Source organism: Mesorhizobium sp. AD1-1, from assembly GCF_020164655.1.
GTDB classification, from domain to species: Bacteria; Pseudomonadota; Alphaproteobacteria; order Rhizobiales; family Rhizobiaceae; genus Mesorhizobium; species Mesorhizobium ciceri.
This window is the reverse complement of sequence record NZ_JAIUGP010000017.1, coordinates 115,344-156,194: the sequence shown is the minus strand read 5'-3', so window position 1 is coordinate 156,194 and position 40,851 is coordinate 115,344. Positions and strand designations below refer to the sequence as shown.

Annotated in this window: 31 protein-coding genes (1 of these 31 cut by a window edge); 8 read left to right on the top strand and 23 right to left on the bottom strand. The window is 63.7% G+C overall.

Features of this window, described 5'->3' with window-relative positions:
• Positions 1-2,771, bottom strand: a 2,771-nt coding sequence (locus tag LB519_RS26655) for a VCBS domain-containing protein (protein ID WP_224621572.1), incomplete at its 3' end; no start/stop codon positions are given.
• Positions 2,772-3,094: 323 nt separating this feature from the next.
• Here LB519_RS26655 and LB519_RS26650 point away from each other — a divergent pair.
• Positions 3,095-4,024 (top strand): transglutaminase-like cysteine peptidase, encoded by a 930-nt coding sequence (locus LB519_RS26650; protein ID WP_224621571.1) that lies wholly within the window; start codon positions 3,095-3,097, stop codon positions 4,022-4,024.
• 48 nt (positions 4,025-4,072) lie between these two features.
• On the opposite strand, the gene LB519_RS26645 is transcribed toward LB519_RS26650, so the two are convergent.
• From LB519_RS26645 to LB519_RS26590, 12 genes are all read right to left on the bottom strand, one after another.
• The gene (locus LB519_RS26645) at positions 4,073-4,714 is read right to left on the bottom strand and encodes a ribbon-helix-helix domain-containing protein (RefSeq protein WP_024502654.1); all 642 of its coding nucleotides are present in this window, start codon (positions 4,712-4,714) and stop codon (positions 4,073-4,075) included.
• Positions 4,704-5,993, bottom strand: coding sequence for an HlyD family type I secretion periplasmic adaptor subunit (locus LB519_RS26640; protein ID WP_063168901.1), 1,290 nt, complete (start codon positions 5,991-5,993; stop codon positions 4,704-4,706). Before LB519_RS26640 ends, LB519_RS26645 begins: the two co-directional genes overlap by 11 nt.
• Before the next feature lie 42 nt (positions 5,994-6,035).
• Positions 6,036-8,168 carry a type I secretion system permease/ATPase gene (locus LB519_RS26635; protein ID WP_013529845.1) on the bottom strand — a complete coding sequence of 711 codons (2,133 nt, stop codon included), beginning with the start codon at positions 8,166-8,168 and terminating at the stop codon, positions 6,036-6,038.
• A 39-nt stretch (positions 8,169-8,207) separates the two neighbouring features.
• Positions 8,208-9,656: a TolC family protein gene (locus LB519_RS26630; RefSeq protein WP_013529844.1), complete on the bottom strand. Its 1,449-nt coding sequence runs from the start codon at positions 9,654-9,656 to the stop codon at positions 8,208-8,210.
• A 421-nt stretch (positions 9,657-10,077) separates the two neighbouring features.
• On the bottom strand, positions 10,078-10,626 hold the full coding sequence (locus LB519_RS26625) for an invasion associated locus B family protein (protein WP_127369579.1): 549 nt from the start codon (positions 10,624-10,626) through the stop codon (positions 10,078-10,080).
• The gene (locus LB519_RS26620; protein WP_013529842.1) at positions 10,611-11,072 is read right to left on the bottom strand and encodes a DUF4189 domain-containing protein; all 462 of its coding nucleotides are present in this window, start codon (positions 11,070-11,072) and stop codon (positions 10,611-10,613) included. The genes LB519_RS26625 and LB519_RS26620 overlap by 16 nt, the downstream gene beginning before the upstream one ends.
• A 38-nt stretch (positions 11,073-11,110) precedes the next feature.
• On the bottom strand, positions 11,111-11,779 hold the full coding sequence (locus tag LB519_RS26615; protein WP_224621570.1) for a hypothetical protein: 669 nt from the start codon (positions 11,777-11,779) through the stop codon (positions 11,111-11,113).
• 13 nt (positions 11,780-11,792) lie between these two features.
• Positions 11,793-12,350: an invasion associated locus B family protein gene (locus LB519_RS26610; RefSeq protein WP_013529840.1), complete on the bottom strand. Its 558-nt coding sequence runs from the start codon at positions 12,348-12,350 to the stop codon at positions 11,793-11,795.
• A gap of 7 nt (positions 12,351-12,357) precedes the next feature.
• Positions 12,358-17,364, bottom strand: coding sequence for a beta strand repeat-containing protein (locus LB519_RS26605; protein ID WP_224621569.1), 5,007 nt, complete (start codon positions 17,362-17,364; stop codon positions 12,358-12,360).
• Between the two features lie 199 nt (positions 17,365-17,563).
• Entirely contained in the window at positions 17,564-18,076 is a 513-nt protein-coding gene (locus tag LB519_RS26600) for a helix-turn-helix transcriptional regulator (protein WP_224621568.1), read from the bottom strand.
• Positions 18,077-18,088: 12 nt separating this feature from the next.
• Complete coding sequence (locus tag LB519_RS26595; RefSeq protein ID WP_224621567.1) at positions 18,089-18,676, bottom strand: hypothetical protein; 588 nt, start codon at positions 18,674-18,676, stop codon at positions 18,089-18,091.
• Positions 18,677-19,064: 388 nt separating this feature from the next.
• Positions 19,065-19,265 (bottom strand): hypothetical protein, encoded by a 201-nt coding sequence (locus LB519_RS26590; protein WP_013529836.1) that lies wholly within the window; start codon positions 19,263-19,265, stop codon positions 19,065-19,067.
• Positions 19,266-19,573: 308 nt separating this feature from the next.
• Here LB519_RS26590 and LB519_RS26585 point away from each other — a divergent pair, with 308 nt between their 5' ends.
• From LB519_RS26585 to LB519_RS26570, 4 genes are all read left to right on the top strand, one after another.
• Complete coding sequence (locus LB519_RS26585; protein ID WP_063173789.1) at positions 19,574-21,037, top strand: phospholipase D-like domain-containing protein; 1,464 nt, start codon at positions 19,574-19,576, stop codon at positions 21,035-21,037.
• 108 nt (positions 21,038-21,145) lie between these two features.
• Entirely contained in the window at positions 21,146-21,994 is an 849-nt protein-coding gene (locus LB519_RS26580; protein WP_013529834.1) for an endonuclease/exonuclease/phosphatase family protein, read from the top strand.
• 62 nt (positions 21,995-22,056) lie between these two features.
• Complete coding sequence (locus LB519_RS26575) at positions 22,057-22,389, top strand: hypothetical protein (protein WP_024502663.1); 333 nt, start codon at positions 22,057-22,059, stop codon at positions 22,387-22,389.
• Positions 22,390-22,775: 386 nt separating this feature from the next.
• The gene (locus LB519_RS26570) at positions 22,776-23,636 is read left to right on the top strand and encodes a hypothetical protein (RefSeq protein WP_164919874.1); all 861 of its coding nucleotides are present in this window, start codon (positions 22,776-22,778) and stop codon (positions 23,634-23,636) included.
• Between the two features lie 58 nt (positions 23,637-23,694).
• Here LB519_RS26570 and LB519_RS26565 read toward each other — a convergent pair whose 3' ends face one another.
• From LB519_RS26565 to LB519_RS26530, 8 genes are all read right to left on the bottom strand, one after another.
• A complete protein-coding gene (locus LB519_RS26565) occupies positions 23,695-25,209 on the bottom strand; it encodes an aldehyde dehydrogenase family protein (protein ID WP_027161453.1) in 1,515 nt (504 codons plus the stop codon).
• A 185-nt stretch (positions 25,210-25,394) separates the two neighbouring features.
• A complete protein-coding gene (locus LB519_RS26560; protein ID WP_224621566.1) occupies positions 25,395-26,669 on the bottom strand; it encodes an RNA polymerase sigma factor in 1,275 nt (424 codons plus the stop codon).
• The gene (locus LB519_RS26555; protein ID WP_013529829.1) at positions 26,666-27,040 is read right to left on the bottom strand and encodes a YciI family protein; all 375 of its coding nucleotides are present in this window, start codon (positions 27,038-27,040) and stop codon (positions 26,666-26,668) included. Before LB519_RS26555 ends, LB519_RS26560 begins: the two co-directional genes overlap by 4 nt.
• 107 nt (positions 27,041-27,147) lie before the next feature.
• A complete protein-coding gene (locus LB519_RS26550) occupies positions 27,148-28,254 on the bottom strand; it encodes a DNA topoisomerase IB (RefSeq protein WP_063168907.1) in 1,107 nt (368 codons plus the stop codon).
• 84 nt (positions 28,255-28,338) lie between these two features.
• Positions 28,339-29,223 (bottom strand): transglutaminase N-terminal domain-containing protein, encoded by an 885-nt coding sequence (locus LB519_RS26545; RefSeq protein ID WP_224621565.1) that lies wholly within the window; start codon positions 29,221-29,223, stop codon positions 28,339-28,341.
• A 3-nt stretch (positions 29,224-29,226) separates the two neighbouring features.
• Positions 29,227-31,638 (bottom strand): circularly permuted type 2 ATP-grasp protein, encoded by a 2,412-nt coding sequence (locus LB519_RS26540; protein ID WP_063173000.1) that lies wholly within the window; start codon positions 31,636-31,638, stop codon positions 29,227-29,229.
• A 6-nt stretch (positions 31,639-31,644) separates the two neighbouring features.
• Positions 31,645-35,004, bottom strand: a complete 3,360-nt coding sequence (locus LB519_RS26535; RefSeq protein WP_224621564.1) for a DUF2126 domain-containing protein — start codon at positions 35,002-35,004, stop codon at positions 31,645-31,647.
• Positions 35,005-35,116: 112 nt separating this feature from the next.
• Positions 35,117-36,313 (bottom strand): acyl-CoA dehydrogenase, encoded by a 1,197-nt coding sequence (locus LB519_RS26530; protein WP_024502670.1) that lies wholly within the window; start codon positions 36,311-36,313, stop codon positions 35,117-35,119.
• A 137-nt stretch (positions 36,314-36,450) separates the two neighbouring features.
• Between LB519_RS26530 and LB519_RS26525 the strand changes: the two genes are divergently transcribed.
• The 3 genes from LB519_RS26525 to LB519_RS26515 are packed head-to-tail and all read left to right on the top strand — an operon-like array spanning position 36,451 to position 37,982.
• On the top strand, positions 36,451-37,347 hold the full coding sequence (locus LB519_RS26525) for a LysR family transcriptional regulator (RefSeq protein WP_224621563.1): 897 nt from the start codon (positions 36,451-36,453) through the stop codon (positions 37,345-37,347).
• A 53-nt stretch (positions 37,348-37,400) separates the two neighbouring features.
• The gene (locus LB519_RS26520) at positions 37,401-37,655 is read left to right on the top strand and encodes a type II toxin-antitoxin system ParD family antitoxin (RefSeq protein ID WP_224621562.1); all 255 of its coding nucleotides are present in this window, start codon (positions 37,401-37,403) and stop codon (positions 37,653-37,655) included.
• A 3-nt stretch (positions 37,656-37,658) separates the two neighbouring features.
• Positions 37,659-37,982, top strand: coding sequence for a type II toxin-antitoxin system RelE/ParE family toxin (locus LB519_RS26515; RefSeq protein ID WP_013529821.1), 324 nt, complete (start codon positions 37,659-37,661; stop codon positions 37,980-37,982).
• A 17-nt stretch (positions 37,983-37,999) separates the two neighbouring features.
• On the opposite strand, the gene LB519_RS26510 is transcribed toward LB519_RS26515, so the two are convergent.
• Positions 38,000-40,327, bottom strand: coding sequence for a Tex family protein (locus tag LB519_RS26510; RefSeq protein WP_224621561.1), 2,328 nt, complete (start codon positions 40,325-40,327; stop codon positions 38,000-38,002).
• A 126-nt stretch (positions 40,328-40,453) separates the two neighbouring features.
• Positions 40,454-40,851, bottom strand: partial view of a serine hydrolase domain-containing protein gene (locus LB519_RS26505; RefSeq protein ID WP_224621560.1) — the final stretch only. 784 nt of this gene lie beyond the right edge of the window; the window shows 398 of its 1,182 coding nt (coding positions 785-1,182); its start codon lies beyond the right edge, outside the window; the stop codon is at positions 40,454-40,456.

Below are 40,851 nucleotides of genomic sequence, written 5' to 3'. Positions count from 1 at the left end.
CTTACCGGGTTCGACACGTTCGAACCGGTTGCCACGCCCGTCACCGCGCCGCCAGGTGCCGCGCCGTCGGCGCCCAGGACGTCCGCCGTCCCGTCCGTCAGCACGTTGCCCCCCACCGACGCGCCTTCCGACACGCTGTTGGTGTCGGCGTGCGCCGTCGGCACGTCGTCGACGATGTCGATGACGATGGCTGCCGGGGCCGACGACGAGGTGCCGTCAGAGACGGTGAGCGAGAAGCTGTCGGTCTCGGTGACTGCCGGAACGTCCGTGGTCGGGCTGGTCAGCGTGTACTGATAGGCAGCAACGCCGGTTGCCGGGTTGTAGCCGGTGATCAGCAGCGTGCCGTGGTCGCCCTGGAAGGCCGAACCGTTGAGGCTGCCAATGGCAACCGTGACGCCGCCGATGGTGACGCTCTGCACGTCGTCGAGCCCGTCGGCGTCCGACACCGTGAAGGTGCCTGTTGCAACCGTGCTGCCGTCGCCGGCCGCAGAACCCGCCGCCAGACCTGCTTCATAGACCTGGTCATGCGCGCCGGCCGGGTTGCCCTGGTCGACGACGATCTGCGGCACGTCGTTGGTGCCGTTGATGGTGATGGTCAGCGTTGCCGCATCGGTGTCGCCGTCGGCATCCTTCATCGTGTAGTTGAAGGTCTCGGTCAGCGTCTGGCCGGCGTCCAGCGCCTGCACCGCCGGATCGGCGTTGTTGAGCGTATAGGTGTAGGTGCCGTCGGGATTGGCCACGAAGGTGCCGTGCGCGCCCGTCGTCGAGCCATCCCAGCTGACGAAGCTCGTCGGCGTGTCGGCGCCCGGCTGGTTGTTGGCATGCAGGTCGTTGGTCAGCACATTGCCGTTGACCGGCGAAAGCGCGTCCTCGCTGATGCTGTTGGTGTCGTTGACCGCATTGGGCACGTCGTCGACGATGTCGATGACGATGGCTGCCGGGGCCGACGACGAGGTGCCGTCCGAAACGGTGAGCGAGAAGCTGTCGGTCTCGGTGACTGCCGGAACGTCCGTCGTCGGGCTGGTCAGTGTGTACTGATAGGCCGCAACGCCGGTTGCCGGGTTGTAGCCGGTGATCAGCAGCGTGCCGTGGTCGCCCTGGAAGGCCGAACCGTTGAGGCTGCCAATGGCAACCGTGACGCCGCCGATGGTGACGCTCTGCACGTCGTCGAGCCCGTCGGTGTCCGACACCGTGAAGGTGCCTGTCGCAACCGTGCTGCCGTCGCCGGCCGCCGAACCCGCCGCCAGACCTGCTTCATAGACCTGGTCATGCGCGCCGGCCGGGTTGCCCTGGTCAACGACGACCTGTGGGACGTCGTTGGTGCCGTTGATGGTGATCTCGACCGTTGTCGTCGAGGTGTCGCCGTCGCCATCGGTCAGCGTGTAGGTGAACGTGTCCGTCAGATGCTGGCCGGTGGTCAGCGCCTGGACCGCCGCAGCGCCGTTGTTCAGCGTGTAGCTGTAGTGGCCGTCCGCATCGATCGTGATCGAACCGTAACTGCCCGCCACGGCCGACCCGACATGGCCCGAGGCCGATGTGACCGTGCCTGCCTCGACGCCCGTTACCGTCGCCCCGTCCGCGCCCTTAACGTCGGCGACGCCGTCCGTCACATTCGCGTCCGCGCCGCCGCTGGCCGTGATCACGTTGCCGTCCGCGACCGTCGCGCCGTCTTCCGTCACGCTGTCCGTATCGGCAACCGCGGTCGGCACGTCGTCGACGATGGCGACGGCAAAGGTGGTGCTGGCCGAATCGCCGTCGACGTCCGTGACAGTGATGCTGAAATTGTCCGGAACCGTGTCGTTGGGATCGAATCCGTTCGTGTGCTCGGGATGAGTGACCGATTCGGTCACCGTGTAGTTATATTCGATGGCGCCGGTGCTCGGATTGTAGGAGACAATCGTCAGAAAGCCGAAATCGCCAGGAATCTGCTGGCCGACGCCGGTGACGGCGACACCGTTGATAACGATCGACCCGATTCCATCCGGTGCGTCGATGCTGATCGTTCCGATGCCTGAGGTTTCGGAATTGCTTGGCGCGTCGCTGCCGGGCGATTGTGTCTGGTTGCCATCGAGGCCGGTTTCACTGGCCGCTTCGGTCGGGGCAAGCAGTGACGTGGCCACCACTGAAACCGGCCTGTCGACGATGGACGGGAACAGTTCGCGGCGATCCAGAAGCCCAAACTGCAAGGCGGTCGGCGGCAGCAATGCCGACAGGTCGAACCCGTCGCCGATGCCGCCGGGGGGAACCGAGAAATCACCGCCTGCGCTTGAATTCGAACCGCCGGGGCCGGCCGAGATGGAACCGTCGGCGCCGAAGGCGACATCGACATGGCTGGCTTCCAGCGCCGCCAGCAGCGCAACGCGCGGCACCTCGACGTCGCCGATGATGAAGGTCGGCACGTTCAGGGCGCCATCCTTGATCACGATCACCGAGCCGTCGGCCTGCTCGAGCACAAGGTTTTGGCCGTCGACCTTAATGTTGTCGATGGAGGCGTTGGCCGGAAGCCTTACCACGTGGCTGGCGTCGGCTACATATTCGTGCTGCGCAGCTGCCGGCAGCGTCTTCGCTTCCGCGGGGGCTTCCGGCTTGACGGGCGCTCCGCCGCCGACATCGACCGGCACCGGTTCGGACGCTGCCGGTGCGGCCTGCTGCGTCGAATTTGCCTGTGCGACCCGGATCTCCGCCGGCGATGCCTGATCGCCGTGTTCACTGGACGCGGAATGCTCGTTCAAGGAACCCGAAAAGCTGTCCAACTCGATATTGTTCGTCATGGCTGAAACCCCTCCGATATTTACCGGATAGAGACAGCGGCCATTTCTACTTTGCAACTGCCCCCTAATCTATTTCATATACTATGATATGCATTGCTCGGCATTTTTTACACGTGGTAAACCGCGACAATATAACCTGATATATGCTGGCTTCCGGAGGCTTCCCTGACGGAGGACTGGCCGGGATTTTTTGGTAAATCAAAGTATAAAATTGAATAAAATTTTAAATAAAATAGATGAAGACAGTTGCTGGATATTTATCCACCTTCCTTTCCAATAATTTGAGACAAGATTGGTAGCGTCCACAGTCAAAGGTGGGCGTTATGAAAAAGCAAAAATCGGTTCCGGGGAAAACCGGGCTCCAGATGCTCCTGCTGGCAATCGGGCTTGTCGGCCTGGCGGGGCCGTCATTCGCGAGCGATATCGCCGCACCCGGCAGGCCCCAGGAGAAGGTCCAGACGCCGCCCTGTCTCGGCGGTGTTTCACTGACGAGGCCCCAGCCCTGGCAGCCTGCGGACGCTTACCGGATCGGTATGGTCACCGGCAGCTATAGCCCGGATGTCGACCGCGGGGACGGCTCGTCAACGGCGCGAGATGACGCCGGGATAGATCCGGTGCAGACCGCGTCGATTATTCCAGGGGTCTTCGGATCGGTTGCCTTGTCCATGCGCAATTTTCCCGTCGCGGCGCGCTGGGCGCCTGTCTACCGGGCAATCACCGCTTGTTCGGCAGGCAGCCCCTGCGAGCACAAGAGCACGGCTTTTGCCGGCATGATCGCTGCCGCTCAAGGCAAGGGATTCAGCGAGAAGCTGTCCTTCGTCAACAGCAGCGTCAATCGCCTGATCGCCTACAGGAAAGACAGCCTCGTCTACGGCAAGCTCGACTATTGGGCGAAGCCTTCGGAGATTCTCGAGCGGCGAGCCGGCGATTGCGAGGATTTTGCCATCCTCAAGATGACGGCCCTGCTGAGGGCCGGCATTCCGACGCAAAGCATGGCGCTTGTCGTCCTCCAGGATCGCAAGAGAGGCTTCTTTCACGCAGTGCTGTCGGTGAGCACAGGCAGCGGCACCTTCATTCTCGACAGCCTCAGCAACACCGTTATGCGTGACAGCGATCTCCCGGATTACGTCCCGCTCTATTCGTTCAGCACCGACCGGGCCTGGATCCACGGTTCAAGACCGGGCGGCGCCCAGATGGCCGACATCAAGGGCGGTTTCGCAACCGTCGCACCCGGCGAAGGTTTTCAGCCATAGGGTTTCGGCCAGTCCAAGCCATAGGTTCTCGCCAAGACTGGCGGGCATTCAGCCGCCGAAGACGAACGCCATCAGCAGTTCCGGCTCGAGCACCGGGGCCCGCACCGCATTCAACTGCCCCCGGTATCGACGGTCGCCCGCGCCGATGACAAAACCGGTGGCCACCGGCGATTCGCCATTGGCGTCGAGCCGCGTGAAGATATCGGCCACATTGAGGTCCAGCGCCAGCTTGAGGTCGTGCCGTGCGTCATCGCTTGGGGCGATCGGCAATTGGCGCTTGACCAGTTGCTGGAACGGCGCGTTGAACGACAGGATCTTCTTCGAAGAAGCCAGGGCAAAGGCCGGAGACGGGCACGCGACCAGTATGGCGTTGATGGTGTTGATCGATGCAAGCCTTCGCAAGGTCAGGTTTTCGTCGCCCAACCCACGCATGCAGGCCACCCTGATCGCGGATGTCAGATTGCCTGTCTGGGCCTGGCTTTCGGCGATCTCGTCGATGAGCATGCCGATCGTGCACTTCCTGCTTTCGGCCATCTGCTTCAGCGACATCCAGAATGCCCGCTCCAGACGAATGCCGCGCCGTATGCCACCGCGCGCCACGACCCGAAACTCCAGCCCGAAATCCTCGGCGGCGACTGGCGCAAGCAGCCGCTCGCGATCGGAATGATGAGGGCTGGCGCTACCGCTCACTCATCGCCTCCTCGCGCGCTTTGTTGATCGGCTTCAGGAGGTAGTGCAGGATCGTCTTGCGCCCGGTCTTGATGTCGACCGAGCAGATCATTCCGGGGATGATCGAATAGGCCTTGCCGTCTCTTTGAAGGGTCGATTTGTCCGTCGCCACGCGCACCTGATAATAGGGCTCCCCCGTTTTCTGATCGACCAGGCTGTCGGCTGTGATGTTGGAGACCTTGCCCTCGATGCCGCCGAAGATCGAGAAATCATAGGCGGTGACCTTGATAAGGGCTTCCTGGTCGGGCCGGATGAAGGCGACATCCCGCGGCGAGACCCGTGCCTCCACCAGCAACGTTTCGGAGGTTGGCACGATGCCGGCCACGACGGCGCCAGGCTGGACGAAGGCGCCGACCGTGTTCAGCTCCAGCGTGTTGACGATGCCGTCCACGGGAGACCGGATATCGGTGCGCGCGACCTTGTCGGTGGCTCCCCTTATGGTCTCATCCACCACCGAAAGGTCCGCCAGCGCCTGGGTAAGGTCGTCCAACGCCTCCTGCTGCAATTGCAGGCCGAGTTCCTCGACCTGAAGCTGGGCTTCCGTGATCGACGATTTGATCTTCTTTATCGTTTCGCCGGCAAGGTTCAGCTGGCCGTTGAGTTCGGTCTGCTCGCGCTCTACCCGGAGCTGCTCGGTCCTTGCCATCAGGCCTTTCTTGACCATCGCATCGACCAGTTTTGCCTCCTGGTCGCTGACCGCCAGGTTCTTGGTAAGACGATCGGAATTGGCCTCCGCCTCGGCAAGTTCCTTCTCGCGCTGATCGAGGCGTGACTTGAGCACGGACAGCTTGTTGTCGAAGTTCCCGCGCCGGGCGATGAGCAGCTTCTGTTCATTGTCGCAGATTTGCGGAGCGACCGACTGGATGTCCTGCGGGCACGGAAATGGGCCCGAGAGATTGCCGGCCTGTTCGTATTTCAGCCTTGCTATGCGCACTTCGAGCGCGCGCGCCTTGGCCTGCTGCTCGCCAAGGCTGGACGTGTTGAGCGTGTTGTCCAGGCGGATGATGAGATCGTTCTTCTTGACGACCTGGCCGATCGTCACGGCGATTTCCTGAACGACACCGGCCTCGCTCGCCTGGATGATCTGGGTCTTGGAAGCAGGTATGACCTTGCCGTCGCCCCGTGCGATCTCATCGACTTCGGCAAAGGACGCCCAGGCGACAAAAACGACGAAGAGCGCTCCGATGATGAATATGGACGCCGACGCAAACAGCGGCGGTCGATCTTCCCTGGCAAGCATTTCCCACGCCCCAACGCATTGGATGCAGCAATAATTGTTTTGTCAGGCGCTTGTTTTCTGCAACGCCTGTATGACTTGGTCCTTCGGTCCGTCGGCAACGATTTTGCCCTGTTCGATAACGATCAGGCGGTCGGCCAGCTCAAGCATGCTGAACCGATGTGTGGAGACGATCAGCGTGGTGTCGCGGTCAAAGGCGACTTTGAGCTGCTTGATCAACTGGCGTTCGGAAGCAAGATCCATCGAGCCCGACGGCTCGTCCAGAAAGACGATTTTCGGTTTGGTCAGCAGCAGGCGCGCGATTGCCACCGTCTGCCTCTGGCCGCCGGAAAGATTGGTGCCGCGCTCGCCGACATTCATGTCGTAGCCGCGCGGGTGGCGTGAAACGAAATCGTCGACGCCGGCCGCCTTTGCCGCTTCGATGATCTGTTCGTCTGTAGCCTCGGGGCATGCCATCAGGAGGTTTTCCTTGATGGTGCCCGAGAACAGGTCGCCGGCCTGCGCAACGATGCCGACCGCGGCGCGAACCTCGGACGGGTGATACTGGCGAATGTCGATCCCATCCAGCAGCAACTCACCGGAAGTCGGCAGGAAGAGCCGGCCGACCAGCCGACCCATCGTCGTCTTTCCCGATCCTATGCGGCCGATGATGCCGATCCGCTCACCCGGCTTGACCGAGAAATTCAGGCCGGTCAAAACTTCGTTTTCCGAGCCTGGATAGACAAACCCGACATTCCTGAACACCATCGCCCCCTTGCGGATGGGGCGGTTGACGAAGCCCACCGTGTCGGGCCGGTCTTCCGGTTGAGCCATGATCGAATTCACCATCCTCAGCGAGAGCATGGCCTGGCGGAACCGGGACAACGTTATGGCGATCTGGCCGAGCGGCGCCACGGCCCTGCTCGCCAGCATCACCGTTCCTATGATTGCTCCTGTCGAAACATGCCCTTCCGAGAAGGCATAGGCGCCGGCCACGACCAGGGCGACGGTCACCAGCTGCTGTATGGACTGGGTGATGTTGCCCGCCGCCGCCGAAAGCTGCTTGATCTTCTCGGACGTGTTGGCGGCGTTCTTGGAGTGCTCTCCCCATTTCCGCAGCAGATACGCCTCGGCGCGCAGCGACTTGATGGTCTCCAGCGTCGAGATCGATTCGACCAGCAGGGCCTGGCGCTGCGATGCTTCGTTCATCGAGGCGGCGACGCGCTTGCCGATGCGGCGCTGGGTGACCAGGCCGACGATGACGGACATCACGAAGGCCAGCGCCGGTATGATCACCAGCCAGCCGCCTATTGCATAGATCACAAGGAGAAAGACGAAGACGAATGCCGTGTCGATGAACACGCTTATGGTGTTGGAGGTGAAGAACTCCCTGACGAACTCATATTGCGTGACCCTGTTTGCGTATTCGCCGGTCGAGCCGGGGCGCGCCGAAAGCGACGAGTTCAGCACTTTTTCGAACAGCAGATAGGATATCCGCAGATCCGCCTTGCGCCCGGCATAGTCGATGAGGGAAGCCCTTGCCGTCTTCAAAAGCAGGTCGAACAGGATGACCGCACCGATGCCGAGAGCCAGGACCCACAGTGTCGATATCGCCTTGTTCGGCAGGATCCTGTCGTAGACGTTCATGGTGAAGATCGGCGAGGCTATGGCCAGCAGATTGATGAACACCGCCGCCAGGACGACTTTCGAGTAGGTGCGCCAGAAAGCGCCCATCGTCCCCGTAAGCCAATGTCTTCGCTCGATCCTGGCCGCCGAGCCGACCGACATGGTCTCGGCGGCATTGGCATAGGTGATCGAAAAGGAAGCGCCGCCGCTGATGTAGCTGGCGGCCAGTTCCGACCGGCCGATCGTGGTGCGGCCGTCTTCCTGGGGCGCGGTGATATACGCATCGCCTTCGCCTAGAGCCAGCAGGGCGACGGGCAATTGGCTGACGCGAAAGACGATGGCCGGCAGGTCGATACGCCCCCTGAGAAAATCGCGATGATTGAACTCGGTGACTTCCAGGCCGATGCGTTCGGCAAGGTGCCTGATGTCGTCGGCCGCAATTCGCGTGTCCGAGAGCGGCACGCCGGCAAACAGCACGGTCTCCGCGCTCGGCCTGCCGAGATATCCGGCAACGGCCGAGAAGCAGGCCTTGAACGCCTCCTTCGGGGAGAGGATGTTGGGTTGCTGGTTCACGATCTGCCCGTCAGGACGCTCGCTGGACCTTGTGCTGTCCTATTTCTTCCTCACCGGAGCGAGAATATCGAATGGCAGGTCGTTCTTCTGCTCCGATGGCGTCCGCGCATAGGTTTCTGTGTCCGCGGTTTCCGGTGCTGCGAACTCGGTGCGTGCATAGGCCGTCGCTTGCTTTGCCGGCTCGAGATTCATCGTTTTCAGCAACTGTCCGGTCGCGGCCAGGAGCCGGTACTGGGCAAACAGCGATGCGTAGGACGCGGTATCCGCCAGCGTTGCCGTGTTGAACCGTGTATTCTGCGCATCGAGCACGTCGAGCAGCGAGCGCTGTCCGACCTTGAACTGCTCGCGATAGGAAGCAACCAGCTTCTCATTGGCAGCGGCTTGTTGCCTCAGAGTCTTTGCCAGATCGGCTTGCCGGAAACGGCGATCCCATGAGGTGCGAACGGCTTCCTCGATTTCGCGCTGGACCTGATGCAGCGCGAGACGCTGTTCACTGGTGCGGCGGATCTGTTCCTGCTCGTTGGCCTTGTCGATGCCACCGCGGTAGAGGTTCCAGCGCAGGACCACGCGCGCCTGCAGGTCGGTGGTGTCGCCATCGTCGCCGTCAATGTCGGTTCCTGCCCGGGCCCGACCTTCAGCGATGATGGAGGGGCCAAATTTTGCCCGCGCAGCGTCCACGAGGGAGGCCGCCGCGTCGATGTCGCTGTTGGCCATGTGTACGCGCGGATTGCTTTCCCGCGCCAACCCTATCGCGTCGTCGAGCGAGCGCGGGAGTGCGGCCGAAACATCGCCGGGCCTCGAAGGGCTGGTCAGTGGCTTTCCGACGGTTTTGAAGAAGCGGATCTTGGCCGCTTCCAGTTCCTCGGTCGCCTCCTGCATGCGCGCCTTGGCGGCGAACAGCCGTTCCTCGGCCTGTTGCCGGTCGGCCTCGTTCAGCGCGCCGCCCGAGATGCCTTGCCGGATGTCGCCGAGAATTGCCTGGTGGAAGCCGAGATTCTTCTTCGCTTCGGCAACGATCGAGGCCTGCAGCATGTATTCCAGATAGTCCTGGACAACGGACAACCCGATGAATTCGGACCGTTCCAGAACGCGGAACGAAGCGCCGTCGACGCGCGATGCCTGACGGTTCAATTCGGCCCGCCTTCCGCCGCTGTCATAAAGCGTCTGCGAAACGGTAAGATCCGTTTCAGCCGGATAGAGCGCATCGCCTTCGATGGAAAGAGAGCGCCGGGACGGATTGTCGAGCCGGCGAACGCCAGCCGATGCCTCGACATCGACACTGGGAAGATAAAGGCCCTTGGCCTGCCGCAACTCGAACTCGATGGCTTCGCGATTTTCGATCGCCTGTCCAATCTCGGGATTGGACTCCACAGCGACAGCCATCGCCTCCTTGAGCGTGAGCGCGTGAGCACTGCCGCAGGTCAGCATGGTGGCCGCCATCAAAAGACCAAGGCGCCTGCCTATGGTCGACATGTTTGTCGTATTCATTAATCCCACCCTAACGTTTCCCCAGCGTCCTTTTCAGAGCGCTAACCAAGCCAAGGCCTGCCCGTCGGTGGATTATTCACAGATTCACGAAATATGTGAGCGATTATTGATTTAGAGATCGCTAAATAGCCTTTTTGGGCAACAAGGCTGCGAGATGTAGCAAAAATAGCACATAACGTCGGCTCGCTGCGGTTGTATCCGGACGCCGCATTCAGTGGGAAAGCACAAAAAACGGCAGGCCAGTGGGCCGGTATGGCCAGAATCATGGCCGGTTCGGATAGCGGCTGTCGATGATCCAACCTGAAGTTGAGCCCTTTTTCGGGCGCGTCCCTTTGGATGCCGCGCCCAAAAATACTCCATCGCGGCGGCCGGCGTACGCTTCATGTGGCTCACTGCGGCCAAAAGCTGGTCAGCGCGCACCCTAATTTGCGCTCAACGCCACCATGCGGTCGAGCGCCGCGGTCAGGCCGCGAAGCGACACAGGGAAGCTCAGCGGGGTCTCGGCGTCCGTCGTGACATTGAGCTTCAGCACCGAGCCTCCCCTCAGCTTTCCAAGCGTCGGCCGATCGATCGTAAAGACGGAGACGCAACCCGTCGGCAGGCAGGTCCTGAAGCGCTGCGGGGACAGCGGCGGTTGATCGTCGATCTGCAGCGTCACGCCCGGATCAAGGAGGATGCCGAAGGGCAGAAGCAGGGTAGCCGTCGTCGAACCGTCCGGGCGTGCCGCGATCTCCATGGCAAGAAGCCTCTGCCCGTTCTGCTGAACCTGGTCTTGCGCAAGCGAGCACACTCTCGCCTTTTCCCGTACCGAACAGGTCACGCTCCAGTCCTGATAGACCTCACGCAGCGATGAGGGTCCATCCGGGACAGCCGCCACCTGTTGCTGGGCAGACGCCGGCGACATCAATGAGAATAGAATTGCTCCACATGCGGAGACGGCCTTCGGGCCAAGCTTCATGTGCAGACCCATTCGCGGATCTTGCATTTCTCTCCCGTCGCCTCGCAGGCCTGCAAAGCGAGATCCTCCGCTTCCCGACGGGTCTCGGCCGAGTTCACGCCCCAGGGCGTGAAACGGTTCTCCACTTTGTCTGCCACGGCAAGCGCACCGCAGTGCTTGTAGGGAAAGCCGGTCTCGTCGTCATCATTCCAATGGCGATGGTTGCGGAAGACGGTGACGACGTTGCAGGCCTTTCCGCCTGCGTTCTCGCAATATTTCTGTGCGATGTCCTTCGCTTCCTGCCGCTTGTCGGCGCCCCAGAAGAAGCCGTATTTGCTATCGGCCTGCGAATAGGCAATGGCCGCCCATATGCCCTTTTCTTCCTGTTGCGGTTCCGATGGGGCCACAAGGTCGGCTGAGACGACTTGTCCGCTCCACAACAAGGTCAAGCCCAAAACTGCCAAAGCCTGCAATCTCATGGTCGGCATCCTTTCTTTGACCTCACTCGCTTCGCGTCCTACTTCGCCGCCGAAGCAAGGGAGATCACCACACAGCTTTTGCCCGTCGGCAGGAGAAGCGCTTCACCGGCATTGCCGCCGAGCTCGTAGACCTCGACCTGCCCGAGATGGTCGGTGATCTTGCTGCCCTGCGGCAGGATGGATGCGATGTCGGCGCACGGGCTGGCGAATGGCGCCACCCGCACCATCGCCCCTTCGCAACCCGTGGCGGTGGGCGATGCGAAGACGATGCCGGCGGCCGGTCCGCTATAGCGTTCCGACGCATAGTCCATGCCGACAAAGGCCTGGATGGCGTGCTTGTCGGCGGCCTGGTCGTTCCACAGGGATTTGACGCTGTATTTCGTGCCGGTCGTCAGGATCTGTCCGAGCACTGGATAGACGGTCGAGCAGGCCTGCACACCGGCCTGCTTGACATGCTCGAGGAAGGGCGTGTCCGGAAGCACGGGGGCCGCCGCTGTTGCTGCAGGTGCGGCCGTCGCGCCGCCGACCAGATTGGCGACCGCGGCGTAATTCCCGGCGGCGAAGCCAAGCCCCGCCACGACCAATCCCAGCAATGAATATCCGGCCAGGCGTGGCCAGCGCCGCCTTGGGGGCTCGGCCCGCCTCTGCCGATCCGCCTCGACGCTCGGAGTGCGTTTGGCGGACGTGAACTGGTCCTGCTGGCTCATGGTGGCGCCTCGGTTATTTGAGTGGTGAAAGGGCGTCTGACAGCCCCTTGAGCGTTGCGGTAACGGTGATCGTCTGCCCATCGACCGTCGAGTAGGAGATCGCCGGCGTCGCGTTCTGCGATATCTGCCGGCGCATGACGGGGCCGACCGGCAACATGCCGACACAGACCATTTCGTTGCAGCCGTTCAGCTGCACGTCGATCGGCTGCTTCTGTCCATCGAATTTCACGGACACCAGGCCATCGCTCCTGGCGTTCGGGGCGGTGCGCAGGATCATGTACGGCTTGCCGTCCTGGGTGGCGGCAAGCGACCAGCTGAAGGCCATCTTGCCGGACGCGTCCTCGATGATCTGCGAGACGTTGCAGACCTTCTTGCGGGCTTTGAGGTTCTCGTCGCAGATCAGCGTCCAGTTGTCGAATGGGCGTATGGTGCGCTGGTAGTCTCCGAGCTTCACCTCGGGCGGGAGCACCACGTCCGAAGGCTTGATCCTGTAGGTCGACGCGACCTGCCCGGCGGCCGGCACGAGGCCGCCGCAAAGCGCCAGGCAGGTCAGGGCAACAAGTCCTTTCATCCCTGCCTCAGTTCAAGGTGAAGCTGATGCCGGCGCCGACGCCGACATGCCCACCCGCTGCCGTGCCCGACAGATTGCCGCGGATGCGGCCGTCCTCGCTGGTGTAGCCCGCACCGAAGGCGAAGGCGCCTGCGTCGCGCCAGAGGCCGCCACCCGCCGCGACGCTCAGCTTTCCGGGCCGGTCGTCGTAGCGCAGCGAGGCGGCGGCGAGACCTATCGCGGCCGCCTGCCGGGCCTCGTCGCGGATGCCGTTGATGTCCGAATTGAGCTGGCCGAGCTTCTGGTCGGTATAGTCGTTGGCCTGCTGCAGGGTCGTGGCGGCTACCTTGTCGGTGTAGTCGTTGGACGTATCGATAGCGTAAGCCACGCGGTTGTCCGTATAGCTCTTGCCGGCGGTCAGGCCCTGGTTCATCTGGTCGACATTGACCGCATCGGTCCCTTTGACGCCGGGGCCGACATTGGAGATGACGACCGGCGCGTTGACGTCGCCACCCTGCAGCGTGATGGTGTTCGACTTGACGCCGCCCGGGGCGTCATAGGTCACCGCGTTCTGGGTGAGGTTTCCGACGCCGGCTTTCAAATCCTCGATCGCCGTGTTGGTGGCGTAGAGCTGCGAGCCGTTGATCGCATCCGTGCTGCCGGCATCGACGCGCCCGGCGGCGACGTTGGTGATCGTCCGCTCGGCGCCGGCATCGCCGACGCTGACGGTTCCGGTCGGAGTCGTTCCGGCGAAGGTGTAGGTCTTGCCGCCGATGACGGTGCTGGAGGTGCCGACGGCTGTCTGCGTCACCGAGCCGGAGCCGAGCGCCACATCGTTGGCGTTGTTGGCATGCGCACCCTGGCCGAGCGCGACGGCGCCCGCCCCGGTAGCCGTCGAGCCATGGCCCGCAGCCACGCTCTCGGCGCCGCTCGCCACGCTTTCCGGCCCGATCGCCACCGCGTTGGTGCCGCCGGCGATGCTGTCGGCCAGCGTCGAATTGGCGTGGAAGTATTTGATGCCGCCGCCATTGCTGATGGTGGTCAGGGCATTGTCGACGGCCGTCAGGCCGTCATAGACGGTCGAGTAGTTGTTGCCCTGGATAGTGTAGGTCGGGCCGGTGATCGAGCCGTCGGGATTGATCGTGGTAACGCCGCCGAACAGGTCGGTGACGTTTTTCGTCACGCCGCGCAACTGCGAGACGTTGACGCCGTCGGTGTCGGCCGAGCCCGCCGCGACATTGGTCAGCTTGCGTTCGGCCCCGGCGGCGCCGATCGACACCTCGCCGACCGAGGTCTGCGGACCGGCGAGCGCGAAGGCCGTGTAGCCGGCCTGCGCGCCGACCGTGGTGATGGATTGCGCACCGAGCGCCACGCTGTTGATGAAGGTGCTCTGGGCGCCGGCGCCGAGCGCCACCGACTGGACACCGGACGCCAGCGAATTGGTGCCGAGCGCCAGGCCGTCGGCCAGCAACACATGGGCGTTCTGGCCGATGGCCGTTCCGCCGGGCGCTGTCAGGTCGACGATGGCGCCATTGCCGATGCCGATGCCATTGTCGCCGTTGACGACAGTCGTCGGGCCGACCGCGACCGATTCCGCGCCGACCGCGAGCGAGTCGCCCGCCGCCGAATTGGCGTGGAAGTATTTCGTCGAGGTAACCGATACGGCAGCGATGGCGCCGGCGAGCTGGCGCACCGTCACTGCGTCTTGGTCCTGCGTGCCGTCGGCCACGTTGGTGATCTGCCGGTAGGAGTTGACATCGCCGACCGAAACGGCGCCGAGCAGCGTCTTGTCGCTCGTGTTGTACTGGATGAAGTTGGACGGACCGGCCGCGATCTGGCCGGTGGCCGGAGCGATCGCGCGATCGGAGATCGAACCCGAGCCCAGCGCCACGCTGCCGTCGGTGCTGGCCTTGCTGTCGCGGCCGAGCGACAGCGCGCTGATGCCGGTCGCGGTCGCATTGTAACCGACCGCTGTGGACCCGACGCCTTGGGCGAAGGAATCGGTCTGCGCCAGCCCGGCCTCGTTGGTGCGGGCGTAGCGGATGCCTATGCCGTTGGCATCGGTATAGGCCGTCGAGGTGTCGCCGGCGATGTTGTTGAACGTGTTGCCGAGATTGGTGACGGAACCGCCGATGGTGCTGAGCGTGGTGCCGATGGCGTCGACGGCCTGGTTGGTGGCGGCGAGCTGCGAACCGTTGATGGCATCGGTCGACGTCGAACTGATCCGTCCGGCGGCGACGTTGGTGATGGTGCGTTCGGCGCCGACCGCGCCGACGCTGACCGTCGAGGTCGGGTTGGTGCCCTGGAAGGCGTAGGTGGTGCCATTGATCACGGTGCTGGGCGTGCCGACGGCGACGTCGGTGACACTGCCTGAGCCGAGCGCCACGTCGCCCGCATTGCCAGCAGCAGAGCCGGCGCCCAGCGCGAGCGCGTTCTGGGCGACGGCATTGGCGCCTACACCAACAGCAGTCGCCTGAACGCCAGCCGCAAGCGAGTTCTGGCCGATCGCCGTGCTGGACGTGGCTGTGGCGGTGGCGTTGGCGCCAATGGCGGTGCTGTATTGGCCCGAGGCCTTGGAGATGTACCCCAGTGCCGTTGCGTCGAGCGCCGACGCGACGGCGCCACTGCCGATGGCCGAGGCGTTGGCGTCGGAGGCGCTCGAATTGACGCCGGCCGCGATGGCGTTCGTCCCCGTCGCGGTCGCGACGGGTCCGATGGCGACCGAGTCCGTACCAGTGGCCGAGGAGTCCGCCGCCGTCGAGTTGGCGTGGAAATATTTGATGCCGCCGCCGACGTTGAGATTGTTGACGACGGCGCCGATGGCGTCCACCGCCTGGTTGGTGGCGGCGAGCTGCGAGCCATTGATCGCGTCGGTCGATGTTGAACTGATCCGCCCAGCAGCGACGTTGGTGATGGTGCGTTCGGCGCCGGGTGCACCGATGCTGACCGTCGAGGTCGGATTGGTGCCCTGGAAGGCGTAGGTCGTTCCGTTGACCACACCGCTGGCCGTGCCGACCGCCGTAGTGGTGACCGAGCCCGAACCAAGCGCGACATCGCCGGAGCTTGCCGCCGCCGTCGCGCCATCGCCCAGTGCGACGTTCCCGGCGAGGCCGGCCGCGCCCGCCGTCGAGCCGTTGCCCAGCGCCACCGAGCCTTGCCCGATCGCCTTGTTGCTGTTGCCGATGGCGACAGCGCCGTTGGCCATATTGGCCGCGGTGGCGGTTGCCGTGCCATCGCTGTTGGCGATGTTGTTGGCGCCGCCGGTGAAGGCGCCGGTACCGCTGGCGTAGCTCGGATCGCCGATAGAGACGGCGCCGTCGCCAAAGGCGGTGTTGCCGGACCCGATCGAGACCGCCTTGCCGCCGGTCGCCACCGCATTGGTGCCCATGGCCACCGCCTCGGCGGAATCGGCCTTGGCGCTCGTGCCCATGGCGATGGCGTCCTGCGCGCTCGCATTGGCCGACTTACCAACCGCGGTGCTGTTTATGCCGCTTGCCGTGGCGCCCAGGCCCAGCGCGCTCGCGCTCGCGGCGGTCGCGGCGGCGTTGTTGCCGAGCGCCGTGGCCGAGACGTCAGTGGCCTTGGCTCCCGAACCGGCAGCGACCGAGCCTACGCCGCTCGACGTGGCCGAATTACCCATGGCCAGCGCGAAATTGCCTGAAGCCACGGCGACGTTGCCGAGTGCTGCCGAGTTTTGCGCCGTTGCATTTGCCTGGGGACCAATGGCGACTGCATTAGCCGCTGTGGCTTGGGCCTGGAAGCCGACGGCGGCCGAGCTGGCGCCGCCAGCCGAGGTGCCAATGCCGAGTGCGGTGCTGCCGACACCGCCGGAACTGGCATTGACACCAGCAGCGAGAGAATTGTCTCCTGCCGCATTCGCCCCGGATCCGAGCGAGGAGGCGTTTGCGCCGCTGGCAACGGCCGTATTGCCAACCGCCGTGCTGGCGTCGCCACTCGCAACCGTGGTAGCGCCCACGGCAGTGGCGAAAGCGCCGGAAGAGAGCGAATTGGTGCCGATGGCGATGCTGTTGGGCAGGGCCGTATTGGCTTGCACGCCCGCCTGCGCACCCAGGCCGAATGCGATGGACTGGTTGCCCCAGGCGCTGGCGTTCCGACCCATCGCCGTGGCGCCCGTCCCCGTTGCCTTACTTTGGCGTCCGATCGCAGTGGCATCAACCTGAGAAGCTGTAACATCGGTGCCGATGCCGATGGCGCTCTGGGCCAGCGCTCCCGTTCCGGCGGCGGTGCGCGAGCCGAGATAGACGGCGTTTATCGCGGTTGCGGTCGCCTGGAAGCCGACGGCGACGGCGTTCTGCTGGCTAGCAACAGTGCTGGTGCCTTGTGCAACAGTATCCAGCCCGGACGCCGCTGCGAACTGTCCAATCGCAGTGCTGCGCAGCCCGCTGGCTACGGATCCGTAGCCGGCGGCAAACGCATAGTTGTTGTTGGCTGTAGCCGAGACGCCGACTGCGGTGGAATTCCCGCCCGAAGCGTTGGCGTTGGTGCCCAGCGCGCTAGCCCCGGCTCCAGTGGCACTGGCGGCAACACCGATCGCTACCGTATTGATGTTGTTCGAGATCGTGCCGGACCCGATCGCCACCGCGCCGCCAGTGCCCATGGCCGACGCAGTCCGGCCGATTGCGATCGAGTATTGAGCCGTTGATTGGGCTTGGAAGCCGAGCGCTACCGCCCAGTTAAGGCTGGCGGTTGAGCCATTTCCGATCGCTACGGCCTCAGGCGCGGTCGCGGACCCACCACCGGCTTGATATTGTGCCAGAGCCGGCGTCGCGGCCATGCCGATCGCGAAGGCGCCCAGGGTTGCGGCCGCCGCCGACATCCCGCCGACGCCCAGCGTTCCCAGCCCCAGGCGCTTGCGCCCCATGCCGAGCGCACGATGCGCCATCCGCAACACCGCCATCAGGCGGCGGCGAACCGAGCGGGAGCGAGCATCGGCATTCGCGATCCAGTGCTTGGCGAAATGCGCCGCGCGACGCTGAACAAGAAGCGAGCCGTTCGAAATCTGATTGTCGGTCATGGTCCCTCTCCGCTGGCCGGCACGAAATGTCTGACAATTCCGCTCGATCGCAGGAAGACATGATTCCTGCCCGCGGTATTTCACGATATTGCTGTCTTGTGAGAAAAGATCGGAGCAAACCGGCATAGGTTAACGGCTCGTTACCTCTGCCAACGCTTTAGAACCAAGTAAACGAGCAAGTCCATAAGCTCCGTCTCATCTAACCTTGGCGTTTAAGCTTGCCGACCCGTAGCTGCAGCGGCGTTACCTGCCGGTATTTCTTCATGGCGGTGGTAAAATGGCTCTGGCTCGAAAATCCGCAGGAATGAGCGATATCCGTGATGGTCATGCGGCTGTCGGCAAGCAGCCTTTCGGCGAGGTCCAGCCGCAAGTCGAGGACGTATTGATGCGGCGGCACCCCGAACGTCTTCGAGAAAGCCCGCATGAAGTGATAGGGTGAAAGACCGCAAACCGCGGCCATCTCGGCAAGCGCAAGCTTGCGCGTGAAGTTCTCGTTCAGGAATTCCTGCACGCGGCGCGTGCTGCGCACGGAAAGCCCGCCTTTTGCGTTGAGCGTCGGTTGTCGCGGATTGGTTCCGGAAACCGCTCCGGGGACACCATCATCACCCGGCATTTTTCGCCCTCCTGATTCGTCCCAGATGAGGTTCAACCCTAGGCTTCCTTCCGCGTTCCCCTGAAAAACAATTCGTGATTGATCGAAGCCGACCGGCATCGCCAACCCCATTCATGAGAACGTTCCGGCCGGACGGCGTACAACGCGCGGACTGCATGACATTCCAGACGATTCCTGCGGAGCTTGGGGCGGATTTGCAGCAAGATGTATTCTGGAAAACGCCGCAAGGCGCCTGTTGCGGCCTGGGTGGGTGCGCAGCAGATCGGCCGGGTCGACCGTGCCGAAAGCAGGCGGATCGAGTTCGGCGAGATCGAATTCATGCACGGCCAATTGCGCCAGCGCTTCGGGAGCGATGGAAACGACGGCGTTCTCCCGGGTCAGGGACCAGGCCGGCTTGCTATCCACACCCGCCGGATTGACGACGCGACATCCGGTCGGCGTATCGTACCGCGTGATCCGGTCGCTGCCGAGCAAGGCTCTCGATCGGCGTGCGGGCCGCAGCGCAATTCCAGTGGAATGCTCTTTGGCCGGGAATGTCTGCGAGACGAGATCGCGGGCGGAGTCTATGACACTCCGCGCCGCGGTGGCCCTCCAGGGGCCTGCGCTTTCAGGGATTATGTCCAGGACATATCGAGCTGTCCGTTCTCGATTGACGCCCTGGGAATTGCCGCCTTCCCGAGCATCGTCCGTATTTTCCATTGCCTGGCCTCAGCCGCTTGTCTGCCGCCTGAAATCCCCCTTAGCCCGACCCGGATCCAACGTAACGCACATGCTGCGGATAGTGAATAACATCCGTACGCAAACAAAAAATTTTGTTCGGGATAAAAGCCCTCGGGGCGAGGAACCCAGGCCTTTAGGTCGCGACTACGGGTCAACAGGTCCCTCTGGACCCTTCGGCGCATTGGCTGACGGAGCATCAAACGAAAAACCCGCCTGCTCGGCGGGTCACTGGCGCAAATCAGCACCATGCACGAATATATACCTTAGCTGAGATCACCGTGTCAAGAAAAAATTCCTATCGCGAAAAGCTGCCGACGCAAAAGCCGCGACACCGCCAGCAATGCAGAGCTACGAGATTGGCTACCGGTCATTGCAGATCGTCGCGACGATTCTCATACAAATCCCATGCAAGTTCGACAAACCCCAGAAGAACGTCCTCCTCGCTCCATCCGGCAGCGACGGCCGCCTGGACGATCTCGCGGACGAGAGGCAGCAATTGGCGTTGGCATTCTGCCGACGTGTCGGCAACTACGTCATCGCCGGGAGGTTCATCGAAGTTGAATTTCATCGTTAGGCGCCCCCCTCGCCATCAATCAAAGTGTTCATATCATTAAGTTCATTCATCCTGATATACAATAGAGGTCGCACCAAAGCATAAGAGGCTTCGGAGGCTCTGAGCAGAACAGGATGATGCCAGGCTCTATGCTTCCGCTAGGTCAGGTTTGTCCTTCTGAACAGGGTCCGTCGGGAAGCTTCTACCCATCAATCTCTGCGGCTGGTCGAAACCTTCGGCCAGGGCCGCATGCCACCATCCGGCGAATGCGCGGCAGGACCGGCCGCATTGCCTTCTGCAACCGCTCGCTGGATAGTCTCGGCATGTTGGCGACCCTGGCGACTCACTGGCCGCAAATTCTGGCGATCATCTCCGTGGCGATGGCGACGGTCGGCATCGTCCATGCCGTCATGACCAAGGAAGATGTGCGCGCCGCCACCGGCTGGGTCGGCGTGATGGTGCTGTCCCCGATCCTCGGCGTGCTGATCTACGCCGTCGCCGGCATCAATCGCATCCGCCGTGCCACGATCACCGCCCAGCGCCCGTTTGCCGACGGCGTGGTGTCCGCCAAGCATGAGCGCGACGTCGCTGTCGAAGAGGCCCTGATCGTCGAGCGATACGGGCAACGGTTCACGGGCTTGCGGACACTCGGCGACAGGGTGGCGCGGCGCGCGCTCAACCCTGGAAACGCAATCGATGTGCTGGAGACCGGCGACGAGGCCTATGCCGCCATGTGCGCGGCGATCGACGGCGCCGAGCGCAGCGTCCTGCTCGAGACCTATATTTTCGACAATGACGCCGTCGGCCTGCTCTTCGTCGAGGCGCTGGCCGGCGCCGTCCGGCGCGGCGTCACCGTCCGCGTGCTGATCGATGCCGTCGGCGCCCGCTACTCGGTGCCGAGCATCCTGGGGCATTTGCGCGAGGCCAACATCCCCGCCGATGTCTTCAACGGCAACATCGTCATGGGCCTGCGCCTGCCCTACGCCAATCTGAGGACCCACCGGAAGATCCTGGTGGTCGACGGCATCGCCGCCTTCACCGGCGGCATGAACATCCGAAAAGGCTTCTCCGCCGAATTCGCCGGCTCCAACAGCGCCAGGGACACACATTTCCGGGTGACCGGCCCGATCGTCGCCGACCTCTTTTCGGTCGCCGCCGAAGACTGGCGCTTCGCCACCAACGAGGCGCTGAAGGGCGACGCCTGGCGCATTGCCCCGCTGTCGCCATCGCCAGGCGCACCGATGATGGTGCGGGCAGTCGCTTCCGGCCCGGATGCCAGCAACGAGACCAACCACAAGCTGCTGATCGGTGCGTTCTCGGTCGCCCGCAAGTCCATACGCGTGATGTCGCCCTATTTCCTGCCGGATCGGGAACTGATCAGCGCCCTGATCACCGCCGGCAGGCGCGGGGTCGAGATAGACATCGTGGTGCCGGCGGTGAACAATCTCTTCCTCGTCGACCGCGCGATGATGGCGCAGTTCGATCAGGTGCTCAAACACTATTGCCGTGTCTGGCGAACCGAGGGACCATTCGACCATTCGAAGCTGCTTTCGATCGACGGCGTGTGGGCCTATGTCGGATCTTCCAATCTTGACGCCCGATCGCTGCGGCTCAATTTCGAGATCGACTTGGAGGTGCTCGATGCCGGCTTTGCCAGCGAGATCGAGGCGCGGATCGGGTCGGCGATCGCCTCCGCCGTGCCGGTAACGCTGGAAGCCTTGCGAGCCCGGCCGTTCCTAATCAGGCTGTTCGACCGGGCATTGTGGCTCGGTTCACCCTATCTCTAAGGCGGAGGTGCGCTTGAGGAACTCGTCTGTCATGGAACATACGCCGAAATTGCCTATTTTGACTGAATCCGGCTTCTGAATTGAAGCCAGCGAGAACGAGCAGCACAGATGCACAGAATTGGACGCAGCCTCCCGGCAAGCATGCTTCTGTCCCTTCGTGACCGCCGGATGCAGAAAGCTAACGCCGCCGCACTCAAGACGACAGCCACCACCGGCACGCTGGTTGCCTCCTACAATGTCCATAAATGCATCGGCGTCGACAGGAAGTTCGATCCGGACCGGACCATCCGCGTCATCCGCGAAATCGATCCGGATGTCATTGCCCTGCAGGAAGCCGACAACCGCTTCGGCGACCGTGATGGTCTTCTCGACCTGCCGCGGCTCGAACGGGAAACCGGACTGGTTCCGGTGCCGATTTCCGCTACCGGCAAGGGCCATGGCTGGCATGGCAACGTCTTGCTGTTCAAGAAGGGCGTCGTTCGCGACGTGCACCAGATCAAGCTTCCGGGGCTGGAGCCGCGCGGCGCGGTGGTGGCGGAGATCGACCTCGATGGAAGCCGGACGCTGCGCATCATCGCCGCCCATCTTGGCCTGCTGCGCCGCTCCCGCTCCCAGCAGGCGCGCGTCGTGCTCGACCTGATGAACAGCCCGGACGAAAGACCGACCCTGCTGCTCGGCGACCTCAACGAATGGCGGCTTGGCAACCGCTCCGCTCTCAACACGCTGCATGCGACGTTCGGCCCGCAGCCGCCGGCGGTCCCCACCTTCCCGTCGAACCTGCCGCTGCTGGCGCTCGACCGGATCATGGCCAACCGGCATGGCATGATTGCCGCCATCGACGCGCATGACACGCCGCTTTCACGCGTTGCCTCCGACCACCTGCCGCTGACGGCTTTCGTGCGCCTGGAGCGGGTGGACGATAACGCCTTGATGTCTCCCGCGTCGCAAAGAGTGTAAAATTAGTCGGAACGCCCAGTTCTTCCGCGAGTTACCATGTCTTGAACGTGTAGGAGGACGAGATGAAGAAGTTGATTCTGGCTTCCCTGTTGGCATTGGCCGCGACAGCGGCGATCACTGCGCCGACGCGAGCGGCAAGCGTGACCATCCAGTCCGACGACGACAGATATCTGCCGGATGACGATTCCGACAGTGGGATCGTTATTCGCCGTCATCACCGCGATCGCTATTCCGACAATCAGTATGATGGCGACCGGAACGTTCAGTATGACGATGGCGAATACCGGTACGGCGAATATCGCCGCCACCACCGGCATCATCGCTGCCATATCGAACTGGTCAAGCACTGGCGCCACCACCACAGGGTGATCGAAGAGGTCCGCGTCTGCGGCTGATCCTGATCGAACCAACCGGCCGGCCAAAGCCGGTCGGTTTGGTCGCGTATGGTGGCGAGAGATGCCGCCATCGACCAGTTGGAAACGCTACTGCAGACGACTGACGCGCGGCGCGGTTCGCGCAGCTGGATTACCTGGCTGATCTTGTCGCGATTGCGCTTGGCCCGGTAACTCACTCTCCACCATCCTCGTCAAGCCGCAGATCACCGGCGCGCTTCCCAGGGCATGGCAATCGGCTAGCCGATCCCACCATGGACCGGTCGTTGCCCGACCCGTGTTCGGGTTGGGCTTGCTCTTCGCATTTGGTGCCTCTGGACACAGCCGTGGAAGGCTGAAAAATGTGGAGCGCAACTCGGCTTTTGGAGTTGAACCGGAACACCAGGAGGATGGCGCTGAAATTGGAAGATATTGCCGGCCATCCGGCGTTGCATCGCTACGTTCAGGAACAGTCCCTGGCGCTGATCCGAATCTATGAGGAGAGCCCTCGCCTGGCTTCCATTTTCGCCACGCAGCAGCGTTGGCTAATGGGTCATGTCGGCCTCGCCATGCATTTCAGGCGCGATCCGCACGACCGCCGCAAGGAACTGACGGTATCGCGGTTCATCGAGTTCGTGCACCAGCATGCGGTCGCCAGCCGCAACACGGCGGACGCTTTCATCAAGGAGATGCTGCACTACCACATCGCCGAGTATGTGTCGGGTGGCGACGGCCGTACGCACCCTTTGCAGCCGACGGCGGCAACCGTGCAGACCTTTACCGGCTGGGTCCTTGCCCATCTGCGGACGCTGGATCGCCTCGACGGCGCTGACCGCTTGACCAGGTTCCTCGAACACCCCGAGATGGTTGCCGGGCTGCAGCCTCTGGTGGCGGACGGCCTGCTTGCCTCCAAGCCGGTGCGCGAACCCAACCAGACCTTTTCGCTGTTCATCTGGCTCAACAATGGCGGCATCGTCATGGACTGGCTGATGTCAGGCATCGACCCCGATCACGCCGGCTTGGACCAGATTCCGACCAGCGTGGTTTCGATCGGAGATTTCGCCAAATGGCTCAAGCTCTCGCGGACCCATCTGGCCCGCAAGCTGCGCGCTGCCGAGAATCTCGGCAGCATCGGCTGGCTCGGCCAGCGCGGCCATTCGGTGATGTGGGTGTCGAATACATTCTACCAGGAATACATGACAGTCCAGGCGGCCAAACTGGCCATCGTTGACACCGCTTTCAATGCCTGTTTTCCGCCGGCTGGAAGCTGATCGGTGCGGCCCGTAACGGGGATGCCTTTCAATGCGGGCGATCAAAATCCCGAAGTTCTCAGTCGATGTCGAACGACACGCCCTGGGCGAGCGGTAGCGCCTTGGAATAGTTCACCGTGTTGGTGGCGCGCCGCATATAGGCCTTCCATGCGTCGGAGCCGCTCTCGCGGCCGCCGCCGGTTTCCTTTTCGCCGCCAAAGGCACCGCCGATCTCGGCGCCCGACGTACCGATGTTGACATTGGCAATGCCGCAATCCGATCCGTCGACACCCAGGAAACGCTCGGATTCCTGCAGGTCGCGGGTGAAGATCGACGACGACAGGCCTGCGCCCACGGCATTGTGCTCGTCGAGCACGGCGTCGAAATCCGAATATTTCATCACATAGAGGATCGGCGCGAAGGTCTCTTCCGTGACAGGGGCCACCTGCTTGGGCATCTCGACCAGCGCCGGGTGCACGTAATAGGCATCCGGGTGCCCGTTCTCGACCCGCGTGCCGCCGGTCACCTTGCCGCCATGGGCGGCGGCTTCCTTCAGCGCCTTCTGCATGGCCTCGTATGCCGCCTTGTCGATCAGTGGCCCGACCAGCGAGGAGGTCTCCAGCGGATTGCCGACAGACACACTCTCGTAAGCCTTCTTGAGGCGCGGAACCAGGGCGTCGTAGACGCTGTCATGCACGAACAGGCGCCGCAGCGTCGTGCAGCGCTGGCCCGCCGTGCCCATTGCTCCAAAGGCAATCGCGCGCAGCGCCATGTCGAGATCGGCGCTCGGGCAGACGATGCCGGCATTGTTGCCGCCGAGTTCGAGCACTGCGCGGGCAAAGCGCTTGGCCAGCCGCGGGCCGACGTCGCGGCCCATGCGGGTCGAGCCGGTCGCCGAAACCAACGGCACTTTGGGGTGATCCACCAGGATCTCGCCGACGGCGCGGTCACCGATCAGCACCGGCGCCAGGCCATCAGGTGCGTCCGCGCCGAAGCGCTTGACCGCACGCTTGAAGATGGCCTCGCAGGCAAGTGCGGTCAGCGGCGTCTTTTCCGACGGCTTCCACACCACCGCGTCGCCGCAAACAAGCGCCAGGGCGGCATTCCAGGACCACACAGCGACCGGGAAATTGAAGGCGGAAATGACGCCGACGACGCCGAGCGGATGCCAGGTTTCCATCATCCGATGGCCCGGGCGCTCGGTGGCGATGGTCAGGCCGTACAATTGCCGGGACAGGCCTACGGCGAAATCGCAGATGTCGATCATCTCCTGCACTTCGCCGAGCCCCTCGGACGGGATCTTGCCGACCTCGATCGAAACCAGCCGGCCAAGCTCGGCCTTGTGCGCGCGCAGTTCCTCGCCGAGCAGCCGCACCAGTTCGCCACGCCGCGGGCCCGGCACCATGCGCCAGGCCTGGAAGGCCTTGTGCGCGGCATCGATCACCTTGGCCGCGTCAGCCGGTGAGATCGTCTTCAGCGCCGCGATCTGCTCGCCCGTCACCGGGCTGCGCACGATCAGGTCGCCGCCGACGAGCGCTTCCTTGGCCACGCCCAGTTTCGCCAGCAGTTCGGTCGTTTCCTTGCCTATCGTCATTCTTGTCCCTTTCAGATCCCGTCGCCATCATATGGCGCTGGGTTAAGCCTTCGCCGTGTCGCCCGTGTGCCGAAAGGCACTTCAGGCGCAGTCATGGCGTGGCATTACTCGTTTCAGGGGAAAATCGCCACCCCGGCATGGTCCAAGCCCAAACTACACGATTGAGCCAGATGGGGAGGTGACGCTCAGTTTGCCTTTTTCGCCGGCGGGCGCACCGCACCGTCCTTGATCAACCGGTCGATATGCATGCGGATATGGGCAGCCTCTGCCGCCGTGTTCGCAAGTGCTATGGCGCGGTCGAAGGCGACGCGCGCCTCGTCGCCCCGGTCGAGCTGCATCAAGAGGCCCCCCTTGAGCCCGAAAAAGTGGAAATAGCCGGAAAGCCGTTCTTCCAGCGGCTCGATCATGGCCAGCGCCTCCCCCGGTCCACGCACCTTCGAGACCGCGACGGCCCGGTTGAGCGTGACCACCGGCGACGGCTGCATCTGCTCCAGCAAGCGGTAGAGCAGGTCGATCTCGTTCCAGTCGGTATCCTCGGCCTTTTCGGCCCGCGCATGCAGCGCGGCAATCGCCGCCTGCACCTGGTAAGGGCCGGGCTTGCGATGGCGCAGCGCCTTGTCGACCAGTGCCAGCCCCTCATCGATCATCTTGCGGCTCCACAGGCTGCGATCCTGGTCTTCGAGCAGCACGATCTCGCCGCTCTCGTCGAAACGGGCCGGTGCGCGCGCATGCTGCAGAAGCAACAGCGCCGTCAGCCCCATGATCTCCGGCTCGGTCTGGAACAGCCGCAGCAACAGCCGTGCCAGTCGGATCGCCTCCTCGCACAGCGGCGCGCGCGCCGGCGCCTCGCCGCTGTTGGTCGAATAGCCCTCGTTGAAGACCAGGTAGACCATGGCTGCGACGGCGGCGAGCCGTTCCGAGCGCTCGACCGCGCCAAGCGTCTCGAACGGCACGCCGGCGTCCGCAATGCGCGCCTTGGCGCGAGTGATGCGCTGCTCCATGGCGCTTTCGCCAACCAGGAAGGCGCGCGCGATCTGCTTGACGGTGAGACCGGAGACGATGCGCAGCGCCACCGCGATCTGCTGCGTTGCCGGCAGATCGGGATGGCAGCAGATGAACAGCAGCCGCAATATGTCGTCACGGTAGTGTGCCCCGTCCAGCCGCTCGGCGATATCGCTCTCGGCGTCTTCCAGATCGGAAACCTGGTCTTCCTCCGGCATCGGCGCCTGCTTGGCGCGCTTGCGCACCGCATCGATGCCGCTGTTGCGGCCGACGAAGATCAGCCAGGCCGCCGGGTCGCGCGGCGGCCCGTTCTGCGGCCAGTTCTTCAACGCCCTGAGGCACGCGTCCTGGAAAGCTTCCTCCGCCGTATCGAGATCGCGGAAATAACGCAGCAGCGCGCCCATCGCCTGCGGGCGGGCGGCGCTGATCGCGGAGCTGATCCAGGCCATTTCGGTCATGCGGAAACCGTTGTTGGGTTGAAGACCGAAACCGGCCGGATTTCATAGGAGCCGCCGCTCGGGTTGACCTCGGAAAGTTCGCGGGCGAACTCCACCGCCTCGTCCAGATCGGCGCATTCGAGCGTGTAGAAGCCGAGAAACTGTTCCTTGGTCTCGGCGAACGGCCCGTCGATGACGACCGATTCGCCTTTGACCTTCCTCAACGTCGTCGCGGCCGTGGTCGGCAGAAGCCGTGCCACCGGGCCGAGCCGACCAGCCTTGGCGTACTTGTCCTGAACGTCGAGGAGATTGGCCATGACCTCGTCGTCCTGTGCCTTGCTCCAGGAGCAGACGACATCTTCGGAGGCATAGCAGAGGATTGCGTAGAGCATGGCTGGTCCTTTTCTCTGTCAAAGGACGAAACAGTAAGACCGATCCCGACATGACGTCGATAAAAAAATCCAGATGTGACGGATTTGGCCACCGTCGGCCGCGTCGGTCAGCTTTCTCCCAGTTTCAGCCATCGCAGCACGAGAGCTTCCTCGTCATCGAGACCGGCAATCGCCCGTTTGCGCTTGTTGGCCTGCGCCATTTCATCCAGCAACCGTCCCTCGGACCACGCTTCGAAGACCCGCGGATGGATATAGCATTTGCGGCAGACGGCACGCGTATTGCCCAGCCGTTCGGCAACCTTGTCGATGACGCTGTTCATCGCCCTGTTTCGCTGCGCCTGGCTTTGCGGCAGTTCCGTTTGCGCAAACAACGACGCGGCGTGAATGGTGCCGCCCCAGGTGCGGAAATGCTTCGAACTGAAGGCGTCACCGACCGCCTCACGGATATAGCGGTTGACGTCCTCGGAGCGGACCGGCCGCCTGTCGCCGTCCTCATCGAGATACTGGAACAGCTTCTGGCCTGGCAGGTCCTGCGCGCCACGCACAATCCTGGCGATGCGGCGGTCGGCCAGCTTCAGCTTCCACTCCTTGCCCGACTTGCCCTTGAAGGCAAAGCGCAGGCTTGAACCGACAATATCGACATGCCGGTCGCGCAACGTGGTCAGCCCGAAACTCTTGTTGTCGCGGGCGTAGGCGGCATTGCCGACGCGGATCATCGTGTTGTCGAGCAGCCAGACAACCGCGGCGACGACCCGCTCGAACGGCAAGCCACGACGGCGCAGATCGCTATCGACCCTGTGCCGCAGGTCCGGCAGGCTCTCGGCGAATGCGACAAGGCTCGAATATTTGGCACCATCGCGCTCTTCGGCCCATTGCGGATGATAACGATATTGCTTGCGTCCCCGCTGGTCCCTGCCGGTTGCCTGGATATGGCCGTCCGCGTCGGGCGAAATCCACACATCCGTCCAGGCCGGCGGAATGACGATCGCCTCGATGCGGGCCTTGGTGGCGTCCGAAACCGTCCGTCCGTCCGGTCCCTTGTAGGAAAACCCCTTGCCTGTCTTCAGCCGCCGGATACCAGGCTCGGCATCGCTGACATAACTAAGCGACGCATGATCGGCCGAGCTTTGTGCCCCGTTTTTGAACACGCCATCTGGCGATACAGCGTCCTCGCCAGCCGGTCGGCCGGGCGACATTCCGGATTTCTGCAACATGTCGGCTCCACGCGAATTCCGTAGATAAGCCACTGGCCGACCGCTGGTTCCACGCGCCGTCCGAAAACGGTGTCGAGCCTGCCTTCAGGCTTTCTCGAGCACAACCGGAATGACGTCGACAGCCTGCTCGCCGACCTGTCCCCCCGTGGTCTTGAGCACGCCGACGATCGGCGCCACGTCCGAATAGTCGCGGCCGTAGCCGACGGTGATATGGTCGTTGCTGGCCCGCATGCCGTTGGTCGGATCGAATTCCTGCCAGCCTGCGTCGCGCCCGCACCAGGCCTTGACCCAGGCATGCATGGCATCGGCGCCTTCCAGCCGGGGCTTGCCCTTCGGCGGGATGGTGCGCAGGAAGCCGCTGACATAGCCAGCGGGAATGCCGAGCCCGCGCAGGCCGGCGATCATGATATGCGAAAAGTCCTGGCAGACACCGCGCTTCAGCCTGAAGGCATCGCTGGCCCGGGTCCGCACCGTCGTCGCCTCGCCGTCATAGGTGAAATCACGATGAATGCGATGGCACAGATTCATGGCCGTGCTGGCGGCGGAACCGGCGATGCTGCTGCGTGCGTAGGCAGTGATCGCATCGTCGATGCCGGCATGGGTGCTGGCCGTCAGGAAATGGTGCGGTGCATCGGGTGCCAGAGACCGCACCGCGGCGAGCTCCTGCCTGAGCCGGGCGATATCGGGCGACACGTCGAGCCCGGGCTCGGGCCGAGACACCGATACGCGGGCGCTCATCCTGATGTCGAGCGCATCATGCGCGTCGCGAAAGGCGATCGAGGTGACGTTGTTGCCGAAGAAATCGGAAAAGTCGGAACGCTCGTTGGGCGCCGGCGCAAAGGACAGTGATGCGGCGATGACGCGCTGCGCGCCTGATATCGTCGACGGCAGCACGCGCACCTGATGACGACCGCCGCCGGCAGCGGAAGCGTAATCATAGTGGAGATGAAGCCTGATATCGTAGAGCATGATTTATCCGAAATAGGCTTTGGCGAGGCTGTTGTAGAGGCCGCCGATTTCGTGGGCGAGCTCGTCCAGCGCCTTTGCCGTCATATCCGAAGGCTCCTTGATGGCGATCTGGGTGTTGAGCTGCAGGATTTCCTTCGCCGCCGGCGACATTTGCCCCTCCCCGCCGAGCGACGGCAACAGGCCGATTTCGGCCTTCAGCCTTTCGAGCTGGAACAGGATGGAGCGCGGGTTAAGCGGATCGAGCGCCAGCAGGTCGATCACCGTGCGCCGGCCGGCCTGCACCGGATATTGGCGGCGATGGGTCATCACGCTGTCGCCGATCTCCAGCATCATGTCGAGCGCGCCGTCCGGCGCCTTGGCGCTGGTCAGCCGCGACAGCGTGCGGGAGATCTGGATGCCGCGCTCCAGCCGGCGGCCGATCTCGAGGAAGCGCCAACCGGCGAAGCGGTACATGTTTTCGTGCAGCAGGCCGGAAAAGCCGGCGAGCTTACGCAGGATGACTGTCATCGCCCGGGTCGCGTCGTCGCCGGGCGCGACCGTCGTTGCGAACTGATGGATGGTTTTCGACAGGTCCTTCAGCGCCAGCCAGCCATCGGGCGAGAAGCGGTCGCGAATCTGCCCGGCGCTGTAGACCGCGCTATCCAGCGTGCCGATCAGCCCTGACGGGATCGCCGTCTCGACGTCGATGCCGAAAGGTTCGAGATAATCCCTGATGTCGGCGAGCAGCGGCATGTCCGGGTCGGACGTTTCGGCGAGCCGCACATGGTAGGCGCGCAGGATGCGCACCGTGTCTTCCGAGCGCTCGATATAGCGGCCGAGCCAGGTCAGGTTCTCCGCCGCACGACTGGGCAGGCTGCCGGGCCTGGTGCGGCTGAAACTGTCGCCTTCCTGCGGCAGCAGCGTCTCGCGCTCCACCGGTTTGTCGCTGACAACCCAGACATCCGCCGCCTGGCCGCCACGCTGCATGGCGATCGCCGTCGGGTCGAGCGACAGGCCGATGCGGGCAAAACCGCCCGGCATCACCGTCCAGCCCTCCGGCGTTCGCGCCAGGTAGACGCGCAGGCTCGCTGGCCGCGGCTCCAGCCACCCGCCGACATAGACGGGCGTCGTCGAAAGCGTCACCGCTTCCTGGCCGACAAAATCGCCGCCATCGCGTTCGATGCGCGCCACCAGCTCCGCCCGCTCTCCGGCCGACAGCGCCGAACCGAGCTTCGTTGAATCGTCATCCTCGAAGGCAAGTCTCGTCGATAGCGCCGGGCCGATCACCATGCGATCGATGTTGGCCAGCACATGCGCGCGTTCGGTTGCTTGCCCGCACCACCATGTCGCGACGCTTGGCAGCAGCAATTCCTCGCCCCGCAAGGCCCGTGAAATCTTGGGCAGGAAGGCGAGCAGCGCACGCGTCTCCATCAGGCCGGAGCCAAGCGCATTGACGGTAGCAACCGCGCCCTGGCGGATCGCCTCGACCAGGCCCGGCGTGCCGATCTGCGAATCCGGGCGCAGTTCGAGCGGGTCGGCGAAGGCGGCATCGAGCCGCCGCCACAACACGCTGATCGGCATCAGGCCGGAAACCGTGCGCACCATGAGCCGGCCGCCTGAAACGGTCAAATCCTCGCCTTCGAGCAGCATGATGCCAAGGTAGCGGGCGATGTAGGCGTGTTCGTAATAGGTTTCGTTGAGCGGCCCCGGCGTGAGGATGGCGACGCGGCCGTCGGTCTCCTTGGCCATGCCGATCAGCGCGTCGCGAAAACGGCGGAAAAAGCCGGCAAGGCGGTGCACATGCATCTCGCCATAGATGTCGGACAGCGCGCGTGTGGTGGCGACGCGGTTTTCCAGTGCGAAGCCGGCGCCGGACGGCGCCTGCGTGCGATCGCCAAGCACCCACCACTGGCCGTCAGGTCCACGGCCGAGCTCGAAGGCGCAGAAATGCAGGAAGTGGCCGCCGGCCGGCTTGGTGCCGACGACAGGCCGTAAATATTCGGGGCTGGCGGCGATCAATCCCGCCGGCAGGATGCCTTTTTCGACCAGCCGGTTCGGCCCGTATATATCGGCGATGGTTTCCTCGAACAGTTCGGCGCGCTGCACGAGGCCGGCGCTGATCGCCGCCCACTCGCTCTCTTCGATGAGAACCGGGACATGCGCCAGCGGCCATTCGCGTTCATTGGCGCCGGCCTTGTCATAGACGCGGTAATAAACGCCGGCATCGCGCAGATACTGGTCGGCGCGGGCAAAGCGCTGGCCGAGCTTTTCAGCACCGAGTTCCTCGAGCGCCTCGACAAAATGCTTCCAGGCCGGGCGAGGATTGCCCGATGCATCGACCATCTCGTCGACGACGCCGTCTATGGGCTGGTAGTGCTCCAGCAGGCTGTGGGTCTGCGGCTTGCCGCGTCCCCTCTTGTGATTCCCCTTTGCCATTGCTGATCAGAGTCTTGCCGGCCGCCGAAGGTCAAGGGTCATCGGGAAATCTTCCGCCGGTTGTTCTTCACGGATCACATAGGCGGATGGCGTATGGCCACGCGGTTCGAAGCGGGCGAGCCGCCGAGCTTCCGCCTCGTTGCCATTGACCGGAAAGGTGTCGTAATTGCGCCCGCCGGGATGGGCGACATGGTAGACGCAGCCGCCGACCGCTCGGCCCGACCAGCGATCATAGATGTCGAAGACCAGCGGCGTGTTGACCGGCAGCGCCGGATGCAGGCCCGATGCCGGCTGCCAGGCCTTGAAGCGCACGCCTGCCACCGCCACTTCGCGATTGTCAGTGACCTTCATCGGCACGATGCGGCCGTTGCAGACGACTGCGTGGCGCTCCGGGTTCAGCCCTTCGGTCTTGACCTGCAGCCGTTCGACCGAGGAATCGACGAAGCGCACGGTGCCGCCGATCGCGCCTTGCTCGCCCATCACATGCCACGGTTCCAGCGCCTGGCGCAGTTCCAGCTTGATGCCGGCATGCTGAACCTCGCCGCAGAACGGAAAGCGGAATTCGAGCTGGGCGTCGAACCATTCGGGACGGAACTCAAAACCGTTGAGCTTGAGGTCGTCGAGCACGTCGAGAAAATCGGCCCAGACATGATGCGGCAGCATGAAGCGGTCATGCAGCGACGTGCCCCATCGCACGAAGCGGCCGTCGAGCGGGTTCTTCCACGCACGGGCGATGATTGCACGCACCAAAAGTTGCTGCGCGAGGCTCATGCGCGCATTGGGTGGCATCTCGAAGCCGCGGAATTCGACCAGCCCCAGCCGGCCGGTCGGTCCGTCGGGCGAGAACAGCTTGTCGATGCAGATTTCCGAACGATGCGTATTCCCGGTGACGTCGGTCAACAAATTGCGGAACAGCCGGTCGACCAGCCATGGCAAGGGTGCGTTGCCCTGGTCTGGATGCGGCACCTGCGCCATAGCGATCTCAAGCTCGTAGAGCGAGTCGTGACGCGCTTCGTCGAAGCGTGGCGCCTGGCTGGTCGGCCCGATGAACAGGCCGGAGAACAGGTAGGACAGCGACGGATGGCGCTGCCATTGCAGCACCAGGCTCTTCAGCAGGTCCGGCCTTCGCAGGAACGGGCTGTCATTGGGTGTCGCACCGCCGACCACGACATGGTTGCCGCCGCCGGTGCCGGTGTGGCGGCCATCGATCATGAACTTGTCTGCGCCAAGCCGTGTCTGCCGCGCCTCCTCGTAGATCGCCGTCGTCGTCGCCACGCAATCCTGCCAGTTGGAAGCAGGATGGATGTTGACCTCGATGACGCCTGGGTCAGGCGCGACGCGGATGACGTTGAGGCGCGGATCGTGCGGCGGGCCATAGCCTTCGATGTGCACGGGAAGGCCTATCGCCTTCGCCGCGTTCTCGGCCGCCGCGACCAGTTCGAGATAGTCTTCCAGCGCCTCGACCGGCGGCATGAACACGCAAAGCCGGCCATCGCGCGGCTCGACCGAAAGTGCGGTGCGCACCGCGCCGCCGATCTCGGTGATCTCCTGCTCGACCCGCTCCTGCTGGCCGGTCGCAGCGGTGAACGATGCCGCCTGCTGGCGGCGCGCCATCTCGTCGGCGCCTTCCAGTTCGGCTGGAGCCGGTCCGGCCAGTATGGCTTCACGCGCGGGCAGCGGGCCGCGTGGCAGTGATGGATCGATCGGCACGATATAAGGGAATTGCTCCGGCGGCACATAGGGCAACGTGCCGAGCGGCAGCCGGTAGCCGACCGGTGAATCGCCTGGCACCAGGAACAGCCGGCCACGCCGCGTCTTCCATTTTTCCGAACGCCAGCGCGGATCCGATGCCTGGCTGTTCCAGCGCTGGACGGGGAGCACATAGCCGGACGGTTTGGTCAGCCCGCGCTCGAACACTTTCGCCATGCGGCTGCGTTCTTCCGGATCCTCCAGCCTGGAGTTGGACGGATCGACATTGTCGGGCAGCTTGCCTTCCTTGAGCAGCCATTCGGCCGGATCCTCATAGGCTTCGCTGACCATGGCTTTGTCGATGCCGAGCTCGCCGGCAATCGCGGTGAGCAGGCTTTCGGCCTGCTTCGGGCCGATATCGGCCTCGCTCTTTTCGCGTGCGATCAGCGACGGATCGCTCCACACCGGCTGGCCGTCGGCACGCCAGTAGAGCGAAAAGGTCCAGCGCGGCAGGCTTTCGCCCGGGTACCATTTGCCCTGGCCGTAATGGAGAAAGCCGCCCGGCGCAAAGCGCTCGCGCAGTTTACGGATCAGTTCGTCCGCCTTTTCGCGCTTGGTGGGACCGACGGCGGCGGTGTTCCATTCGGCCGACTCGAAATCGTCGATCGACACGAAAGTCGGCTCGCCGCCCATCGTCAGCCGCACGTCGCCGGCGGCAAGTGCTTTATCGACCTTGTTGCCCAGAGCGTCGAGCGCCTGCCAGCTTTCGTCCGAAAATGGCTTGGTGATGCGCGGATGTTCGGCGATGCGGTCGACCCGCATCTCGAAGCCGAATTCGACATTGGCGAAGCTCGCCATGCCGGAAATCGGGGCCGCGTTGCGGAAATGCGGCGTGGCGGCCAGCGGCACATGGCTCTCGCCGGTGAGCAGGCCCGAGGTCGGATCGAAGCCGATCCAGCCGGCGCCGGGAAGATAGACCTCGCACCACGCATGCAGATCGGTGAAGTCGACGGCGGTTCCGGCTGGACCGTCCAGCGCCACCAGATCGGGCTTCAACTGGACCAGATAGCCGGAAACGAAGCGCGCCGCGATGCCGAGATTGCGCAGGATCTGCACCAGCAGCCAGCTCGAATCCCGGCACGATCCCTTTTTCGCGGCCAAGGTCTCTTCCGGCGAGAACACACCGGTTTCCATGCGCACGATATAGGCGATCTCGCGCTGCAGCCGCGCGTTGAGATCGACCAGGAAATTGACGGTGTTGGCAGCGCTGCGATCGATGGTCTTCAGCAGCGCCGACAGCAGCGGTCCCGCCGGCTCCGGAGTGCGATAGATGGCGAGATCGTCGCGTATTTCTTCCGGATACTCGAACGGAAACGCCTCGGCCGACGGCTCGACGAAGAAATCGAACGGATTGTAGACCGTCATGTCGGCGACGAGGTCAACCTCGATCTTCAACTCCGTCACTGGCTCCGGAAAGACGAAGCGGGCGAGGAAATTGCCGTAAGGATCCTGCTGCAGATTGACGAAGTGGTTCGCCGGCTCGACCTTGAGCGAATGGCTCAGCACCTTGGTACGGGAATGCGGCGCCGGCTGCAGCCGGATGATCTGGGGCCCGAGAACCACCGGCCGGTCGTATTTGTAATGGGTCAGGTGGTAGACGGCTGCCAGAATTGCCATGGGGCCCCGGAATTCAGCGTTTCAAACGATTTCGCTGAACCCTGACACATCTGGCGACCATTCTCCAAGCAGAGATGTTGCGGTGCACCTAATTTAAGCAACGGTTGCCGGCTCAGAAAAATGCCTGCAACCCCGTCTGCGCCCTTCCCAGGATCAGCGCATGCACGTCATGCGTGCCTTCATAGGTGTTGACCGTCTCCAGGTTCTGCGCATGGCGCATGACGTGGTAGCCGATCTGGATGCCGTTGCCGCCATGCATGTCGCGGGCCTGGCGGGCGATGTCCAGCGCCTTGCCGCAATTGTTGCGCTTGACGATCGAGATCATTTCCGGCGCCATCTTGCCTTCATCCAGCAGCCGCCCGACGCGCAAGGACGCCTGCAATCCCAGCGCAATTTCGGTCTGCATGTCGGCAAGCTTCTTCTGGTAGAGCTGCGTCCCGGCCAGCGGCTTGCCGAACTGCTTGCGGTCGAGACCGTATTGGCGGGCGCGGTGCCAGCAATCCTCGGCGGCGCCCATCGAGCCCCAGGAAATGCCGAAGCGAGCCCGGTTGAGGCATCCGAACGGTCCGCCAAGGCCCTTTGCGTTGGGCAGCAGCGCGTCCTCGCCGACCTCGACGCCTTCCATCACCACTTCGCCGGTGATCGACGCCCGCAGCGACAGCTTGCCGCCGATCTTCGGCGCCGAAAGCCCTTTCATGCCCTTTTCCAGCACGAAGCCACGGATCTCGTCCTTGCCGTTCTCGCCCTTCAGCTTCGCCCAGACGACGAACACATCGGCGACGGGCGCGTTGGAAATCCACATCTTCGAACCGGACAGCTTGTAGCCGTTGGCGGTCCTCTCGGCGCGCGTCTTCATACCGCCCGGGTCGGAGCCTGCATCCGGCTCGGTCAGGCCGAAACAGCCGATCCACTCGCCGCTGGCGAGCTTGGGCAGGTACTTCTTGCGCTGTTCGTCCGAGCCATAGGCATAGATCGGATACATCACCAGCGACGACTGCACTGACATCATCGACCGATAGCCGGAATCGACGCGCTCTACTTCGCGTGCGACCAGCCCATAGGTGACGTAGTTCGCGCCAAGCCCGCCGAATTCTTCAGGGATGTTGATGCCGAGCAGGCCGGCCTCGCCCATTTCACGGAAGATCGCGGTGTCGAAGGTCTCGTTGAGGTAGGCGTCCTCGATCCGCGGCGCCAGTCTGTCGGCGGCGAAGGCGGCCGCCCCGTCGCGCACCATGCGCTCGTCTTCCGAAAGCTGGCCCTCGATCAGGAACGGGTCTTCCCAGACGAATGCGTTCTTGTCGGCGGCCATGACGTTCTCCCAAACCAATGCATGTCGCTCAAAACGATGACACGCATGAAGCAAAATGTTGGCCCGTTCTATCGGCCTGTGCCTCGAAAAAATCAAACGAAATTGATTCACCGATCAATGATCGTTAGGAATGGATCATGAGTGTCCAGCGCCGCCTTTTGCCCAACATCAGCGCCCTTGCCGCCTTCGAGGCTGTGGCCCGGCTCGGCAGTTTCACCGCCGCCGCCCAGGAGCTCGATCTGACCCAGGGCGCGGTCAGCCGCCAGATCAAACTTCTGGAAGATCAGTTCGGCCGCCGGCTGTTCGAACGCGACAGCCGCAATGTCAGGCTGTCGACATCGGGCGAGATCTACGCCGAGGCGGTGCGTTCAGCACTTGGGCAATTGCGTGACGCAGCCCTTGGATTGATGAGCAATCGGCATAGTGGCATGCTGAACCTTGCCATTTTGCCGACCTTCGGCACGCGCTGGCTGATGCCGATGATCCCCGATTTCGTCGAAAACAATCCCGATATCACCATCAACTTCGTCACCCGCGTCGGCCGCTTCGATTTCGCCAGGGAGAGGCTGGATGCCGCCATCCACTACGGCCTGCCGGACTGGCCGGAGGCCGACTCGACACTGTTGGTGCGCGAAACCGTGGCGCCGGTCGTGTCGCCCGAATTCCTCGCCGGCCGCGCCATCGCCGCACCGGCCGATATCGGCCGCCTGCCGCTGCTGCACATGGCGACGCGTCCTGGCGCCTGGACCGAATGGTTCGAGCATCAGGGCCTGAGCGCGCCGACCGGACCCGGCATGCAGTTCGAACAGTTCGGCACCGCCGCCCAGGCCTGCATGGCGGGGCTCGGCGTGGCGCTGCTGCCGTTGATCCTCATTGCAGGCGAATTGCAGCGCGGCCAGCTGGTGCCGGCGCCAGGCCAGCCCATGCAAAGCCGCAGTGCCTACTATCTCGTCGTCCCGCACGACAAGCGCGGCCATCCGCCGGTCGCCAGTTTTCGCGACTGGCTGCTCGGTCAGGTCGCACGTCAAATTTGACTTGGCCGGTTTATCAAAAATTGATAATATTGGATAAAGCGAAAGGAGAGACCATGCCTGCAAGCTACAGCATCGGCACCCGCTATGAGACATTGGTTCGCGAGTTGGTGGAAAGCGGCCGCTATGCCAGCGCCAGTGAGGTTATGCGCGATAGCCTGCGCCTGCTGGAAGAGCGCGAAGAACAGCGCAAGGCAAAGCTTGCTGCGTTGCGCGCGGATATCCGCAAAGGCGTGGAAAGCGGCCCAGGTATCCCTGCCGAAGAGGTATTTCAGCGGCTGGAAGCAAAATGCCGCGGCGGAAAGCCGTGAACTATGGCGGTCATATTTGCGCCAGCCGCCGCGCAGGACGTCGAAGAGATCAGCGACTACATCCATGCTGAAAATCCGGCTGCGGGTCGGCGCTTCATTGCCGCGCTCAGGGAACGCTGTAGCCGCATTGCAGACGTGCCGCATGGCGGCGTCCCCCGCCCGACCCTATGGCCCGGCCTGCGCTCCTTTGCATTTCATCGCTATGTTATTTTCTACACCACCGACGGCGATGAGGTGCGTGTCGAGCGCGTCTTGCATGGTGCCCGCGACACTCAATGGCTCTTGAACTCCACGCCTCCCTGTCTCGTTGGGCTGGAACACTCATAGGGCTCGTCGCAGAATAGCTACTTTCGCTTCAGCGCATCCGCCAAAGCAGCACCGAACGCTCCCTGTTGCGCCGGCCGCTCCGGCTGGCGTTGCTGGGGTGCCGGCGAACGTGGTGCCGGCCTGCCGCCACCATTGTCGCGCGGTCCGCTGCGCGGAGCACCACCCTCGCCGCTATCCTTGCGCATGGAAAGCGCGATGCGCTTGCGCTTGATGTCGACATCGACGACCCGCACCTTCACCACGTCGCCGGCCTTGACCACCTCATGCGCATCCTTGATGAACCGATCGGCCAGCTGCGAGACATGCACCAGCCCGTCCTGATGCACGCCGATATCGACGAAGGCGCCGAAGGCGGCCACGTTGGTGACCGTGCCTTCCAGCAGCATGCCGGGCTTCAGATCCTTGATGTCGTCGATGCCGTCGGCGAAGGTCGCCGTCTTGAAGCCTGGGCGCGGGTCGCGGCCGGGCTTTTCCAGCTCCGCCAGGATATCGCGCACCGTCGGCAAGCCGAAACGCTCGTCGACGAAGACGCGTGGGTCGAGTGCCTTGAGCGCGGCGCTATCGCCCATCAACGACCGCACATCGCGCCCGCAGGCAGCGACGATCTTCTTCGCCACGCCATAGGCCTCCGGATGCACCGACGAGGCGTCGAGCGGCTCGCTGCCATTGGCAATGCGCAGGAACCCGGCGGATTGTTCGAAGGCCCGAGGTCCGAGCCGCGGCACCTTGAGCAGGTCCTTCCGGCTGGCGAAGGGCCCGGTCGCATCGCGATGCGCAACGATCGCGTCGGCCAGCGATGCGCCCAGACCTGAAACGCGCGCCAAAAGCGGCGCCGAGGCAGTGTTGAGATCGACGCCGACGGCATTGACCGCGTCCTCGACCACCGCTTCCAGCGAGCGGCCGAGACGGTACTGGTCGACATCATGCTGGTACTGGCCGACGCCGATCGATTTGGGTTCGATCTTGACCAGTTCGGCCAGCGGATCCTGCAGCCGCCGGGCGATCGACACGGCGCCGCGCAACGACACGTCGAGACCGGGGAATTCCGCCGCCGCCGTTGCCGATGCCGAATAGACCGAGGCGCCGGCCTCGCTGACGATCACTTTCAGTGGCTTGGGGCCACCGTCCGCCGGCATGTCGGACAGCATGTCGGCCACCAGCTTTTCCGTCTCGCGGCTGCCGGTGCCGTTGCCGATCGAAATCAGCTCGACCTTGTGCTGGCGGATGAGCTTGGCGAGTTCCGCCTGCGTGCCGCGCACATCGTTTCTGGGCGGAAATGGATAGACCGTCGTCGTTGTCAGCACCTTGCCGGTGCCGTCGACCACCGCCACCTTGACGCCGGTGCGGATGCCGGGGTCGAGCCCCATCGTGGCGCGCGAGCCGGCGGGAGCGGCCAGCAGTAGATCCTTGAGGTTGCGGGCAAAGACGTGGATCGCTTCCTCCTCCGCCCGCTCGCGCAGATCGCGCATCAAATCGAGCGTCAGGTGCAGCGACAGTTTTATACGCCAGGTCCAGCCCGCCACCTCCATCAGCCATCTGTCACCCGGAAGGCTGCCGCCGATGGCATAGGCATTGGCGATCATCCGCTCGACCGGCTTCACCGGGGAGGTGTCATCGGCATCGACCTCGATGTCGAGCGACAGCACTTCCTCGTTGCGGCCGCGCAGCATCGCCAGCGCGCGATGGCTCGGCACATTTGCCCAACGCTCGACATGGTCGAAATAATCGGAGAATTTCGCGCCGGCCTCCTGCTTGCCGTCGACCACCCTGGCCCGCATGAAGGCGCGCTCCTTCATGTAGCTGCGCAATTTGCCGACCAGATCGGCATTCTCGGCGAATTGTTCCGAAAGGATGTCGCGCGCGCCCTCGAGCGCCGCCTTGGTATCGGCCACCTCTTCGCTGACATAGGCCAGCGCCAGTTCGGCAGGCACCAATGAGCGGTTCGCCAAGATGGCTTCGGCCAGCGGCCCCAGCCCGCGCTCCCTGGCGATCTCGGCCTTGGTCCGGCGTTTGGGCTTGTAGGGCAGGTAGATGTCCTCAAGTTCCGCCTTGGTGGTGGCGGCGACGATCTTGCCTTCAAGCTCCTCGGTCAGCTTGCCCTGTTCGCGGATCGAGCCAAGGATGGTGTCGCGGCGCGCGTCGAGCTCGCGCAGATAGGCAAGGCGTTCGGCAAGATCGCGCAATTGCGTGTCGTCGAGCCCGCCGGTGACTTCCTTGCGGTAGCGCGCCACGAACGGCACTGTCGCGCCCTCATCGAGCAGTTCGATCGCCGCGGCCGCCTGTTCGGGCCGCGCGCTGATCTCGGCCGCGATGATGGCTGCAATGCGCTTGATGTCGGATGCCATGTCGTTCCTGCTCTCATCCAAAGAGCGGCGACCATAGGCGCAGACGTCCGGCCCGCCAACCGCCGCGCTTCGATCAGCCCGGCGGTCCACAGGAAAGCGTGCGCCAATGTGGCGATCGCGGCGCGCCTAGATCAGCCGGCTCAGCGCCTCGAAGAACGCGACGATCTCGATATCGAGCGGATCGTCGACAGGCTCCGGCTGCGACGACATCTTGGCGATCACCACTTCGGTCCTGGGATCGACATACAGCCACTGGCCATGAATACCGATGCCGCAATAGGCGCCGTTCTCGTGTCCAGTCTGGTACCATTTGTTCCGGTAACGGCCTTTGGGAAACAGTGGCAGCATCGCGCCGCGCTGCCAGACGTCCGCACTGCCGCCAGTGCTGGTCGTGTCGCGCACCCAGGCTTCCGGTACGATGCGGCGGCCATTGGCCATGCCACCTTGCCGCATCATCTCGCCGACACGCGCCAGGTCGCGCGGCGTCACCGAAATGCCGCCGGCCGTGCGCGCCGTGCCTTCCA

Bases quoted from the DNA above. Each gene is read 5' to 3' on its own strand.
- LB519_RS26650 (WP_224621571.1), top strand. From the start codon at position 3,095: ATGAAAAAGCAAAAATCGGTTCCGGGGAAAACCGGGCTCCAGATGCTC.
- LB519_RS26640 (WP_063168901.1), bottom strand. From the start codon at position 5,993: ATGCTTGCCAGGGAAGATCGACCGCCGCTGTTTGCGTCGGCGTCCATA.
- LB519_RS26630 (WP_013529844.1), bottom strand. From the start codon at position 9,656: ATGAATACGACAAACATGTCGACCATAGGCAGGCGCCTTGGTCTTTTG.
- LB519_RS26625 (WP_127369579.1), bottom strand. From the start codon at position 10,626: ATGGGTCTGCACATGAAGCTTGGCCCGAAGGCCGTCTCCGCATGTGGA.
- LB519_RS26620 (WP_013529842.1), bottom strand. From the start codon at position 11,072: ATGAGATTGCAGGCTTTGGCAGTTTTGGGCTTGACCTTGTTGTGGAGC.
- LB519_RS26615 (WP_224621570.1), bottom strand. From the start codon at position 11,779: ATGAGCCAGCAGGACCAGTTCACGTCCGCCAAACGCACTCCGAGCGTC.
- LB519_RS26610 (WP_013529840.1), bottom strand. From the start codon at position 12,350: ATGAAAGGACTTGTTGCCCTGACCTGCCTGGCGCTTTGCGGCGGCCTC.
- LB519_RS26605 (WP_224621569.1), bottom strand. From the start codon at position 17,364: ATGACCGACAATCAGATTTCGAACGGCTCGCTTCTTGTTCAGCGTCGC.
- LB519_RS26600 (WP_224621568.1), bottom strand. From the start codon at position 18,076: ATGCCGGTCGGCTTCGATCAATCACGAATTGTTTTTCAGGGGAACGCG.
- LB519_RS26595 (WP_224621567.1), bottom strand. From the start codon at position 18,676: ATGGAAAATACGGACGATGCTCGGGAAGGCGGCAATTCCCAGGGCGTC.
- LB519_RS26590 (WP_013529836.1), bottom strand. From the start codon at position 19,265: ATGAAATTCAACTTCGATGAACCTCCCGGCGATGACGTAGTTGCCGAC.
- LB519_RS26585 (WP_063173789.1), top strand. From the start codon at position 19,574: ATGTTGGCGACCCTGGCGACTCACTGGCCGCAAATTCTGGCGATCATC.
- LB519_RS26580 (WP_013529834.1), top strand. From the start codon at position 21,146: ATGCACAGAATTGGACGCAGCCTCCCGGCAAGCATGCTTCTGTCCCTT.
- LB519_RS26575 (WP_024502663.1), top strand. From the start codon at position 22,057: ATGAAGAAGTTGATTCTGGCTTCCCTGTTGGCATTGGCCGCGACAGCG.
- LB519_RS26570 (WP_164919874.1), top strand. From the start codon at position 22,776: ATGGCGCTGAAATTGGAAGATATTGCCGGCCATCCGGCGTTGCATCGC.
- LB519_RS26565 (WP_027161453.1), bottom strand. From the start codon at position 25,209: ATGACGATAGGCAAGGAAACGACCGAACTGCTGGCGAAACTGGGCGTG.
- LB519_RS26560 (WP_224621566.1), bottom strand. From the start codon at position 26,669: ATGACCGAAATGGCCTGGATCAGCTCCGCGATCAGCGCCGCCCGCCCG.
- LB519_RS26555 (WP_013529829.1), bottom strand. From the start codon at position 27,040: ATGCTCTACGCAATCCTCTGCTATGCCTCCGAAGATGTCGTCTGCTCC.
- LB519_RS26550 (WP_063168907.1), bottom strand. From the start codon at position 28,254: ATGTTGCAGAAATCCGGAATGTCGCCCGGCCGACCGGCTGGCGAGGAC.
- LB519_RS26545 (WP_224621565.1), bottom strand. From the start codon at position 29,223: ATGCTCTACGATATCAGGCTTCATCTCCACTATGATTACGCTTCCGCT.
- LB519_RS26540 (WP_063173000.1), bottom strand. From the start codon at position 31,638: ATGGCAAAGGGGAATCACAAGAGGGGACGCGGCAAGCCGCAGACCCAC.
- LB519_RS26535 (WP_224621564.1), bottom strand. From the start codon at position 35,004: ATGGCAATTCTGGCAGCCGTCTACCACCTGACCCATTACAAATACGAC.
- LB519_RS26530 (WP_024502670.1), bottom strand. From the start codon at position 36,313: ATGGCCGCCGACAAGAACGCATTCGTCTGGGAAGACCCGTTCCTGATC.
- LB519_RS26525 (WP_224621563.1), top strand. From the start codon at position 36,451: ATGAGTGTCCAGCGCCGCCTTTTGCCCAACATCAGCGCCCTTGCCGCC.
- LB519_RS26520 (WP_224621562.1), top strand. From the start codon at position 37,401: ATGCCTGCAAGCTACAGCATCGGCACCCGCTATGAGACATTGGTTCGC.
- LB519_RS26515 (WP_013529821.1), top strand. From the start codon at position 37,659: ATGGCGGTCATATTTGCGCCAGCCGCCGCGCAGGACGTCGAAGAGATC.
- LB519_RS26510 (WP_224621561.1), bottom strand. From the start codon at position 40,327: ATGGCATCCGACATCAAGCGCATTGCAGCCATCATCGCGGCCGAGATC.